The organism is Dehalococcoidia bacterium (assembly GCA_035528575.1).
In the GTDB taxonomy this organism is placed as follows: domain Bacteria; phylum Chloroflexota; class Dehalococcoidia; order E44-bin15; family E44-bin15; genus DATKYK01.
This window is the reverse complement of record DATKYK010000024.1, coordinates 1-57,671: the sequence shown is the minus strand read 5'-3', so window position 1 is coordinate 57,671 and position 57,671 is coordinate 1. Positions and strand designations below refer to the sequence as shown.

Below are 57,671 nucleotides of genomic sequence, written 5' to 3'. Positions count from 1 at the left end.
TGCCCTCGTCGTCGGCCAATATCTCCAGCACCTGCCCAACTTCCAGCTCTTTTAGCTTATTGGCGGTGTGAGCGATGGGCATGGGACAGTATAATCCGATGCAGTCTAAAGTGGCATCTGCCTTCATAGCCATGCCTCCTTAAATAAAGAGATTGACATTTCCCTCTTTAGCCTCAGCTAGGTAGGTGGCTACCCCGGCGAAGCTGTCCACGTCGGGGATGAAGGCCTCTTTTCCTATCCCCATCATCCCCATAGAGGTGGTGCAGGCGATAAATTTTACCCCCATACCCTTAGCCATGGCCATCATCTCCTCAAGGGGAGGAGACTTTATATCACGCATTAACCGCCCAATCATCCATTTGCCCAAGCCGAGCATCTGAAATTTTGATAAGGGCAGTCTCTTGGCGCCGCCCCGGTTCATTCTATTGAGCATCTTCCTCATTATCCCCCGGCTTTTTATGCTGCCCTCATTTCTCTTGATGATATTTAGCCCCCAGAAGGTGAAGAACATGCTCACCTCCATCCCCATTGAGGCGGCCCCGATGGCGATATTGAAGGCGGCCAGGGCCTTGTCTAGCTCTCCGCTGAATACCACCAGAGTCACACTCTCTTTCTCAGCCATGCTCGCCACTTACTCCAAAGTTCGCCCACATTGTGGACAGACCTTGGCCGTTTTCTCCACTACTATATTACATTTCAGGCAATACCGTAGCTCAATGTGGCACGGCTGACAATAAGGCGCAGGGGACATAGCCAGCTCCTCATCACAGTAGGGGCAAAAGCACCTCCTCTCATTCTCCTTTGGCTTTTCACTACTTGTCATCCTTCCTCCTCCTTCCGTTTTTTATAGCTTTGCCCTGCTTCTTCAGGTAGTCATCGATGGCCTTATTCAGCGCTTGAGCGCCGAGGTTGGAGCAGTGATACTTATTCTTGGGCAGCCCCTCAAGCTCCTGGGCCACAAGGGCCGGAGTAATCTTCCTTGCCTCCTCCAGGGTCTTGCCCATAGCCATCTCGCTCACGATGCTGGAAACGGCGATGGCAGCGCCGCAGCCGAAGGTCTTGAACTTGACATCGCTGAGATGGTTATCGTCCACCTTGATGTAGAATGTCATCATATCCCCGCAGACGGGGTTTCCCTCTTCACCGATGCCATCGGCATCCTCGATCTCCCCTACATTGCGGGGGTTCATGAAGTGTTCCATTACCTTGTCGCTGTAAACAGGCATCTCAACTTCCTCCTCGCTGACCTTTTATAAATTTGGAATATAGCGGTGACATCTGCCGGAGCCGATCAACAATAGGCGGCAGCGCTTCCAATACATAGTCAATGTCCTCCTCGGTATTCTCCAAGCCAAGGCTGAATAGTAGCGACCCCTGTGCGATCTCGGCAGGAACCCCCATAGCGGTGAGCACGTGAGAGGCCTTGAGCGCCCTGGACGTGCAAGCCGAACCGCTGGATGCCGCTATTCCCTGGTGACTTAACAGCATGAGCATTGACTCTCCTTCAATAAACTCGATGCAGAAGCTGGCATTGCCGGGGAGGCGCTGGGTGGGATGTCCGGTGAGGATGGCATTCTCGATCCGTGACAGCAGTCCCTCGATCAACCTATCGCGCAGGGCAGAGAGGTGGGCCATCCGGGACGCCATTTCCTCTCGAGCCAGCTCTGCTGCTTTTCCCAAACCTACGATTGAGGGAACGTTCTCGGTCCCCGCCCTCCTTCCTCCCTCCTGCACCCCACCATCGAGGAAGGGCATAATGCGTACACCTTTTTTAAACCACAGGGCGCCAACACCCTTGGGGCCATAGAACTGGTTGGGGGTCAGGCTTAGCGCATCAACACCGAGCTCTCTGACATCAACAGGTATTGAGCCTGCGGTGGCTACTGCATCGGTGTGGAACAGGGCCCCCGTTTTCTTCACCACCTTAGCTATCTCGGCGATGGGCTGGATGGTGCCCACCTCGCCGTTGGCGTGCATGATGGATACCAGAACCGTATCCTCCCTTATGCTCTTACCGACCTTTTCAGGATCGACCAGCCCGTACTTGTCCACTGGTACCTGAGTGACCTCAAAGCCCAACTTCTCCAGCGTCTTAGCTGAATGAAGAACTGAAAAATGTTCGATGGCAGAGATGACAACGTGCTTCCCCTGGGACTGCCGGGCGAGGGCCAACCCCTTGATGGCGAAGTTGTTGGCCTCGGTGCCCGAGCCGGTGAAGATGATCTCCTCAGGCTGGGCGCCAATGAGGGCGGCAACCTTGCTGCGGGCATCATCCAGCGCTTCCCTGGCTTGGTCTCCCCACTCATGGATGGATTGAGGATTGCCATAGGCATCCTTGAGGTAGGGAAGCATAGCCTTCAGCACCTGGGGAAGGACTGGGGTTGTCGCTACATGGTCAAGGTATGCTCTCTTCATAACCCCTCCTCTGGTCATCTCAACCACATTTTAACCACTGGGCTGATCCCTGTATGCGACCTTTATCTCAAAGCTGGGCCCAGACGGTTGCCTCTACTTGAGGCGAGCCTCGACCGCATCCCAGTTGATGTTCTTGAAGAAGGCATCGATATAGTCGGCTCGCTTCAGCCCATAGTCGATCATGAAGGCATGCTCGAAAACATCCAGCACCAGAATGGGGGTACAACCTGCAGGGTGGCCGGTCTCATGCTCATTTATCCACTGGTTTATCAGCCAGCCGGTTACGTTATCCTGGTACAGGATAGCCCAACCGATTCCCCGCATGGTGGCGGTGGCGCGAAAGTCCTTCTCCCAGTCCTCGTAGCTGCCGTATGCACCGGGCAACAGCTGGGCCAGCTTGCCAGATTTGTTTAGTGTCCCCTTGCCGCCGAGGTTTTCGAAGTAGTATTCGTGGAGGCGCATACCGTTGAACTCGAAGCCGAAACGGCGCTTAAGCTCGGCGTATTCCGGGGTGGCCGTTTTGCCTTCCTTGAGCATGGCAGTAAGTGAATCATATAGCTTGTTGGTATTGGTGACATAGCCCTGATACAGTGTGAAGTGATTGTTGAGCAGCGGCTCGCTGAATCCCTCTATTCCGATTAAACTTGTATAGTCCTTAGCAGTGTAACCCATTTCTACCTCCTTCATCGAAATTATTTTCCGATTGGTGCCCTCTCCTCATCGCAGCAGACTATAGTTCCGCTGCCGACCCTGGTCACTATTATCTCGTTGCCGCAGACAGTGCAGCGGTACTTATTATCTACCTTCTACCCCTTTCCTCCTTGACCAGGAGGCTATTTCACAACTTCTCAGCAGCCTGGTTCACCATAGTGGCCACAACAGCTCTGCCTCTTCCATATTTTGATAGAATTGTTACGGAGAACAAGATACAGTTTTCGGTGAATAGGCATTGGAACTGACATATTGGTTAGGACAGCTCTCACGCTTGGCATTTCCTTTCACCTCCTTCGTCTGATAGGTTAGGGGTCTGATTCTTTTGGTTCTGTGAATGTTCTATAAGTTAGTCTGAGCCTGAAGTGGTTACTTACCCTCTCCTCAGTAGCGATCCTAGCAATTGCTCCATGGAAGCTCTGGAGGTTGCATCGACACAATGCAAACAGGAAGCTAACTGAGAGCGCTGTTCTATTCTTGTATTAGCTCCATCTCCTGATCGCAGCAGACTAGGGTGCCGCCACCGACCTTGGTCACCGTCACCTCGTTGCCGCAGACATTGCAGCGATATTTTTCGCCCACATTCTTGACTCCCATTTTCACACCTCCGATATTCTCTATCAAGGCTCAAGCAGCCTCTTCTCACCTTCAATCTTCTTCAGGTCGGTTATGTCCTGGGTAACCTTCAGGCAGCCGAGATATTCATGGTCTTTACTGCGGATCGCAAAGTATCTGATGAGAATCAGCCGTTAGTCCCGATTCGTCGATTCTGACGATTTTCCTCAACACCTTTGTTTCCATTTCAGACATTCACGAACAGCTAGCCCGCGACAAGCATGTAATCGCAGATAAAATTACGGGAAACAACCGAGCTGGCAGCTCATTATCTTTATATTTAGTCTGTTCGCTGTGTCTCCAACCTGTCTGGGGCTAACTTTCAGCTTCTTAGCTATCTTAAACGCTATGGCGCAGGGAAGCTTACCGTCAACCAGAGAAGCTTGAATTTCCATTTCGAGTTTTTCGTCCAAAAGGTCACCTCCTATCTGAAAGTTGCCGCTACTCGCAGCCCTTCAATTGCTTCCATCTCTCCTCTCCCAGGTACTGGCGAGCTGAAGCGCACCAGTCCATGCAAATCCATTCACCGCACTCGTGGCACTTCACCTTAGTCTCGTTGGAGAAGAGCTCCTCCTCTGCACCACAGTTCGGGCACTTGTAGAGCTCAACCCGTAGGTTTCTGAAATCTTGACCGGGACATGCAGACCTCATATCTAACCCTCAGTCATTGTGAGAATCGCTAACTTTGAGCGATCCTGCTGCCCAGATCAAAGGCGTCCTTTAGTGCGGTTGGGTGCTCCCTAATCTCACCTTTTGTATCCACGCCCCGGATAAGAAGTTCCTCAGCGTACTCGACGCCGATGGCTTGGAAGAAATATTTCACTGTCAATATGGACCCGTCAAACAGTTTCTGTCCCTTGGTGGCCCCCACAGCGATAAAGGCGCCTTTTCTCCCCTCACAGGGCAGGTTTTGCTTGAGGATATATTTTCGGGCCCACAGCGCCTGAGAGCGGTCGATTAGCGCCTTAACCTGACTGGTCAGCCCATAGAAAAACATCGGCGAGGCTACTATTACCACATCGGCCTCGAGGAGCTGGGGGTATATGCCATCCATGTCGTCTCTTATGACGCAATTGCCATCCCTCAGGCAACCGTAGTACTCGCGGCACGGGGCTATGTTGAGTTTATCTACGATGAGCTTCTCCACCTCTGCACCCTGACTTTGGGTACCCTTCAAAGCCTCATCCAGCAGTAAATCAGTATTGCCCTTTATCCTTGAGCTCCCCATAATCCCCAGGACTCTCAATCTTGCCTCCTTGTCACCGCTTGCTGAAGCCTTTCATCAGGTCTGAAAGCTGCCTCAGGTGAGACCTCTCCTCCTCTATTATCTTATCGACTGCCTCGCGGTCTGACCGTCGAACCAGTTCTCGCAAGTTCGAATAGAACAGTATAGAGTCCTTTTCTGCGCTTATAGCGATCTGGATAGCTTTGGCTTCACTCGCTGACTTTTGTGCCATCTCGCGGGCAGTCTGATCGTCGCGGAAGACAGCGGAGTCGATCAGCGCTTTTAGATACCGGTCATACTCTTCAGTGTAGGTCTCTGGTGGTGCATAGTCTGCAAGTGAGCCCAGCATATTTTGGAAGATTTCAATATGCTTTTTCTCCTCAAGAGCCAGATACTCATAAATAACTCTAGATGCTTCATTCCTGGCAGACTTTGCCAGGGTGTCGTAAAAAGCGGCTCCGCTCCGCTCGATCCCAATGGCGATGTTCACCAGTTCACTGCCAGTAAAAAATATGCCCATTTGTCACCCCTTTATAGTCTCTTGAGATATTTATGAGCTTGGAGAGCGGCCTTGGCCCCCTCAGCGGCGGCAACCAGGATCTGTTTCTCCGGGGCATTGGTTACATCCCCGGCGGCAAAGAGCCCGGGTACCCCTGTATCGGTGGCACAATTTATCTCGATCTCACCGAGCTCATTTAGCCTGACGATGCCTTTAGACAAGTCCGAACTGGGGATCAGCCCGATCTCGACAAAGACACCCCCAACCTCAAGCCTCTTCTCTTCGCCGCTCTTTAAATCGCTGATGGCGACAGCTTCCACACGGCTTTCCCCGTCGATCGCCACCACCTTGTGCTCCAAAAACACGGTCATATTGGGTGCCTCTTTAACTTTATTAATAAGTATCCGGTCGCCGGTGAACGGTGTCAGCGACACCAGATAGACATACTCGGCGATCTTGACCATATCGTCCGCTGCCTCCAGGGCGGAATTGCCCCCGCCGATAACCGCCACCTTCTGCCCGGCAAAGAGCGGGCCATCGCAAATCGCGCAATAGGTAACACCCCGACTCTTTAGCCGCTCCTCGCCAGGTACATTGAGCTGGCGGGGACGTTTCCCGGTAGCGACGATCACCGCCTTTGCCTGATAGCTTTCACCATTGGCTATCCTGATCTCAAATCCCGCATTCCGTCGGGATAAAGCAACTACCTCTTCACCGATCTTCTGCTCCAGCGGAAACTGCTTCATCTGCTCCTCGAATTTGGCCATCAGCTCAAATCCTTCGATATACTGATATCCCATATAGTTCTCCACACTGGCCGACCAAAGAGCTTGCCCTCCAATGTCTTTACTGATGAGCAGGGTATCTAGCCGCTTCCTGGCAGCATAGACCGCAGCGGTCATCCCCGCGGGACCACCGCCGATAATGATCAGTTCACGCATAAGCTCCACCGGCAAGTTAAAGGCCTAATTTCTCTTTCAGCCTGCCTTCGTCGAAGCCAACGGTAAAATCGCCATCGATTTCGATGACAGGTACCGCCATCTGACCTGTCTTACGCACCATCTCCTCACGGGCGGCGCTATCGGTAGCGACATCGACTTCTTGATAGGCGATATTATGCTGCTCGAGGAACATACTGGTCCTCTTGCACCAGGGTCAAGTAGGGGTGGAATAGAGCTTCACTTCTTTGGCACTCATTTTCTCCTCCTGATTCTGGATCAAATTTAAGATTCGGGGGTGGCCCCCGTACGAAACTTTTATCTCCCTGGGAACATATTGGGAAGTGAAATAGCATACTAATCAAAAGTTAATCGTTTGTCAATACTTATACGTACAGGTTGACTGATATTGCCCCGTGTGCTAGATTTTTCCTGTATCAATGTGAATCGATATTTGAAGAGGACGAAAAAGGAGGGTCAGGTGAAACAGGATAATTATGATGTGCTGGTTATCGGTTCGGGGATGGGGGGATTATCTGCGGCGGCATTTCTTGTCGCCAGTGGCTATAAGACTTTGGTGGTGGAGCGGCTGCCTCGAATAGGCGGCAGGTATTCCACGATAGAACATAAGGGTTTCAAGATTAGCACCGGCGCGATTGAGGTAGAGATGGGTGGGGTAGTGGAGCAGGTCTTTAATGCGGTAGGGGCCAGGCTCGACGTCCGCCCCGTCCCCCCGATTCGCTATCGGATTGATGGGAAAGACCATGAGCTGCCGCCAAAAGGTGGGCTGAGGACGCTCGTTTCCTTGGCTTGCAGGGATGAAGGCGAAACGGAGCGTGTGATGGGGGCTTTGAGACGGGGTTTAACCTGGCAGCAGCCCTGGGACGGAATTTCCCTCAGGGAATGGCTGATTCAGTATACCGAGAATGAGAGGGTGCTTAAAACCTTCTGGGCGCTGATCAGCCCGACTCACTTTGTAAATGACGATGAATTGCCAGCGGGGAAGTTCTTCGAGTACCTCAAGGCGCCAAAAGGACAGGGTATCGGGATTGCGCCGCAGGGCAATTTAGCACTGATGGAATCGCTGGCGAGAGCTATTGAGACAAAAGGGGGGCAGGTGTGGACTAAGTGCCGGGCCAGGCAGATTGCAGTGGCCGATGGGATGGCAAGGGGTGCAATTGTAAAGCGGGGTGAGGAGGTTATTGAGGTGGTGGCGAAGGCAGTGGTTAGTAATACCGGTCCCGGGGAAACGGTGGCATTGGCGGGGAGTGAGAATTTTGATCTGGGCTACCTGAAACAGCTACGGGAAAACCTGAGACCCGCTCCGTTTATAGCGATGCATATTGCCAGCGATAGGCCCCTGGTGGACTGCTCCTCCCTGATATTCGTACTGGGCCGCAGGCTGAGCGTGATGAACAGCCCGACACTTCTCTGTCCGGAGCACGCTCCAAAAGGAAAGCACCTGCTCATGGCGGGAGGTACGCCGCTCTCATCGTTACCCCCCTATGATATCAAGCAGGACAGGGGGCTAATGCTTCAGGATTTGAGAGATAATATCCCCGGGTTTGACGAGCATGCTGAGATCCTGGTTGCCAGCTATTTCCATGGTGGATGTCCGGGGTATCATAGCTGGCCGGGTTACGATATGCCGCAGAAGACATCGATAGAGAACCTCTATAATGTCGGCGACGGGGTAAAACCGGGGGGCTGGATAGGGCTCGGTGCCTGTGCCAAGAGCGCAGAGATGGCGGTGGAGGATATCAAGCTTCGGGTTAAGCCGGGATAGAGAGCTCTCTTAAGAGCGTGGTTTCAGTGTGCGTTTGGAAAAACCCTGTGGCTTGAGCAGCTGGACGTGTGAGCGTGTAAGATGTAGTTACAAAATTGCAACATTAGGTTGTGCTGGAAGGATAAGAGCGGCTATACGACATCAAATTTTAGATAAAACCGGGGTGGACCTTTCTGTCCACCCCTTTGGTGTTTATAGTGCAGGTGTATTAGCCTCCTGCTCTTAACACACTTTGTTTATGGAATATATTCTCCCCCGGGGAATGCTGTAATCGTCCCGATAAGGTATTGTGCCATCAACTGCAGGTCCGCTGCGTCTATTGTGCCACTGTCGTTAACGTCGGCGGCGTAAAAATCATCGCCTGTCAGTGTTATTGTTCCCACTATATGCTGGACTACTAATTGATAGTCCGCCGAGTCAATTAAACCGTTGCCGGTACCCAGCGGGTGAACATCGCCTTCCAGTCTCTGCGTCGGTGCATATATGCAATCAACATTTTCGCAGATAGCTACCGTGAACATGGCATCGTTGGTTCCAACAATATATACCCACCCAGGTGTGAATGGCGGTTTTGCGGGATGGGGCCATACAATTTCTTCCTGCAACCAAGTTATATATATCAGTTCGATATTGCCAATGCCCTGGGCGGTGATCTCATCGATGCCACCAAAAATTACAGCTTTATCGCGCGCTTCCTCAATGGCACCGAAATTAACTACATACAATCCAACGTCACTACTTATGTTGATTATCTGCTTTGAAGCATAGGTGAACCATTCAGAATTGTTGAGTTCCACTACAGCCAGGTCTATGGCAAATTCCATAGGTGTTGTCCCGCCACTCTTGGGTATGTTAAAGACCTTAGTGGCAATGGCAGAACGGTTGTCGTCAGTGATAACGATGGGACCAACCTCCAGCCTGGCATCATTGGGTAAATCACCGGCGAATTGAATCACCGTTAGCTCCACACAGCAATTGGGCATGCAATCGGGGTTAAGGATAGCGTTACGCAGTCCGTATATCTGTGTCTCCCATTCACCTAAATCTTCCATTGTGCCCGATCCATCCAGGAGCACTGCAAGCTGTATATTTGGTACGCATAACATTACAGGTGTCGGCGTAGGAGTTGGGGTAGGAGTAGGGGTAGGCGTAGGAGTTGGGGTAGGAGTAGGCGTCGGGGTCGGTGTAGGCGTAGGAGTTGGGGTAGGAGTAGATGTAGGCGTAGGCGTAGGTGTAGGCGTTGGAGTTGGTGTAGGTGTGGGAGTAGGCGTCGGCGTTGGCGTAGAGGTAGGAGTAGGGGTTGGTGTAGGGGTAGGAGTCGGTGTAGGTGTAGGAGTAGGGGTAGGAGTAGGCGTTGGGGTAGGAGTAGGAGTAGGAGTCGGGGTAGGAGTAGGAGTAGGGTATAAACATGTAATCTTTTCGCAGACGGCTTCCTTTAACTTGCCAGCATCCAATTCAACATCATACACCCACCCCGGTGTAAATGGTGGGGCTATATGACCGGAGGTATCGGGATACCCAGGATACACAATGCGATCCTGCAGCCAGTTTATGTCATAGTATATTATATCGCCGATGCCCTCGGCGCTTATCTCATCAATTCCCGCATCTATAGCGTAATCGCGTGCTATCTCCGTGGCATCGTAATCAACCACAATATGTCCAACGTCGGTAATTATGTTGATTATCTGCTTTGAAGCATAGGTAAACCATTCAGAGTTGGTGAGTTCCACCACAGCCAGGTCTATACCGGCTTCAATAGGTGTTATCCCTTTTTCATGGGTGATGTTCAGGACGTCATCAGCGATGTTATTACGATTGATGTTGGTGATGACAATGGGACCGATTTCCGTTCTAGCTCCAGTGGGCAGGTTGTCAGCGAATTGAATCACCGTTAGCTCCACGCAGCAATGGGGCATGCAATCGGGATCGATGATAGCGTCGTGTAGCCCGTTTATCTCGATTTCCCACTCAGCGTCACTAATGCTGCCGGATCCATCCAGGAGCACTGCAAGCTGTACATATGGCACGCATGACAGTACAGGCGTCGGTGTAGGAGTCGGCGTAGGAGTAGGCGTAGGCGTCGGGGTTGGAGTAGGAGTCGGCGTCGGCGTGGGCGTGGGAGTAGGAGTCGGCGTCGGTGTCGGAGTAGGCGTGGGAGTAGGTGTAGGAGTAGGTGTAGGTGTTGGAGTAGGAGTCGGCGTCGGAGTAGGCGTCGGCGTGGGCGTGGGAGTAGGAGTCGGCGTCGGTGTAGGAGTAGGCGTGGGAGTAGGTGTAGGTGTCGGAGTTGGAGTTGGAGTAGGAGTAGGCGTAGGAGTAGGCGTGGGTGTAGGCGTAGGAGTAGGAGTCGGCGTTGGCGTAGGGGTAGGAGTAGGCGTAGGCGTAGGAGTAGGAGTCGGTGTAGGAGTAGGCGTGGGTGTAGGTGTAGGCGTGGGTGTAGGTGTAGGCGTAGGTGTCGGAGTTGGGGTAGGAGTAGGAGTAGGTGTAGGTGTAGGTGTTGGTGTAGGAGTAGGAGTCGGCGTAGGTGTTGGGGTCGGCGTTGGCGTAGGAGTAGGAGTCGGCGTTGGCGTAGGGGTAGGAGTAGGCGTAGGAGTTGGTGTTGGGGTAGGAGTAGGCGTAGGTGTAGGCGTAGGGGTTGGAGTCGGCGTAGGTGTAGGCGTTGGAGTAGGGGTAGGAGTAGGGGTAGGCGTTGGCGTAGGAGTAGGAGTCGGAGTCGGCGTTGGCGTTGGCGTAGGCGTAGGAGTAGGAGTAGGTCCACATCTAACACTTACATTGTCTAAGAAAGTACCTAAGGAATCTGAGGTTCCGTTATCAGAAAATTGGAGACGGCATGTTGATCCTGTACCTGCATAGCTATAGGAGTGATAAGACCAAACTGTATTACTGGAACCTGCGGCTGATATTGTGTCATTCAACGCCCCGCACCAGCTAAAGTTAAGGCTGTTGTTCGGGCTGTCTGTGTCGGGGCGGGGAGAGAAGTAGAAGCTAATGTAGTAAGTATCACCCGGGATAGTAGGGATATCCTGGTAAATCTTTACCGATGCTGGTTCTCCTGTAAGGGGATCATCCGGGCCATACCAGTCAGCATCCAGTTCGGCATACTGCTCTCCTTCCTGGGGGTTCCAGCCGCTAACATGGTCGTGTAACTCAAGATAGGCATCGTCTGGCCGGTCAGTTCCTTCATAAGAAGAGGGGTCAGTTGAAACCCATTCGACAGTCCAGCCAGGAACCTCGGAGCTGTTAAAGATATTCCAGTTACTTGCGTGGGTAACACCCGGTGTTTCAAATCCACCATTTATGACTAGGTTAACTTCAGGATCACATGTAGGAGTAGGCGTAGGGGTAGGAGTAGGCGTAGGGGTAGGCGTTGGAGTTGGAGTAGGAGTCGGCGTGGGTGTAGGCGTAGGGGTTGGAGTCGGTGTAGGCGTCGGAGTCGGAGTAGGTGTAGGCGTTGGTGTCGGCGTAGGAGTAGGCGTAGGAGTCGGCGTAGGAGTCGGCGTCGGGGTAGGAGTAGGCGTAGGGGTTGGAGTCGGTGTAGGCGTCGGAGTCGGAGTAGGTGTAGGCGTTGGTGTCGGCGTCGGTGTTGGCGTAGGAGTCGGTGTAGGTGTTGGCGTCGGTGTAGGAGTAGGAGTAGGAGTAGGTGTAGGCGTCGGGGTTGGCGTTGGTGTAGGCGTCGGAGTAGGCGTAGGTGTAGGCGTAGGAGTCGGAGTAGGTGTAGGCGTAGGAGTCGGCGTAGGAGTCGGAGTAGGAGTAGGAGTAGGAGTAGGAGTAGGAGTAGGAGTTGGGGTAGGAGTAGGAGTCGGCGTCGGCGTTGGCGTCGGCGTCGGAGTCGGCGTTGGTGTAGGCGTCGGCGTCGGAGTCGGCGTAGGCGTAGGTGTCGGAGGAGGTCCACATCTAACACTTACATTGTCTAAGAATGTTCCCACACCATTTGGTATGCCGTTATCAGAAAACTGGAGACGGCATGTTGATCCTCCAGCTACGTAGCTATAGGAGTGATAAGACCAAACTGTAGTACTGGAACCTGCGGCTGATATAGTGTCTTTCACCTCCCCGGCCCAGCTAAAGTTAAGGCTGTTTTGCGAGATGTCTGTGTCGGGACGTGGAGAGAAGTAGAAGCTGATGTAGTAAGTATAACCTGGGATAGTAGGGATATCCTGGTAAATCTTTACCGATGCTGGTGCATCTGAAGCTGGATCAGGACCACCCGGGCCAAACCAGTCAGTATCCAGTTCAGCATACTGATCTCCTTCCTGGGGGTTCCAGCCAATAGCAACATGGTCGTGTAACTCAAGAAGGGCATCGGCTGGGGAAGAGGGGGTAGTTGAAACCCATTCAATACTCCAGCCAGGAACCTGAGAGCTGTTAAAGACATTCCAACTAGCTGGGGGGACATCCGGTATTTCAAATCCGCCATTAATAACTAATTCTGCTACGGGATTACAGGTAGGAGTCGGGGTCGGGGTAGGAGTAGGCGTAGGGGTCGGCGTTGGTGTAGGAGTAGGAGTCGGCGTCGGTGTAGGAGTAGGAGTAGGTGTAGGTGTAGGTGTTGGCGTAGGCGTAGGAGTAGGAGTCGGCGTCGGGGTAGGAGTAGGAGTAGGTGTTGGCGTCGGCGTAGGAGTAGGAGTCGGCGTCGGTGTAGGTGTAGGAGTAGGTGTTGGCGTTGGCGTTGGCGTCGGCGTGGGCGTTGGTGTAGGCGTGGGAGTGGGGGTCGGAGTAGGCGTAGGAGTAGGCGTTGGGGTAGGAGTAGGCGTAGGTGTTGGTGTAGGGGTAGGGGTCGGGGTAGGAGTAGGGGTAGGAGTAGGCGTCGGCGTTGGAGTAGGAGTGGGAGTGGGAGTTGGCGTAGGTGTGGGAGTAGGAGTTGGCGTTGGAGTAGGAGTAGGTGTCGGTGTAGGAGTAGGTGTAGGAGTAGGCGTCGGGGTTGGAGTAGGAGTAGGAGTAGGCGTAGGAGTAGGCGTCGGGGTTGGAGTAGGAGTTGGCGTAGGTGTTGGTGTAGGGGTAGGGGTAGGGGTAGGAGTAGGAGTAGGAGTAGGAGTAGGACAGGGATTAACCACCACACTAGTAGTATCGGTATCCCAGCAGCCGTTGGAATCGGTAACGTTCAGGGTATAGGTACCGGACATAGCTATGGTAGCAGGGGACCTGGTGGGGTTCTGTATAAAGCTTGACCAGTCGGGGATATGTGTCCAGCTATAGGAGGAATAAGGAGGTGTGCCGCCGGTGGCCGAACCGTTGAGCTGTATGGTACCGCCTTCGCATACTGGTGAGTTACTGGAAGCGGAGGCTAGGAGATCAAAGGGCACGTTAACAGTGGGTATAAGAAAGACCTTCGACTGGGGGTTGCTATCCACATCGGTGTAGTTCATTGTCGCCAGGTCGTTGACATCAAGGGAGCCGGAATAACCTGCCTTGGCGGTGACCTGGTAGGTCAGGGTCACTGATGTACTACCAACATCACTAACGTTCCAGGTAATGGTGTTAATACCGGAGTTGAAGCTTACGGTGCCCTGGCTGGGGCTAAAGCTGCCAGTATCGACATCGAACTCATCTGATACGTCGTCCGTGACCACTACATCTGTCGCTGCGGTGTTGAGCTGGCCGGCGATTTTTTCGTAGATCTCCTCCAGGTCGCTTGGATCGGTGGTTTCGTAGTAGAAGCCTGCTCCTGAAGATACCGCTTTTAGTGTCTCAGAACCAAGTAGTGATGTGCGAGATGTATTGCCGCAGTCTGAAGTATTGACGTTCTCGAGGAAGATACTAAATACTTTGTAACCTAGGACCTTGGCAGCCAGGGCCTGGTTAATTGCGTCATTTGTGCAGCAAGTACCCCTGTTATTCGGCGCGTAAATTGTAGGCGAAGTGCTATAACATGGATATATGCCACAGCCGGTACATGAAACGCTGGCCCTATTGGCGACGCCATCCGAAAGCACGATTATAGCCTTCTCTGCATCCGTACGGCCATTGGCGATAATCTCCTGGGTTGCCAGATAGATTCCTGCAGCGATGTTGGTATAGTCGCCGATGGATAGACCATCGATGGAAGTTTTAACATCATTGTGAGTAAAGGTTAAGCCGTTGTTCAAATATGCAGTGGTATGATAGGAGACCAGCCCGACCTTATCATCGGTATTCAGCTGGTCAATGAAAGCCTTGGCCCCAGCTTTGGCAGAATTAAACGGCTCTAGCCCCACGCCATCATCCATGGAGCCTGAGCGGTCGAAGACCAGCATCACATCAACAGGCTTGGCGCACGGCTCACCCGTGATATTCAGTGTAACCTTGTATGTGCGGCACCCCTCTTCCTGAGCGGTCTTATCGACCGAGACATTACCACAGTCAGGTGTAGGAGTTGGCGTAGGAGTTGGTGTTGGTGTCGGGGTAGGTGTCGGCGTTGGTGTCGGAGTAGGGGTCGGCGTAGGAGTACAGTTAGGTGTCGGAGTAGGAGTACACCTCGGTGTTGGCGTAGGCGTCGGGGTAGGAGTACAGTTAGGTGTCGGGGTAGGCGTAGGCGTCGGCGTTGGCGTCGGAGTAGGAGTTGGCTCTATGTTATAACAGAAACTTATATGGCTTAGCCCGAAAGGCTTTCCATTACTGAGTTTAATTGGTGCATGGAGTCCAGTATCACCAAACGATTCAGGGTCGTAATAGTAAACATTAGCATTGGGACCACCCTTTACGATTACACAGTCTATGCCTATTGTCGATGTCCAATCGAAATAGTTTCCTGTTACTGTTATGTTAATCGTACCGGCGCTATCGGGAAGCACGTGGGAGCCCGATGTAACTGGCTCTTCTATTTTATATTCAGTGCCCCCGCAAGTATCTACGCAGAATGGGTTACCGTCTACAAATGTGGGCTCTACTGATGAGCCTATTGGCTGGGTGATCCGAGCTATAACTACTACTACCGCTGCCATACTCTCATACGATGTCGGTGTCGGCGTAGGCGTAGGCGGGGGCGAAGGCGACCGGCTTGGTGATGGTGAAGGTGCTGTCGCGGGGTCGCCGCTGACGACGACATTGTCCACCCGTGCGCTGTCAGGATCTTCATCGGTGTCTCCCCAGAAACGGATATCAATGCTGGTGCCTTCCGCAGTGATGCCAAGGGCTGCATCAACATACGTTGCCGGCCAGGTCGTAGTGTCGTTAGAAAGGTCGTGTGTATTGACGGTGGTCCAGCTGCCGGCAGCAGAGAGCTTCCACTGCACAACGAGATCGCCGTCGTCACTGCCATCTCGGTCGGTATCCTGGCCCCAATCGTACTCCAGGTGGATGTTCACCAGGCCTGTTGTGTCGATGGCCGACTTCGTGGCCATCCCGCCGCTGCGCAGGCGGAGGTACTTATCGCCCGTGCCATAAGTGGGCCTAGTGGCACAGTCATGCCCACTCCCATCGCTATCAGTCCAACCGGGAACAGTGTTCGCGTAAGTAGTGCCGAAATCATCCTGGAAGACGATGGTGGTCTGCGTAGCCTGTGTTATGCCGATGCTCAGAAGCGGAGCGGCAACAAGTGCTACCAGCATCAAAGCTAGTAATAGTGGGACTACACCTAGTGTCTTTACTATTCGCCTTGGCCTTGCCATTTATTACTCCGGTACTCCTGCGCTAGAAAGCTAAATTGGGCACCCCTTGTTGATTGGATGACCTGCTTCAACCTACACATACCTACAATATTCCTAGGTTACTATCATCCATCATTACATAAGGAGCGGCAGCAGTCAATATCAAACAAGTTCACTAAACTATACTTATCTCCCCCTTTTCACCAAAACCTGATAGCCCTACCTTCTCATGATGCTGGAATAGGTTGATGAGCGTGGAATACTAAGATGACATGCGGGTTTTGTCAAGGGGATTTGCAGGTGAATTTTTTAATAAATTTTGTTCTGTTCAAGGTGCTTCTGTGTAGACGAATAAACTATTGCCTGCTTCCATGGCTTGCCCGGCTGCAGCATGCTTGAATTTAAATAAAGGCACAGTATGGTGATGGAGCGATCGCGGGTTCCCCCGGGCTAACCCTGTTGTAAATGGTAGCGATGGGAGGTTTCGAAGGGAGGAGCTAGATGTGTTTTATCCTGGGAAATACTAAGGATAGGCTATCACGATCGATAAGTGTCGTTCATCGTGGGCCAATAATGAATGAGATCCATCGGATACTGGAGATACCACCGTGGGGAGGCGCATGTCCAGCAAGCGTGCCACTGATGAAAGGAGTAGACATTTGCAGGAATGAATGCCCCTTGGGCGTGCTCGTGGAGGGCGGGTGCTGGCAATAGGTGTAGCTTACTTATTCTACCCAGCCAACGAGGATAGAAAGGGGGAAGAGCATCTTTCCAGCCTACGGTTTGCTGGAGCTATTTTCTGGATGATGCATTACTGCATCGAGAACCGTGGTTATCTCGGAAATATCGAAGGGCTTTCGGATAAAAAACATGGGACCCAGCTCCATCGCCTCAAGAGCGAGGGCATCGTCACCGTGCCCGGTAATGACAGCCACTATGGTTTTATTTTCATGCTCCTTTATAAAACGGAGCACATCTACTCCGGTCAGGCCCGGCAGCATGAGGTCGAGGAAGACGAAGTCGAAGTGCTGCTTATCGAGCTCTTTCAAGGCTTTCTCACCGCTTTCAACGGCGGTAGCCCTGTAGCCTTCCCCCTCGACGACATCCTCCATGAGTTGCCGAATATCGGGGTCATCGTCGACAATGAGCACTGCTCCCCCCAGGTTTGGCTTAACGGTGGTAATAAAGGTATTGAGGTCCTCAGCCCTGAATCTACGATCGCCACGGGGGCCAACGCGGTAGCTTTTAATTAGGCCCAGGTCGCTCCAGCGTCGTGCCGTATTGCTGTGCACGTGTAGCAGTTCTGCCACGTCGCGGACGGTAAGGAGTCTATCTGGAAACTGGTTTCCTTCCCTGTTATTTCGCTTATTGTTGAAGCTTTCCTCTATCATGATGCCCATCCTTATTAGTTTAGATTCCCTCACCCTGACCACCTACTATATCATAACAGAACATATCAAAATATAATATAACTTAACATATCATAATGTATGATAACATAATATACAATAATTGTCAAGAGGTATCTTGAAAGGGAAAGAGATCTGGGCTGTGTTTTCTCGTAATCGAGGTAAAAGCAGGAGATTGCTCAGCCTATCCACTTACTACCAGCTAATGAGGGAGATATTTTGGACATATGGGGCATGCTCTGCTGGCAGGTGAGCATTTATTCCAATATCGGGGTGGTGCTTATAGATGGCCGGTGACGTGGACTCCCGCCTCATGCCAGCAAGCTGCCAGTGGCGATATATAAAACGCAGGCTTAATGACCGTCGTGTGATACTTAGAGGGTTAGGTAACGGATGGTCCACGATTTGGGATTAAGATGTACCGTCCCTTGAGGGGCATAATGTGATGCTGGTTGACAGGTATTTACGTGGGTAGGCAAGGAGGTATAGTGGCTGTCGTTCTATTGAGATATCGCAGAAGACAGCTATGGAAGAACTATTATGGAAGAACTATTCGATATCGGTTACAGGATGAGATACCAGTGGTATCTGATTTGGTGAATTTACCAAGAGTGCTAAAATAGTGATGGAATAATATTGAGCTTCGGGTTAAAATGGGATAAGTTGTTCTGTGAACGGTGCGGACAATCTATAAAGCAGTGCTAACACCGATATACTTAAGCCCCGAGGCAATCATCAATTCACCCCGGTGATTTTAGTCGAACGGTGTAAAATGGCTGGTGTCTATGCGTCCACCTTACGGAGGAAGAAATCCGGTCTCAAGGGGTCCCACCTGCCTACCAGCCGATCGTATGCAGGCTGGGGGTATGTCTCCTTGAATATTTTGTAGTAATACAGCTCCTCGATAGAGGATAGCCAGGGGTTGCCTGCTTTCTTGTTGTGTTCAGCGAGTTCCTTTTCGGAGATGCTTTTCTCTGCCTGCGAGCGCATGATAAACGCCACGCCTGAACCCTGGGCGAAGAAGCGTTTTGTCTGGTAGATAATGTGTTCGGGCAGGCAGCCCTCAAATGCCTGGCGCAGGATCCACTTCCCCACCTGTTCCTCTCCGTGAATCTTACAGTTCAGTGGGATCTTCATGCAGAAGTCCATCACCTTGGTGTCGAGAAAGGGGGTGCGGGTTTCAATCGAATTCGCCGCCGCCAACCGGTCCAGCCTTTGCAGGGCGGTGTTGTGGGCAACGTTGATGAGATTATCGACTATACTGGCAACCTCTTCGGGGTTCTCTCCCTGCCTGAACTGGCCGTCATAACCGGCGAAGAACTCATCCGCTCCCTCTCCGGTTAGAACGCAGTTGGTGTGTGGGCTGACAAACCGTCCGGCAAGGAAATTGGCAATTGCACCGTGCACGCAGCTTTCCTCATACATCTCCTGGTGATAGATAGCCTTGGGCAATATCTCATTTATCTCCTTCTCATCGAAGATTAAAATGTGATGCTTGACCCCCAGGTACTGGGTTACATCCTTGGCCAGCGGGAGGTCTTGACCCTCCTGCATGCTTACGGTGAAGCACTCGATATCTGGCTTTATCTGGCAGGCCATGTAGGTTATAAGGCTGCTGTCCAGCCCTCCGCTCAGCAGGACTCCTCCAACGGCGTTATCCTTCATCCGTCTCTCCATTGCCTCCAGCATGAGTTGCTTTACCACCTTCTTGGCCTGTTCGTAATCTTCGAACTCCGGAGTCTCTACAGCTTCAGAGGTATATCTCTGGAATCCCACCTCTGTGGAGTAAACATAACCCGGTGGGAACTCCCTGACATCGCCGGATATGCCCACCAGGCTCTTTGCCTCTGAAGCGAAGCATAGCGACCCATCTCTATTATGGCCGTAGTAGAGGGGTTTTATTCCTGCCCAATCACGTGCCAGTATCATCTTACCGTTGTCGGATACGGCGCAGGCGAAGTCCCCGTCTATTTTGCGTGCAAACTTGCTGCCGAATCTGTCATAGAGGGCCATCAGCGCCTCGGCATCGGTCTTTTTCCCCTTTTCCGGATTGTATACTCGTCCATCAAGGACAACTGCCATCTTGCCGTTGGAGGCATAATGTGAGCCTTCCCTCGAGTCTACACCCACGTTCAGCTCATTGCATCCCAGGTTCACCCCTTGTTCGCGGTTTACCCAGGTCTCGTGCGGACCTCTGTACTTAATCCGCTCGAGCATCTGTTCCAGCTCGCCATTATCGCTTCCTAAAATTCCGGCAATTCCTGCCACAGTCACACTCCTTCATTCAATGTGGTTAAACTAAGCCTGCGCTTCCTGAAAAGCCTCGAGCACCTTAATTGCTTCGAAGCCGTCCACGCAGTAGGCATCCGCCCCTATTTTCTCGGCATAATCTTTAGATACCGCTGCTCCACCGATCAGTACCTTGACCTTGTCTCTGAGGTTATTCTCTTTCAGGGCTTCAAGTACCTCCCCCATTGCCACCATTGTAGTGGTAAGCAGGGCGGAGAGCCCCAGGTAATCGGGTTTATATTCCCTTACCGCCTCCACGATCTTCTCAGTGGGTACATCTGTTCCCAGGTCATTAACCTCATAGCCAGCCCCTTTGAGCAGAATGGCAACGATATTCTTACCTATATCGTGGATGTCTCCCTTCACTGTTACTATGGCGAATTTACCTTTTATTTCCGCATTTGAAGCCTCGAGAAGGGGCTTCAGGATGTCCATCGCTTCTCCCACTGCCTCGGCTGAGGCCAGCATATCCGGGATGAAGTATTCCTTTGTGGAGAACTTTTCTCCCACAACCTGCATTCCCGCAGTGAGGCCTTGCTTTATTATCACATCCGGAGGTATGTTGCTGTCCAGCGCCGCCTGAGTAAGCTCCACCACCCCGGGCCCGGTTAGTACTTCATCTATCCCCTCGTCATCCTGGGTCTTTCTGCCCTGTATTACATTTTCCTTAAGTAATGCAATGATATCTTCGCTCATCGCTACCTCCCTTCTTGGTATACATTTAGCCTGGGTAGTAAGCCGGGTATTTCCTGGAATATCCTGGATGTGGTGTCCTGGTCTATGTGCTCAACGGGTGTTGCCAGAAGCTCCTGCATCCTCTTGTATGCCAGTGCGATTACCTCATCCCTTTCCCCGTCCCCTTCAAAGGGATAGGGCATAGAGATCTCACCGCTGCGCATCACCTTGCGTATATAGCTTATATACAGTTTCTGCGGTGTTGCCACTACCTCTCTCATTTGTTTCAAGCTCTCAGCGACCTCCGTTTCGTTGATGCGCGGAGGTTTGAGGAAGAACTTGATCATCTGGAAGTGGGCATCATCCAGGACAGCCTGGAGCAGGCAAAAAACGGAGTTCCCGTCGAGGAGACCGTAGGCGCAATGCAGGTACTGCGGCCCGCTTAGGGTGACCAGTATATCCGAGAATAGGCGCTCTATCGAGGATTGCGTCCCCGGCGTCTTGGTGTCACAGACGCCGGCGGTGGAATAGTTGGGCAGCCTGTAGAATCGCGCCATTTGAACGCAATCGATGTTATACTGGCTGGTTTCGACCGCGCCATAGGAATCGGCAAGGTTGTCCATGCGCGCCCTCACCGGCACACTGCCGTAGATAACCGGTGTCCCCTTGTTTACCAGTTGGCCCAGTGTTATGCCGGCCAGGACTTCGGTATTTATTTGCGCCATAATGCCGGATTCTTTAATGGGCGCAGTGGATCCGGCCTGGGGAGAGGAGGACACCACTATGGGCAGCCCCCTTCTGCAGACCTCGATAAAGGTCTGCGTAGTGTCATTAACAAATTGCAGCGGGCTTTTAACCAGGCAGGTGATGAAGGATATGATGGGGTTTTGCTTGAGTTCCTTCTCCCCTCCCACTATAAGATTTGCCATGTTCACAACATTGTCCAGCTGGGTAAGACTGGTCAGACCCGACATGAAGTGCTTGGTGGTATTATTCAGGGAGGCGAAGAATTTATTGACATCCTTGTTGTCTTCGGTGATGTCTTCATCCTGGATGTTTACGGTACGGATGTAGCCATCCACGCTTTCAAGGTGTTCGCATACGTGCGCCGAGTGGCAAAGGTCGGCAACCGTTGCGCGGCGCGGGTAAAACTCCGGCATCTGAATCTCTGTATCGGGGTCGGATTTCTTGACATAAGGTACAAGACCGACATCCAGCCAGATGTTGGTTTCAGAGCCGGTTATAAAGTACACCCTCGGCTCATCGCCGTGCATTATAAGGGTATTATCAGGGTTTCTGGCACCAAGCTTCACTGTCTTGGGAGCGCTATCCAAGGCATCGAGAGCGAGTTTCTCCGGAATTTTCAAGTGCCAGCAGGGGTGGTCGCTGGGTTCAATCGGCGTTACATCCGCACCACTATCACCGAATATCTCTGCGGCTTCCCTGTTGAAACAGATCAGGCCGGGGTCACTCAGGATATCCATAGATGCCTGGTGGATTATCTCTACCTGCTCCCCGGTCATCCGGGTAAGGGGTGTATCTATCAGGATTCCTTCTCTGCTCACTTTACATCACTCCTCATATATTCGCTACTATAACAATAAACCTTTTCGGTGCGCCTTAATGAAGCCTTTGCAGGCAGGGTCTTTGCCGGTGAGCATATCGGCAACCCTGACAAAGCTCATTACCTTTGCATCGAGGGGATCCAGGATAGCGGCATCGAGCCCCGCGGAGATTGCCATTAACAGGAAGGCATGGTTCACTATACCCCGGTTGGGAAGACCGAAGGAAACGTTGCTTAGCCCGATAACTGTGTTTGCGGATGGGTAACGGGATTTAAGCTGCTGGATAGTCTTCAGAGTTACCAGCCCCTGACTGGTATCCACCGAGATGGGAAGCAACAGGGGGTCAAAGAATAACTGGTCCTCCCTCACACCCAGACGAGTAAGGTGGGTCACTATTAGGTCTGCTGCGGATAGACGCTCCTCCACACTGCCGGGTATACCTCTCTCTCCCATAACCAGGGCCACCAGTGGCACCTGGCGCTCTGCTGCCAGACGCCCGAGGGGTTCCAGTTTTCCCGGCTCTGCATTGACCGAGTTTATCATGGCTTTGGAGCCCTGGTAGTGTGCCATTGCTGCCAGTAGCGCCTGGGGGTCCGAGCTGTCCAGGCACAGGGGTAAATCGGTCACACTCTGAACCGTATCTATAGCCCATTTCAGGCCTGCGATCTCCTGCTCCGCGCCCTGCCCCGTTCCGGCGTTCACATCTATGTAGCTTGCACCGGCATCCGACTGCTGGCGGGCCAGTTCCTGGATAAAGGCGGCGTCCTTGTTGACGATTGCCCCTGCTACTCGCTTGTTGGTTGCGTTTATTTTCTCACCGATAATAAGCATGATAAATTAATCTAGTATACCAGAAATCTCCTTTAAAATCCTTTGTCTTACCTCATCCGGAAGCCGGTAACCGGGAGAGGCAAGGATTTGCTCAACCCGGTCCCTGGCACGGGAGAAGGTGTCCCTACTTCCTCTGGCCTGCCATTCCTCCAGGTGCTCCCTGTCGCTGAGTGCGGGCTGGTAATGCTCGGTGCGCATGTGCTTCCTGGTATGCCTGGCGGAAACGAAGTTACCCCCGGGCCCTACGCTCTTGATGAGGTCAAAGGCAAGGGTATCCTCGTCCACCTTTATGCCCTCCACCGCCCGCATCACCATCCCCAGGATCTCGTTATCTACTACGTACTTCTCGTAGCTGGCGCTGAGGGCGAAGTCCAGAAGGCCGGCGGCATCGTGGATGAAGTTGGCTCCGCTCAGGGCGCAGAGCAGGGTGGAGAGCGCCGACTCATAGCCGCACTGAGCATCGACGGTCTTGGCGTCGGACATGCCGGCGGTGGCATAGAAGGGTAGTTGGTAGAACTGGGCTATCTGAGCGCTGGCAGCATTCAGTAAGCCCATTTCGATGGCCCCGGTAATGTATTTCAGGTCGCGGAAATCGGCTATGGAGGCGACAGAGCCGAAGATTGCCGGCATGCCGGGGTTCACCAGCTGGGCCAGGCATACCTCGGCGAGGGAGTCCACATTCTGTATCACCAGGTTGCTGGCCAGGGTCACCGGAGAGGTCGCGCCGCAGAGTGGCTCCGCGGGAAGCGCTACGGGGATTCCGGTCTGGGCAATGGTTATAAGCATATCCCCGTAGACCGCATCTATCTTCAGCGGGCTGATGGCGCAGATTATCATAGAGATGAATGGCTCCTGGCGAAGCTTGACCGCTGAGCCGGCGATGGTCTGTGCCATGCGGATTACCCGCTCTATGCCATCCTGTGTGTAAACCCCTCCCATTATATGCTTGGAGGTGTTGTCCAGGCCGGCAAAGAAGCGGTTGGCATCTACATCCTCTGTGGGGACATCGTTGGGGTAGGTAGGCAGCAGGAAGAAGTGGATGTTCTCCAGGCTATCGACGAGCTTGGCGATACGCTTCAGGTCGTTTAAGGTAGCCTGGCGGCGTTCCCCAGACTGCGTATCGATTATATGAAGAGCGGTTCCCCCGGTGCCGGCATATACTCTGGTCCCGCCAAGTGTTATACTGTGCTCCGGTTTACGGCCGTAAAGGGTAACCTCCGAGGGTGCCCGGTCGATAAGTTCCATCACTGTCTGCCGGGGCAGCCTCACGATGTTGTCTTCTATCGTAGCCCCGGCATCCCGGAAAAAGGCAAGCCCCTTTTTTGAATTTACCTGAAAGCCCACCTCCTCGAACACCCGCATCGAGGTATCGTGGATTTGGGATATATCGTCCTCAGATAGCGGCTTGTATTTACCACCTTCAAGTCCTTTCCTGGTCAAATCATCTCCTGTTCTGACAATCCTGACTGGTGCAGAACTGGCAGGGCGAAAGCTTGAGACGGCGTTTCTCACCCCAGCCAAGGCCGATGATGCCGGATATCGATTTGCGGGGCAACATCAGGCATTCCTCGGTTAGGTCCACACCGATGGGAGCCGAGTCCATGGCCTCAAAGAGAACCCTCTGCTGGGTGATATCCCAGTCACAATAGCCGGGGCTGTAGCGCAGCGTTATCTCCGCTTCATCCAAATTGGCAAGATCTCGAACCCTTTCCTGAAGATGGTAGGCTACCTTTTCCGTCGCCTCCGAGCCTATGGCATCGAGCAGGGTAGCCTTCAGTAAGTGCCCTTCCTCCATAACTTGCTCTGCTCTCTCCTCCAGTCCCTGGCCAATGCTGGCCACGAATATGACTGCCTTCTTACAGGGGTATAGCACCCAGCTAAGCACCTCGCTGGTTATACTAAAAGTTATGCCGTTCACCAGGGTAACCCGGGGTCGACGTATGCGACTTATATCCATCATCCGGTAGAAGCAAGATGGCTGGATGAGGCTGTAGGCCTCATCTATCTCCTCATCTATCATCGACGAGATAGACGAAGATGGGCCATGACCATTCTGGTAGCCCAGGTTACGGCACACCTTCTCTTTGTCTATCTCTATCTTGAAGTCTTTTATCGCTTTTACCATGGGACCTCCTAATATCACCGGCATCATCCAGGCATCGAAAGTTCCCTTACTGGGATTACATCTCTCTTTTATGATTTAGACGCCGGGGCATATCATCCAGATCTGCGCTTGTTACTTTCAACGGTTAAAAATCAGCTAGCATCAGACAAAAGTACGCTTCTTCCTCCCTTAACGCACCCACAAGCTTCCCATAGCAGTCTAGAGTGCGCTATTCTCAATGCGCTCACGAGCTCACGTTACGTAAGCTGTCCGCTACAGAGCCACTATCGGACTGTGGCTAGCGAGGGGGCATTTTTGGGGGGTAATTGCGCATGAGGCAACCTGCAGTTAGCTTCGGGGTTTTGAGGGAGGAAATCACAGGTGTTTCTGTTTTGCACCTGTGGTAGAGGGCTAAGCTATTACACGGATCCGGACGACACGCTTATAGATATCTTCCGCCTATATACTACTATATATGTGAGGTGTCTGTCAAGGAGAGTCTCCAAGGTAGAGACAAGAGGGCTTTCCAAATGATGTCTAGGTCAAAGATGGAGAGAATAGGTGCTTTCTCAAGCTCAGTCCACACCAGCGCTTCAAGACGTCTTTCTTCACGCCTCTTTGACAAATTGTAGGTAACGGCAATTATAATTGTGAAATGCCTATCTGGATGCTGTTTCTCTTGCAACCAGCAGCCGACTTCTATCAGTTCATTCAATAAATAATGTATCATACTTGCGGGATATATAAGGCTGAGCTGGTGGTATTGACAAAGCTACCTGCAGGTGGTAGAAGTAAGAACGGGAAATCGGTTATTAAACATATACATATATATATGGTGACGTTAGGGAATTACAGATGCAAGGCGGGTAAAGCGGTCAATGTGCTAATGGGGGTGATATAAAATGACCAAAGCAAATGTGAATGGAGTCAATATCGATTATGATGTTTGCGGTCAGGGAGAGCCTCTGGTCCTAATACAGGGGCTTGGTGGAGCTAGATCAGGTTGGATTTTCCAAACCCGTGCTTTCAGCAAATACTACCGGGTGATTACATTGGATAACAGGGGTGTGGGAAAGAGCGATAAAACGAGCCAGCACTATACCGTCAGGACAATGGCGGATGACACCAGAGCTTTGCTGGACTATCTCGGGGTTGATAAAGCTCACGTACTTGGGGTCTCTTTAGGGGGCATAATTGCCCAGGAGATGTCCATTAATTACCCGGATAGGGTGAGGAAGCTCATCCTGGCGAGCACTTTTGCAGAGATAGGGCATGCTAACGGCAGTGCCGTAGAAAACATGGGTCATGGTTCCGCTTTCACTGAGGCTGATATTAAGGACCTCAGAAGTGTAGATATGCGAAGAATAATGAGTGAAGTAATCACGTTATCTTTTAATAAAAGGCTGTTCAAGATGTTTCTCGTGCCCTTAACGAAAATATACCTTAGATTTCGGGAAGTCCAGGCCATTAGCGGACAGGTAGAAGCTGCTATGGCTCATAGTACTCTGGACAGGCTACACCAGATAAAAGCTCCTACATTGGTGATAGCTGGGACCGGGGATAGGCTCATACCGTTTCGCTCTTCAGAGGTGCTGGCAGAGAGGATACCTGGTGCCAGGTTAGTCAGGGTTGAGGGTGGCTCGCATGCATTTTTTATGGAGATGAGGGGAAGATTTAATAAAGAGGTCCTGGATTTTCTAGGCGGTAGTTGAAGCTGAAGTTCTGGGGGGAAGTCAAATCATTAGTGATACGGTGTAACCGTTTCCCGGGGCTATTTGAAGAAACCTCCTAGTACGTTCTGAGGGAGTTAAGCGACCGAAGAATCTCCATTGAGATTCTTCGATTTGCTTAGAGTAACATGGGATGAAATGGCGGGAATGTAGAATTACCATAACCCCATGGGGATGGATAGCGTCACTAATGTACTGGACGAGTACAACAACTTGACAAGCTCTGAGTAAAAGGCTATTATCGCAGCGCCACCGTAAAGAATCAGGGCAACGGGTATTCGCCATGTGCACCGGAAGTGGCAGGGGGATAGAAGGTATAATTAACTAGTGAAAAAGAAGTAAGGAGGAAGATATGAAAGAGAAGACGATCAGAAAGGGCAGCTCATTTTTCATGGAAGAGACGCCTGCTGCAGAGGTTTTTACGCCCGAGGACTTCAGCGAAGAGCACCTGATGTTAATCAAAACCGTCGATAGCTTTATCAGGAATGAGATAGTGCCCAATATAGATGTGCTGGAGCACAAAGACTGGGAGCTCACCCGCAAGCTGATGCTTAAGGCGGGGGAGCTGGGGTTTTTGGGGGTGGATATCGAGGAGGAATACGGCGGCTCGGAGATGGACTATATAGCCTCCCTGCTGGTTTGCGAGTACTCGGCGCTTTCCGGTTCCTTCGGGCTGGCGTTAAATGACCACACCGGCATCGGCTCGATGCCGCTTGTCTTCTTTGGCAACAAGGCACAGAAGGAGAAGTACCTTCCATCTCTGGCTACAGGTGAAAAGCTCGGAGCCTATGCGCTTACCGAGCCGGGGGCGGGCACCGACGCTATGGCGATACAGACCACGGCGGTTCTATCGCCCGACGGTAAATACTATAAGCTCAGTGGCACCAAGCAGTATGTCACCAATGGTGGATTTGCCGACATCATCTTCACCTATGCCAAGATCGATGGTGACAAGATGACTGCCTTCATATTGGAGAGGGACTTCGAGGGGATATCCTTCGGGGCGGAGGAGAAGAAGATGGGGCTTCGCGGCTCCTCCACGTGCAGCATATTCCTCGACGGTGCCAAGGTGCCGGTGGAGAATCTTGTCTATGAGATCGGCAGGGGACACATAGTAGCCTTCAACATTCTCAACCTGGGCAGATTCAAGCTGGGCGCTGGATCGGTAGGGGTAGCCAAGCTGGCCATAGAGAGCAGCGTGGGATACTCCAAGGAAAGGGTGCAGTTCGGTAAGCCCATATGCCAGTTCGGGCTGATAAAACACAAGATCGCCGAGATGGCGACAAAGACATATATGGCGGAGAGCATGGTCTATCGCACCGGCGGGCTCATTGACGCGAGCTTTGCCACCGTGGACCGCAATGCAGAGGACATCGGCCGCCAGAGTGCAAACAGCATATTTGAGTACGTGGTTGAATGCTCCATCAATAAGGTCTACTGCTCGGAGATACTGGACTATGTGGGAGATGAGGCGGTTCAAATATATGGGGGCTACGGATATTGTGAGGAATACCCGGTGGAAAGGATCTATCGGGATAACCGGATATTCAGGATATTCGAGGGGACAAATGAGATAAATCGGCTGCTCATCATCGGACAGCTTGTGAGGAAGGCATTGAAGAACGAGATACCACTGCTGTCCGTGGCAGAGAAGGTGAGAGAGGAGATGCCAGCAATGGGGCCTCTCTCTCCCGCTTCGGGCGATGGTCTCCTGGGATACCAGAGTAGGCTCGTCGAGAGGGCAAAGAAGATATTCCTGTTCCTGTGTGGTGGTGCGGCGCAGAAGTACGGAATGGCCCTGGAGGAGGAGCAGGAGATCCTGGGACTGCTGTCTGACATTGCCCAGGAGGTATATGCCATGGAGAGCGGTCTTCTGAGAGCGCTGAAGTCTATCGAGTCTTCCGGGGAGCAGCAGTCCAAGATGAAGATTGACATGGTTCGGCTCTACGTGAACGATGCCATGGTTAGAGTAAGGAGCTATGCCCGTCAGATACTGGCGGCAATGGAGACGGGGGAGGCGCTTGACAGTCAACTGGCGACGCTGCGGAAGGTCTCGCAGTTCACCCCTGTAAACGGCGTTCAGTTGAGGAGGGACATTGCTGACGGGATCATAGAGGTGGGAAGATATCTCTGCTAGCAAAAAGGCGATATTTTCCAGTAGGCTTTAAAATGGCGTAGGTGAGTATTATTGCTGCTACGGGTACACAATCATAAAATACCTTGACCATATGATCGCCGGGTCCGGCTCTGGTGTCGGTGTCTCAGCCATGCGCCTGACCGACTGCCGGCACTTCACTGGCTGCGAAGAGACAATTAGTAATTGAATACTTCCATAAAAAGTAGATACCGCATGTAATGGTAATGTAACTCCAGAGGTAGCAGGGTGTTACTCTTCGGGTGGGGTTTGGGGGAAGTTGGGTTCCACCCTCAACATGTGTTAAAGGATACGAGAGGAGGCCACCGTGGAGAAGATATGGCTTAAAAACTATGACCCTGGGGTACCTCATGCTATGAATTATCCCAATATCACCCTGCAGCAACTGTTAGAGGATTCAGCGCAGGTTTATACAGATTGTAACGCTATCATCTTCCCCGGGGCTTTCAACGACGAATCGTTTATGACCTATGGGGAACTGGACCGGCAGACTAACAGGCTGGCCAACGCCCTCCTGGAAATGGGGGTCAAGAAGGGTGATAGGGTAGCCCTGCTCCTGCCCAATTGTCCCCAGTTCGTCATCAGCTACTACGCTGTGCTCAAGGTGGGAGCCATAGTGGTAGCTACCAATCCCCTGTACTCACCGCGGGAGATGGAGTTGCAGTTCAAAGACTGTGGTGCAGAGACCATCATCGTACTGAGCCTATTCTACAAGACAATAATGGGACTGAAGGAACGAACTAGACTGAAAAACGTGATCGTGACCAATATCAAGGAGTACCTGCCACAGCAGAGCCGGAAGGCGTTTGTGGCTTTTATGGAAAGACAGGAGGGGCATCGCGTCAGAATCCCCAGGGTAAAGGGGATATATAAGTTCCAGGAGCTGTTACGTCGCTTCAGCCCCACACCGCCTGCGGTGAAGACAGGCCCTGACGACGTTGCTATGTTCCAGTATACGGGGGGTACCACGGGTATCAGCAAGGCTGCGGTAGCCACACACCGCAACGTGGTTGCCAACGTCTACCAGATGAGAGGTTGGGCGCTATCCGTAAACCGAAATCAGGGGGAGGAGGTGGTCATGGGGGTGATGCCACTCTTTCATGTGTATGGCATGGTTACGGTAATGCATTTTTCCGCGCTCACTGGCTCTGCTATGATATTGCTGCCCCGCTTTGAGATAGAGCAGGTGCTTAAGGCCATCAATAAATACCGGCCCGCTTTCTTCCCCGGCGTGCCCACCATGTATGTAGCCATCAACAACTTTGCCGAAGTGAACAAGTATGATTTGCGTTCTATTAAGGCCTGCACTAGCGGAGCGGCGCCGCTGCCGCTGGAGGTGCAGCAGGAGTTCGAGAGGCTCACTGGAGGCAAGCTGGCGGAGGGCTATGGCCTGAGCGAGGCTCCGGTTGTTGTCACCGCGACACCCATTATGGGAATACGCAAGGTGGGAAGCATAGGGGTGCCTATCCCCAATGTGGAGGTGAAGATAATGGACGCGGAGACTGGCGAGGAGGAGATGCCCCTGGGCGAGGTAGGAGAGCTAGTAATCAGGGCACCACAGGTGATGAAGGGGTACTGGAACCGGCCCGAGGAGACGGAGATGGTACTACGTGGTGGGTGGCTCTATACCGGTGACCTGGCCAGGATGGATGAAGATGGTTTCTTATTCATAGTAGATCGCAAGAAGGAGATGATTATAGCTGGCGGCTTTAATATCTATCCTCGCGATGTAGAGGAGGTCCTCTACGAGCATCCCAAGGTCAAGGAGGCGGCGTGTTATGGCGTCCCCGACCCGTATCGGGGGCAGACGGTGAAGGTGGCTATCGTGCTCAAGGAGGGAGAGAGTGCCACAGAGGATGAGATAATCGAGTTCTGCCGATCCCGCCTGGCTCGCTACAAGGTGCCCAAGCTCATAGAATTCACCGGTCAGCTGCCCAAGTCCCTAATAGGCAAGGTGCTGCGCCGGGTACTGGTGGAGCAGGAGAAGACCAAGCATGGCGAGATGCAAAAAGGGCAGGCTGATAAGTAACCATAATTTATCATGCTTGGCGCGCTAAGCCAGCCTTTGTACCGGAATGTAAGAGGGGACGCTTGTAATAGCTCCAGTAGCTTGCCCCCAAATATTTTTAAGACGGGGGCAGCGCTTTTTTAAATACCTTCGAGCCTTCTTTATGGGCTAGTTGAAGAGAGTATGTCCATTACCAGTTTAAAACTACAGGGTATGAAGCATCTCCAGGAACAGGTAAGCTAACTGCTGACCGGGCGAATTTGGAGAGAATAACCTCGGTAGACGAACTATCAATACTTGCAGATTGAAAACTCATAATATTATAACAGGCAGCGGATTCTAAAACCCGATATATCGAATTGCTGACAGCCAGCGAACAGTTGCAGTACATTGTCAACAATGCCTTGCTGTGCCGCAGGAAGCAGAGTTGCTTTGCGGATATTCTAGGCTTCTTCATCAAGGTTAGCTAACGAAAGCAAGTTTGTTTCCGGGTAAACCAATCACAGGGTTGCAGAACACATCGGGATGAATCGCAGGAGACAAATCCAGTTGGGTTGCGGATGATCCCGCTATAAGCGTTGCCATGTTCAAATGTAAAAGCAATCTAAAGAAAGGAGTGTCATGGCAGTTGATCAAGAAAAGGTGGTGAAGAAAGGAACCTGTCCTGTTTGCGGTGCAGCATGTTTTATTAAAGCGCACATAGCCAAAGGCAAAATCACAAAGGTCGAGCCAGACCAGGAGACCTTGATGGGCTGGCTGTGTGAGCGTGGAGTAAACGCGATTGACTACCACTATCACAAGCAACGTCTCAACTACCCGCTTAAAAGGACTGGCGCTAGAGGCGAGGCGAAGTGGAAGCAAATTAGCTGGGAAGAGGCTATGGACGAGATCGCGGCTAAGCTGGATACTATTCGAGGACGTTACGGCCCGGAGGCGGTGCTGGTACTAGGTGGTTCTCCTCATGGACCTGGAGATCCCGCAGCCTGGAAGTGGTGTAACCTATGGGGTACGCCGAACTTCTTTCACTTAGGGAAAAACTGTGGGGAGGCCGAGTTCCCCATAGAATGCGCCATGTATGGCTACGACACAACCGCCGGCTGGGCAACGTTCTTAGACCCAAATAAAACCGGGGCGGCCATTATTTGGGGGGCGAATATACACCAATCGGAGCCCAGGGTTTGGCTGGGGTACAGTTTAGCAAAGAAGATGGGGATGAAGTTGATAGTGGTCGATCCCCGGCCAACGGAATGTGCGAAAGAAGCGGATATCTGGCTCCAATTACGACCGGGGACCGATGGGGCACTGGCACTAGGTATGCTGAACGTAATCATAAATGAAGGTATCTACGATAGAGAGTTCGTGGAGAAATGGTGTCTGGGCTTCGAGGAACTGAAGGCACTGGTTCAGCAGTATCCGCCAGAAAAGGTCGCCCAAATCACATGGGTTCCGGCCGAGCAGATCATTGAAGCGGCCAGGGTCTTTGCTAACGCTCCCGCCGGGGTCATTACCTGGGGCGTCGCCACTTGCCACCTGGGTAATGGGGCAGGACTCAGCTCTGTTCTGGGGAAATGCTGGCTTCGAGCCATAACCGGGAACCTGGATAAGGAAGGGGGCTGCCGGTTAAGCGACTACCCGGGGTACACCGCTTTTCTCGATGAGCTCAACTGGGATTACCAGATCAATCACCCTTTGAGAACACGGGACAATGTGAGCGCAGATCGTTGGCCTCTCACTTCAGTAAAAAGCCTTGCCCTCTATAAGGAGGGCATGAAGAAAGTATACCCTAAGGGATGGGGAGCACAACAGTATTTCATCTATCCTGCTCCTTGGGCTGTATGGGAAGCCATCCTCAAGGGAAAACCATATCCCATTAAGGCGGTATTTGATCAGGGAACCAATACCCTGTGCTCCACAGGCAACAGTAAGCATGCATATCAGGCCTTTAAGAGTGACAATCTGGAACTGCACGTGTCTATGGATCACTTCCTAACCCCCACCGGGGCACTTGCAGATTACGTTTTACCCGCAACGGACGCCCTGGAGAGAGTTCACCTGACTCACATGTGGGGTGTTTTGGGGAATCAATGGTACGGGCGTGAGGCGGTCGTTGAGCCTGAATATGAGCGAAGGGACGATTATCAGCTGTGGCGTGACCTCGGCAAACGTCTGGGTCAGGCAGAAGACTGGCCTGACACATTGGAGGGGTGGCTTGACAGGATACTGTCCCCTGCCGGCACGAATTTGCGGGAATTTGCGAAAGGTCCGGGGTATTCCCCTCCTTCAAAGTACAAGAGATACGAGGAGACAGGGTTTGGCACCTTCTCTGGTAAAGTGGAACTGGTTCCCAGCATCCTTATGCGGCTCGGGTATAACCCACTTGAAGGATACCGGGAGCCTCCATGGAGCCCCGTTGCCACTCCAGACCTGGCTAAAGAGTATCCTCTAATCTTGATCAGTGGCTCGAGGGTAAGACCTTATCATCATTCCTCACTTAGACAGATTAATAAGTTGAGGAAGAAGCATCCTGAGCCGCTGTTGCAAATAGGTCCGCAAACCGCTGCCGGGTTGGGTATCGCCGAAGGGGACATGGTGTACATTGAGACCCCCCTGGGGAGAGTAAAGCAAAAAGCCCAGTTACTGGAGGGGATGCACCCTGAAGTAGTTCATGCTGATGGCTACTGGTGGTTTCCGGAAAAGCCAGAGGCAGAGCCGAGCCTTTTCGGCGTATGGGAGTCAAACATCGACTCGATCGTCCCCGATGACCCCGAGGTTTGCGACTACGTAGGGAACAACTACTTCAGGGGGCTTCTGTGCCGGGTCTACAAAGCGGAATAAAGCTCTGTCTGTAATTACATATACTCACAGAGCATCATACGTATAATGGAGGAAACACCATGACTGCAACATGCAGAGCGATTGTGTTTAACGGCGATGGCACATACGACATTCGTACCTTTGACAAACCCACAGCACCGCCCGGTGGTGCTGTGATCAAGGTTGAAGCAGTCGGTATGTGCAGCAGCGATGTGGAACAGCTCAAGGGCTACAAGCACGTTCCCGGTGAGGTTTCCCCGGTCGTGGCAGGCCACGAGATGGTCGGTCGTGTAGAGGAATTGGCCGATGATGCCGATTTCATAGTGTCGGTTGGCGACCGGGTAGCTGTTGATCTGGTACTTCGAACCGGGTTTTATGATGGAAGGTTGGTGATATACGGCTATACGATGGGCCTGGATGTGGGGAGTGGCCTGTGGGGTGGATATGGTGAATATATGTGTGTTGTGCCCGGCACTAACCTTATGAAACTCACCGAATCGGTACCGGCGGAACATCTGACGATCTTTGAGCCCCTTGCCAATGCAGTCAACTGGGTGGATGGGGCAGGTGTGAAGGAGGGAGACACGGTGGTGATTCAGGGGCCTGGCCATGTTGGGCTGATGTGCGTTGTTGCGGCGAAGGTCGCCGGTGCCTCTGCCATCATCTCCACCGGAACCTCTGCCGATGAGCTCCGTTTGGAAACGGCGCGCAAAGCGGGCGCACATTATACGATCAATGTCGATAGCGAGGATGTGGTGGGCAGGGTAAAGGAGATCACTAACGGCATCGGGGCCAACGTGGTCATGGATGTTACCGCGATGTCCACAAAAGCAGTGCAGCAGGCGTTAGAACAGGTTGCCTTCGGTGGGACGGTTCTCCTCGCTGGTCTCAAGAACATGGCCCCGGTGGAGATTATAACTGACAATATCGTACTGAATGCCCTTACCATTAAAAGCGGTACCGGTTCAACTGAGCAGTCGATGAAAACAGCGGTTAAAATGCTCAATGAAGGGAGTGTCCCCACTGAAGTGTTACTCGGAGAGGTGTTGTCCATTGACGATTTCGGTGAAGCCATAGCACTCCTCAAGAGGGAGCATCCGCGGCGGGAGACTTTCCGGGTGACTCTGCGCTATGACTGAAAAGGCAAGCCGTTTGGTCTATTGTGAACATGCCATCCTCTTCACAACCTATATAGACAGAAGCTCTTTTATAAATACTACTAATACAAATACTTGGATATGCCTTTTATAATCAGCTTCCTGTTGCACTATGGGCGAATTCATGGCATTATAAATCAACATAATTTAAATATATAAATGCCCTATGATAGCATGTCGTGACAGAATAGCGTTAGAATAAATTAACATTCTCAGGCCGCTAGTCTTAATTGAGCTTGGAATTAAATACCTGGGTCCCCAATGAGAACTGCGTGCAAACCAGTGAGACTTATCAGAATATTGAGGCACTGAATTGAGAACCGATCTCAGATGGATTCATATATCGGATATGCATTTTGGCAATTCAATGTCCTTTAATGGAAAGGAACTGGCTGAATGTATCTTTAATGCCGCGCAGGAGAATCTGGGGAAGGGGTGGAAGCCCGACTTTGTTGCCATAAGTGGGGATATTGCGTACAGCGCGGACCAAGGTCAATACTCTGCCGCAAATTTTTTCCTTAACAAACTGCTACAGATGCTCGAACTTCAGCGGGACAGGGTGTCAATGTGTCCTGGAAACCATGATGTAGATAGGAGTATCAATAGCTATCTCTTTCAGGGATGCAGGACAAAGATAGTCTCGGGTCCGGATATTGAAGAATTCCTTCGGTCCCCTGAACGGGCTGCTTTGTTGAAACGGATGGCTCGTTACCATAAATTCCGGGAGAAATACCTGACATCAGCTAGCCAGCTTACCCTAGATAACGGAAGTATTCATGCAGTTAATCGCATGAGTATCGACGGTCTTGATGTGCAGTTGTGGGAGATGAACTCTGCGTGGCTAGGATACGGTGGCGGAGAGGACATCGAGAAGTTGGTGGTCGGCAGTTTGTCCTTGAGCCAGTTCATCAAATCACTGCCGCTATGTGAGGGAGGCATTTCTTTTGGAGTTGTCCATCACCCGTTTCATTGGCTTACAAGCTTCGAGAGTGGACACATTGAGGCCATCTGCTGCGAGAACTTCGATTTCGTGCTGCACGGTCACATTCACAAGCCAGCGACAAAGACCATGATCGTGAATGGGGGCCGAACAATAATATTGTCTGCTGGAGCGCTGCTGCAAGAATATGAAAGAGGTTACCAGTTCTGCTTTGATACCTACAGCATAGCGGATGGCACACTAATGGTGGAGAGTCATCTCTACGTTGCGGAGCAGCGAAGATGGTATGTCCATATTGACGTGCTAGAGTTTGAGTCACCTTTATCGTCCAGCCTCGTCGTGACGGATGTCTATAGGGAGCTTTTGCAGAGACACGCAGACTTCATTGCGCCTGCCCATATGTGCACAGTCATTTGCGGCCTTAGGAGTGAAATCGCATTTTGCTGGAATGGATCGCCGAGCTTCTACTCACCAGTACTATTGCAGCAAGGCGAAGCCAGCAATGTGGAAAGTGCATTGTCACTGCGACGATTTCAGAGGCTCATCCATTTCTACGGTAATAGCCTGATGAACCATGTCTTTGCTGATCATGGATCACTCATCGAGGAGTATGATGAATTCCTCAAGAAGGAATCTGATGCCGACCCTGTATTCCGGGCAATCTTGAGTGCTCGTGAGGAAGAAGCAAAGAGGACACTAGGAACTGAAGTCGTGGAAACATCAGCAATATCATTTATGCAGCTGGGGCTCCGCAGGGCAATCGCCGCAGAAGATATGGCAGCAACATTAAGATATCTCTCGCTGTGTAAGGCTGACACTTCCTCACCCATTCGTGCAGAGATACTAAAATTCGATGCAAGGATTGTTGATCTCCCTGAGGGAGTCTCGTTATATGAAGCATGGCTCAAAAGCGATGGTAGCGATGACTTTTCATTCGAAGACTACTGTGCGATCATCAACAGCCAATCTGTCAAGGGCAAATCACAATTGGCAGGTCAGGCAATCCTGAGGTGCGCGGAGCTGTATCCGAGTAAATCCGCAGAGAAACTAAACGAGATAGTACGGAATCTTGCATCCCAGTACGGTGATAGGACACTCTACGATCAATTCAAAGCCATCACAGACAGGAGTTGATATTATGACCAATATAGGATTCCCGATAACAATCGATTTTGAGAGACTGCTCAGAACACTATCCAAGGAAATCTACGACACTCCAATGGCCTTTCTCCGAGAGAACGCACAGAATGCTGTGGATGCCATAAGGGTGCACCAAGCTGAGAATCCCGGTTTCTCCGAAGGGCGCGTGACTGTGAGCGTGGACGAGAAGTTAGTGACGATAACGGATAACGGGGTGGGCATGTCTCTGAAAGATCAACAAGAGTTCTTCTGGCGCATTGGAGCAAGTGGGAAGAACACGCCGGAGGCAAGAAAAGCAGGGTGCATAGGTACCTTTGGGATAGGTGGATTCGCAAATTTCGGTGTATGCAATCGCCTTGTTGTCACATCCAAGAGAGAAGGGTATCCAGGTTACCGTACGAGTCTGCAAAGGTCCGATTTTGGTGAATCCACACCAACCGTGACCAGCGAACCATGCGAAGACTCAGGGCCGCATGGCACAATTGTGGAGGCTGAGTTGATGAATCCTGGTGACCCCCGGCAGTTGAAGGATTATTTAAAGAGCTTCGTGAGGTATGTGCCAGAACTCGTAACCTTCAATAAGGAGAACATTTCAGGAGCCCAGTTTATGTCTGAAGAGAGGATAGGCGATTTGCAGATGGTAATGGCTGAACCGATGCAGCTCAGTCTGTCGCCCGATTCCAGGATACAGGTGAGATTCTATAGGGATGATGCAGGGACTATTCACGTGGTAATTGGGGAACCGGGTGACAGTGGTGTGAACGCTGGATGTCGCGGATGGCTCAGACTCATTAGTGGTACTCTAGAGGCCCTCAAGAAAGGATTCAAATTATGCAACACCACTGTGCCCAGCCATATTGGAATATCTGGACGTTTGGATATGATCAACTTTGTTCCCACAGCAGGAAGAGATTCCCTTTCTCCTGAATCCCAGCAGCTATTAAGCACGTTGGCAAAAGCAATTGAAAGTCAGGCCATTGAGATCATTCTGGACTCAACTGATCTACTATCTCAACACACACGCATATTGCGACAAGTTATCGCAGAAGGTTTAACCGAGCGTCTTGGAAGGCTTGATGTTAACCTCGCTGATGGCACGAAGACTACGCTCGGTGAGCTTAGAGCGAGGCATAAATCCGGAAGCAGCATCTACTTCGGTTCACAAGTGCAGCGGGAGCTCTTGGATGTACTTCAAGCCAGCGGAAACGTGATTGTGCTCCTCTCTTCAGAGGTCAATAGGAAAAGAGCAGAAACTGACTATCTCTCATCCTACTGCAACGCGACAAGCTACGAAGGACTTGTCACAATTAAGGAGAAATATAATGACCTATCATCGTTCGAGGTTGATTTCCTTGCCAATCTGGAGGCGGTTATTAAGTTCCGCTATGAAGTGACCGATTTTACCTTGATACCTGCAAAAATTACTGGGGGAGTCCCTGCGTACATGCAGGGAAGAAAGGGTTCACAGACTAGAATCTATGTAGACGTTCGGCATCAAGAAATCACTCGACTGCACACACTGGAGGGTTCATCTTTCCTGTACTCGATCGTGAACGAGTTCTGCAAAGAATACCTTGCGAGCGCGCTCAGAACAAAAAGCCCCAAGTTCTTTGGAAGTGGTGCCATCGATTTTGACGAGCTAATTAAAAAACGTGCTGAATTGTGGAAACTTGCAGAGAGCGATATTCTGACATTCGTCCACGAGAATCAAGGTGGTGCTGTTGAGTCTGATACCCTCGACAGGAGTAGGAATCTAACAGGTATCAGGGATGTTCTCAGCCATTCCGACGTGGCTACTGTTGAAGTGGGTGAGGAGAAACCTGAGCAGGTGCAAGGAGACCGAGGAGACCAAGGAGAGAATGAGCCATCCGAAGGTGCAGGTGCTCCAAAAATACTCAAGCTTATTGATAAGTCAGGATTACTGGGCATTGATGGTTTCTATATCAAACTGATGGATGGCCCCGCAAAGGCGTTCGGCGATGATATTCAGGCAATGGAAGAGTCTTCTATTTTCTGGTTCGGCAACCGGATAACGTACGCTTTCACTGACACGAAGAGCATTGTGTTCCACTATGAACTACGGCTGCAGCAAATCATTTCGGCCAAATCGGGTAACGAAGAGGACGAGGCAAAAGGAGTTGCCCAACTGAAAAATCCAATACAGGAATACCAGAGTTCGATGTATTTCAGGATACCGGAAGTACTGGAGCGATATCTCGTCCCAACTGTTGGCATTGAGATTCTGGTTCGCGTCAATTATGACTGGTTCGATCTTCAAAGAGGAAAGGCTTGGCTGTGGTGAGGGTGACCTACGGGCTCGTGGGTTGGTAAAAAAAGCAGGGTAGTAGATTTGTGCTGCGCTTAAGTCTATTGAAAATGGGGGTATTATGGCAAAATATATATTTTTAGTTAGAAGTCCTGAGAAGCTAGAACTACAAATGTTCAGTTCGCAGATATTCGATAAACTTGTGCATGGATTGCTTGAGCTTGAGCCACAAAAACTCAAGATCAGCCTTACCGAGTATAAAAAACCGAGGTTCACTATCCTACCGCTGAAGGCAACCGCAGTGGCTCTAGTATCGATCTGGGGTGAATTAGATGGGGATATCGAGCGCTGGCAGGCGGAGATGACTAGCACTGGCGGGAGAGTGACGGGATATCGTGTCACCGAGTCAACGCCGGTTGCCTATGAAAAGGATTGGGAAGACGGCAACGCCTCGCCGGGTATGGTGCTACTCACACTCATGAAAAAGAATGCCAAACTGAGCTACGAGCAATTCATGGATGAGTGGTTTGGACACCACACCCCGATGGCACTAAGGATTCACCCTCTGTGGAACTACACCCGCAACGTAGTGGAGTCAGTCGTTATCGAGGATTCTCCCCCTTTCGATGGCATCGTAGAGGAACATTTCCGCAGCCTCGGAGACATCACTAACCCGGCGCGCTTTTTTGGGGGAGCATTCAGGATGCTTCCCAACATACTCAAGGTGTACCGACATACCAACAAGTTCATGAAAATATCCGCCACCGAGAACTACCTGCTTACGGAGTATCATATCCGCAGCTAGCCTCAAATAGTAAAGATGGTGTACTCTTTCGGTACATTAACGACGCGTCACCGTTCGCCGTTTTTATCCGTCATTGCGAGGACACCGACATGGGCCGAAGCGTCGACCCACCTGTCGACCTCGAGGGACGTGGCAATCTTAGTGGTGTTCTATCATTAGACGTGGGGATTACCACGCCCCGAGAAATCGGGGCTCGCAATGACCGATTGGCTATTTTACCACCCACCCGCCCTGAGATGTATTTCTGCCCCGATATATCGGGGAGATCCCTGCCAGATGGGGGAACCTCCTCTGGACTCCCATATACGGTGTCTACCTATTTGAACCTATGGTGTAGCACGGATGCGTATTGCTTCACTCGTCCCTGCGTTGGATTTGTCGCAGAGCGTCTTGCAATGATTAGTGAGGTGAAATCAACCAAGTATCAACTATTTATCTGAACGAGGTCATGGTTGATTACTATTGCCAGTAATACGCACAGGTAATAGACTTTGACTGATTAACATAACCGTGTTAGATCTGTACCTGGGCACGGGGGTGCGGTTGGCACGAATAATGGCAAAGGAGGGATAGAAATGGCACTACGGACTCGGGAGGAGTATATTGAGAGCCTGAGGAGGCAGGAACCCAGGGTCTACCTGGGGGGAGAACAGATCGAAAACATTGTGGATCACCCCGCATTCAGGGTTGGGATAAACTCGGCGGCGGTAACCTACGAGCTTGGGCAGGATCCACAATACCGAGAACTGGCAACGGTGATGTCTCCCATTATCAACGAGGATATCAGCCGCTGGACCCACGTTATCTTACCAATCGCAGGAAGCCTGGCTGACCGAGGGATTAAACCTTCTTTAGATCTCTGCAACAACTTTAAAGAAGTCTGTCACGGGCATGGCTGGCATGGTTTGAGTGCTTAACGCTCCCATCATGGATATAGCCGCAGAGCATTTGGCTACTTTAGCGAAGTCCTCAGGGCCTTCGATTAAGGCGACAAAGTCGTATTGCCCCAGTGTGGAATAAGCTGCAGTGATCTTCGCCCCTTCAGCGGCCAGGATCTCGTTGTATTTGGCCAACCTTTTTGGAGCATCCTTGAGATTCTTGGCACCTTCGGGAGTAATCTTCATCAGTACAACATAGTTTGCCATGGCCCCTCCTTTGTTATTTAGATATTTTCATTTAAACTATCGACAGTGATTTTCTGTTATGTAATTAGCGTCGATTAGGATGCAATTGGTGAACACCGCTTAATGCGTCTGGTGGTATCTCAGCACAATAGGCGCTACGTTAACGGCGGATTCTGTTGCATGGTGTATTCCCACCCCGTAGCCGCCAGAGTCAACGCCGACGTAAAACAGACCCTGTATCGGCGCATTGGGCGATGGTTTGCGGCTGCCGCATTGGCCCACAATCTGACCGAGACCGATGCACTCACCACCCTGACCGGGGACTACGCTGTCCCGGGTGACCCGGCTAACGTCGGCAGTGGTGTAGTCCTCGCGGCGTATTATGTGTTTGCGGAGCTCTGGATTGAACCTGGTTACCTGTTCATCCAGCGCGTCCAGCCACCCCTTCATGTTTTTCATTTTGGGGTCGGCTGGGCATAGTGTTGCAGTCAACACTACTTGCTTGCCCTTGGGTGCGAGTTTGGGGTCGAAGCCCGATGGGTTGAAGACAATTATGAGCATATCCTTGGGGATCTCACCCGCCTTGGCTTTCACGTAGCGTTCCATATTCCACCAGCTGTCGTCAGAGTAGATGATATAAGCACTATCTTCAAATACTACCTTGTTTAAGAAGTAACGGCTACCCATAAGTCCCAGCGACGGAACCAGCTCCCTGATGTGGTTGGCGTAGCTCTTGTCGAAGTGCTCCTCCCCCACCAGCTTGAGTACAGTAGGCTGGATACCAGCGTTGCTTACAACGATTGGCGCCTTAAATGTGCCTTTATCGGTGTATACCCCCTGAACCCGGCCGTTTTCGACAATGATTCGCTCCACCCTGGTGCGCAGGCGCAGTTCACCCCCGTCGCGTTTAAACGCTTTCATGAAAGTTTCAAATAACTGAGCCTGACCGCCGATGAAATAGGCCGAGCCCAGCTTGGTGGTAAAGTCGTTCATTGTCTTGGCCATCTCCGAAGCGGCAACTAAGTCGATAGGCTCCACGAAGAGGATATTGACCATTACCGCCAGGTAGCTATACACGGACTGGGATACATTATGGCGGGTGAGGAAATCGTGGAAGTTGACATTATCAAGGGCATCCATCTCCGCGGGAGTAAGGGCAGCCATGTCACTGAAAAGACGATTGACCTCCTCCGTTTCCTCCTTGGAGAGCCTTTCGGGAATCATGAAGGGAGGTACAAGTATGAAGCTCTCGTATTTCTTTGATTTGGCGGGGCGGTATAGGAAGCCGCCACCCTTAGCGGCGGGCACCAGTTCAGACATTTTAATCTCCACCCCCAACTCGGTTGCCACCTCCTGGAACTTGGTGTTGAGCATCGGTGTTGCCAGCACCGGCCAGAGCTCATAGGTAAAACCGTCTTTATTCATGTTTAGCGATTTACCGCCCACCCGGTCGTTCTTATCCAGCAGCAGGGTCTTCACGCCCCACTTCTGCAGCAGGGCGGCAGAGGCACAGCCTCCGGGTCCGGCTCCCACTACGATGATGTCATATTTTGGAGCTGCCATGATGAACCTCCTCACTTTTAAGCGTGTTCGCACTTATAGTGGCATACCCTTGGCACGGGCAGCGGCCACGCTTTCGGGTACTGGCCACCATTTCTCGATCCCGCAGTCCTCGGCTACCTTATCAGAGACGCAAACTCCCGGCCCGAAGGTGACCAGGCCGCCGGGGTAGCTGGATGCTCCTCCTAGATAGAGGTTCTTTATCGGCGACGTATTGCCCGAGCACTCATCATTGGGTCTCAGGTAACCCATCTGCAAGACAACGTAGGCTCCCTGCTTATATGATCCATGAACCATATTGGCAAACTTGTTCTCGATGTCGGCAGGGGTGGTCATATTCCACCACATCACCTTGTCCCGCGTCATATTCGGGGCATATTTCTGCAGCACCGCAATCTGCTTCTCGGCACACTCCTCTTTGAACTTCATGCTCAACCACTTGTTCTTGTTCCCATCGAGATTGTACGGGGCCATCTGCGAGATGAGACCCGAGCAGCGGTTCGGTGGCGCCTGGTATGGATCGTGGATGCTGGGGAAGCAGCAGTTGAAGGCGGGGGTATCAGACAATTTCCCCTCGCGCATCTCATTCCAGTGCTTTTTTAGTTGATCGGTGCTTTCGTAGCCCAGGACGTAGACGAAGGCCTTGTTCAGGTCCGGGTTGTTTGCCGCCGCAGTGAACTGTGGTGGCTCCTCGAGAGCCAGGTGCAGGTGGTTCAGGCTCCAGTGCTCCCACTCCCACCCGGTAACTTTTTCCACGAAGTTTGGCTCCAAGTTGTTTTCGCCGACAAGCTGTAGGAATGTCTGGTGTGGGTCGATGGTGCTGATTACCGCCTTGTTGGCTATGTAGGTGGTGCCGTCCTCCATCTCTACACCCTTGGCCGTATCGTTGTCTACGATAATACGCTTGATCTGGGCATTGGTGAGGATCTCCCCACCATACTCCAGCATGAACTTGGTCAAGGCGTTGGACAGGCGGTGAGACCCTCCCTGGCAGAGCCTGTAATTGGTGGCGCGGTTGATGAGCATGGGTACCATGAAGCTTGCCCCGGAGGCGTCATAATCGAGGCCCCAGTGGCAGCCGACATAGAGCATCAGCGTTTTAACGATGTCGTTCTCGAAATGCTCATCGATGATCTCCTCGGGGGTCATCTCGACGTATTTATTGATCTCCTTGCCCACCTCGCCGCTCTCTTCCAGCTGTATGGTTTGCTCCAGCGGCGGCATTGGTGGACAATAGGTGGCTGGACCGATGAAGTCATTAGTAACGTTGTAGAACCGCTGGCTCATATCGCGGTAGCTGTCAGCATCCTTTTGCGAGAACTGGGCTATCGACTGGCAGGTCTTCTCAACGTCCGTGTAGAGGCACAAGCTTCTGCCATCAGGGAGCGGCAGGGCGAACTGGAGTTCGGGGCGGATGAACTGGAGGCCATATCGTGACTCTACCTCGAAGTCCACCAGGGGAGGGGCATAATCCACCATCAGGTGGTAGATGGCGTGGGTGTTGTGAAAAAAGTCCGGCAGCGTTATCTCCTCTGTTGCCAGCCCGCCACCTACTTCAATCCTCTTCTCCAGCAGTAAGACCTTCTGGCCCGCCTTGCTCAGGTAGCAAGCAGCTGTTAACCCGTTAGGGCCAGCCCCGATGATTACTACGTCGTAATTCTCCTGCATTTTTCCTCCTTGTCCTTTACATATTTACCTTTATATTTAAGGCATTATTATCGCACTACATTAATTCGATCTCATGGCAGTCAGGGTCGACTATAAGCTTCGGCTCGGTCAGGCTCTGCACTTCCTCCGGAGTCCATCCCGGGGCCACTTCTTTAAGTACCATCCCCTTATCGGTCACCTCGATAACGGCGATGTCGGTTATCACCAGGTTGACGCACTCGAGCGTAGTTAAGGGATAAGTGCATTTCTTTAAAATCCGTGGTTCACCTGTTTTGGTGACGTGGTTCATTAAAATTATCTTTCTTTTAGCTCCATAGGCCAGATCCATAGCGCCACCGATTACCCCGATCTTCCTTTCCGGGACCATATAGTTAGCCAGATCGCCCTTCTCAGAGACCTGAAAGCCCCCCATGACGCTGACGTCTAAATGACCCCCTCGGATCATGGTGAATGATTCCGCATGGCCGAAGCAGCTCATTCCCGGTCTGGGGTGTACTGTTTGCCCGCTGGCATTGAGCAAGTCTGGATCGCCTTCGCCGGGGGCGGTTACCTCACCGAAGCCAAGTATACCGTTCTCGGATTGGAACAGTACCTCTCTACCGGCAGGAATGTAGTTTGCGCATAAAACCGGTATCCCGATACCGAGGTTGACGGAATCTCCATCCTGAAATTCCTTGGCTGCTCGAAGGGCTATGGTCTGTCGGTCCAATTTGAATTTTTCTTCCATGGCTATCTCCTTATGCGCTCCCCCGTTTCAGGAACTTGTCATGTGAGGCCTTGGCTTCCACGTCGATCTCCTCCTCTTCACCGCCGTATTCTTTGGGGCGACACACTACCCTATCAACATATACACTCGGTGTGACGATTTCCTCTGGGTCAAGCTCACCAAGTTCTACAATCTCATCAACCTCGGCTATTGTTACCCTGGCGGCACCTGCCATAGTCTCATTGAAGGTCCTCGAGCTCCCTCGATATACCAGATTACCCCAACGGTCCGCTTTATGCGCCTTAATCAGGGCGAAATCAGCTTCTAGAGGAAGTTCCAGTATATACTTCTTGCCATTGATAATCTTAGTCTCTTTTCCCTCCTCTACAACTGTTCCCACTCCCACCGGTGTATATATGCCACCCAACCCGGCCTTGTTTGCCCTGATACGTTCTGCCAGTGTCCCCTGGGGGACCATTTCCAGTTCTACTTTTCCTGCCCGTAGCAGTTTCTCGAAGTTGTTTTCAAAGATGGCGCTCACTGGAGCTGAGGCGATAGACTTCTTTATACGGCCGTTCCTTACCAGGATATCCATATCTTCAGCGAATTTATAACCCATTAGCTTCCACACGCCGGATCCGAAACCTGTGGTATTTGATATGGTGGTGAGGTTCTTCACGCCCTTTCTGTCAAGTGCTTCCATAAGCAGGCTGGGACAGCTGGCCACCGTGCCGAAGCCGCCCACCATTATAGTGGCACCGTCTTGTATATCGGCCACCGCTTCATCGAAGCTGGCGACTATCTTGTTTATCGGCATAGGCTTCCTCCTCCATATTTTAGGTGGCTGCTTGTCTCATGGTGTGATAGCGGCGCACCAGGCGAGCTCCCTTCATACCCGATTCCCCTGACTGGTGAGTGCCCATGCCCCTACCGCCGGCATCGGCGCCAACGATGAAAAGGCCGGCGATGGGTGTTTTCTGGGATGGCTTGTGCTTGCCGCACTGGCCGACTATCTGTGCCAGACCAACGCACTCACCCCCTTGCCCCGGTAGCACGCTATCCCGCGTTGCCGCTGATACCTCGGCTGGTCCTGTGGCCTGCCTTTCGAAACAGGCGTCCATGAACCCGGGAAAGATTTTATCCAGCATCTGGTCTATCTTGTTATTCTGCATCTCTATCTCGGGGGCCTTAGGGTCAGGAGAGCAGATGGTGCCGGCGATAATGCACTGCTTATCCGCTGGCGCCATGCTGGGGTCGTAGTTGGATGGGACGGTGAAGAACGCTAGTACTTCCTCGGGGACATGGCCGGACCTGATCTTGAGGAATCGCTCCATGTTCAACCATGTCTCGTCGGCATAGATCATGGCCATCTGCTCTTTCACCACTTTCTTATTAAGGAAGTACCTCACTGCTGTAAAGGCCCAACCGGGGACCAGGTCTTTTATATAGTTAACATAGCCCCTGTCGAACTCATTCTCACCCACCAGCTTCAAAATGGTGGGCTGGATGCCTACGTCGCTAACCACTATGGACGCGTCGAAGTCTCCCTTATCGCTAGCTATCCCGGTTACGCGGCCGTTGGAGACTTTTATCTTTTCCACTCTGATACCCATTTTTATATCCCCGCCGTTGGCCTTGATGTAATCGGCAATGACATCGAGCATTCGCCCGAAACCGCCTTTATAGTATCCGCCGCCCCCGGCGGTGGCGATATGCTGCATGATCGCTCCCTGCTCTGAGGCGGCTACGAGGTCGATGGGCTCTGCCAGGGAGCCGTTAGCTTGCATACAGAAGAAGCTATAAACGCCCCACGGGACATTCCGCTGCTTCAACCATTCATCGAAGGTCATATCGTCCATGGCGTCAAGCTGCTCGGGGGTGAGGAAGGCAAGCTCGGCAAGTGTCGGAATAGCCTCCTCTCCTTCCTTTTCATCCAGTCCCCAAAGGTCAAAAAGTGGTTTGGGGTCCTGCCCCGTCTGCCCCAAGACTGCGGTCTTGTACTTATCTGCTGACTTGTGCCGGTATGACATCGAGACCTGCTCACAGGGTATAGCGCCTAGTTGATCCTCGATGTCCAGCTCAGCGTACAGTTGTGGGAAGGCAGATCCGGTCATCGGCACCTGGAGCTTGGGCTCCAGGTCATATTTAAAGCCGTTGTGCTCCACGGTTATCGCCTTGCCGCCGGGTATCGTGTTCTTGTCCACGAGCAGTGTCTTGAGGCCCCATTTACACAGGAGAGCGGTGCAGCAGAGGCCTCCGGGGCCTGCACCTACTACGATAACATCGTATTTATGATTCGCCATAAAGCTCCTCCATTTGGACTGTAAGGACACGTTCTATTTTGGATTCGCCTTGCCCGAGTCCTCCAGCTTTTTCATGATACAGTTGAACTGCTGGAAAAGAGACTCCGGCTCCTCTTTTCCCGGCTCCTGCCACGGTCCCGGCAGGTTCATATCCTTGGCGATTGTTTTGTAGCAGTTGTAGGACTCGGACGAACCGGAGTTTGCCCCCAGGTGCCATGCGGCCCCGGTAGCGTACAGGTTCTTTATGGGGGTGCGATGGTTTGCCAGCTCTGGGGTTGGCCGCTTGTCCTCACACTGATGCGGCACCCGGTCGAGGACTCCTATAGAACTATCAGGCGCCAGGTTCTTCATCCGTAGGTGGTCGTAGGGGCTATTAGAATCGACGCCGATGATATTGTCCCATGTCATGTTAGGGGCATGCCGCTGCCAGACAGTTATCAGGTCCTCGGCGTACTTCTTCTTTATCTCCAGCCACTCCCTCTCGGTGTGAGCTCTGACGGGTGGCCCCAGCTGCTCGTTGTTTGCGGTATGGAACCCCGGTGGCGCGTAGGAGGGGTCAGGTATGCTATGGCACCATACTGTAGGGCAGAAGTCCTCAAGCGGGGGGAACTTTTCCAGCCTGGCCCAGTAGCACTCCCGGGCAACGTGCATGGGGTCGTTATCCTCGGCTAGCCCCATCCAGTATGCATCATGTATATCGGGATTGAACGCTTCAGCTTCATACTTGGGCGCATCGTGTATAGCAAACGTATACCACATCAGGCAGCCGAAGCCGGTCTCCAGGAGCTCGATGCGCCGTGCCAGCACGTCGTCGATGTGTTCCCTGCCGATCAGGTCGAAGCAGAGCTGCTCTGGGTTTAAGGTGCTTACCACAAGCTTGTTGGCCTTGATCTCGCTGCCGTCGGTAAGACGGATGCCTTTGGCTTCGCCATTCTCGATGAGCACCTTTTCTACATCTGCACCGAGGAAGAATTTTGCCCCATCGCGGACCAGGATCTTGTGGGCGGCATGGGCTACCTGGTGCGTCCCTCCTTTAATGAAGGCTACGGATGGCATCATAGCGGCGTAACCGAATGTCCAGGCACCGGCCCCGGTTTGGTTGACATCCATTGTTGATGAGAGTACAAATCGCAGGTTGGTGTACTGTAACTCCTTACTTTCCCAGCATTCCCGTGCGTTGTGAACGTGCGTAGCCGACATAAGGAGCGAATCCGGGTTTATACCGGGACCACATTCAACGAGCCCTGGATACACCGCAAGCTGCCGCCCACCAATGCCAGGGTCGAGAGCGCGGACCTCCGCGGGGTTGAACATCATGTCCATCTGAACGTGCTGCATCTCACGGCTGAGCCATAACTTCCTCATCTTAAGCCACTTCTCGGCGTCCTTCTCAGAGAAACGGGCGATCTCCTTAGCCGTGCGCGTCTGGTCCATATCGTATTTTTCGCTGTAGATGCCCAGGCAGGTCTGATTATTTCTAAAAACGGCGCCAGAGGCGCAGATATGCTGTTCCAGCTGGGCCCCATAGTCCCAGAACTCGGGCCAGTCACGCCACAGGGGAAGATAGTAGAAAGGTAACTGTATCTGGGCGTGGGTGTTGCCGCGGAAGCCCGGAGCGGCGATCTCCTCGGTGGCGAGGCACCCGCCTATCTCATGCCGCCTTTCAAATATGCCTACGCTCATATTGGCATATTTAAGAAGGTACATGGCAAGAAATAATGCCTTATTCCCCCCGCCAACTATTACTGCATCAAAGGTCTCATCAGCCATCGAAATCTCCTTCCATTTAGATTAAACGAGCATTATTGGAGAGATTGCTGAAATATTCTTTATCAATCCCTAATCCTCCATTTGGGAGAACTTTTGAAACTGCCCCGATACATCGGGGAGACCCCCGACCCCGATTATATCGTGGCACCTCTTTTTCAGCAGTCTCTTAGAAACGGCATCATAGTTTAATTACGCTTTTAATTGCCTCACCTTTTTCGAGCGCCTCAAAGGCTTCATTAACCTGCTCCAGCTTATAGCTCTTGGTGATGAGCTTATCGATGGGGAGCTTACCTGCCATGAACAAATCGATGTATCTTGGTATATCGATTTGGGGTACTACATCGCCCTGGGTGCTCCCGGTCATAGTCTTGCCGAGGAGGAAATGAAAGGGAGCGAGGGTGAGCGTATCAGCGAGCGGGGCCATTCCGGCTACTACGCAGGTGCCTCCCATGCGAATTGAGCCCAGGGCTTGCACTATAACGTTCACACTCCCTACAGACTCAATAGCGTAATCTGCCCCACCACCGGTTAGCTCGGCAACCTTCGCCAGGGGCTCTTCCTCGGATGCCTTGATCACATAATCGGCCCCCAGCTCTTTGGCCTTGTTCAGTTTGTGATCCGACCTGGAAACGGCGATGATCGTGCCAGCGCCCGCCAGCTTAGCTCCCATAACGGCACTCAGCCCTACGCCGCCACAGCCATAGATAACTATGCTTTCGCCAGGCCTTACATGTGCTGTATTTATCGCGGCGCCAATGCCGGTGCTAACGCCACAGCCGAGGACACACACAACATCTAGAGGGGCATCCTCCCGGATCTTTATTGCTGACCGCTCATGCACCACCACTTTCTGGGCAAAGCAGGCAAGGCCGAAAAGGTGATACAGCGCTTGATCTCCCTTATGTAATCGTATTCCTCCACCGGGTAGAGTCGCCATCATCTGAATAGGCAGGTTCTCCACGCACAGGGTGGGCCGACCCTCGTAACAGCGGGGGCATTTGCCGCACGAAAACGCGATGTTGAGCAGTACATGGTCGCCGGGCTGAAGGGTGGTTACCCCAGGCCCTACTTTTTCCACGATGCCAGCTCCCTCATGCCCCGGTACAAAGGGCGTGGGTTGTGGCATATCGCCATTCATGAAGTGAAGATCGCTGTGACACACTCCTGAAGCCACAATTTTTACCAGCACCTCGTTCTGTTGTGGGTCATCGAGAGAGACATCCTCAATCTTTAATGGGGTCTTGATCTCATACAGTACCGCTGCCTTCATTGCTCATTTCCTCCTTTTTATTTTTATCTATAAACCTGATCTTCCAGGTTTCCTTCCTTATTTGGTTTATATATATTCAACCGAACATCCCGCCCCCGGCTCCCTTGGCACTTTCTGGATTGTGCAGTACGTCTTCATCTATCAATCGCTTGATCTCCTCATCCGACATATTCAGCAGGTCACGGCATATCTCCTCGGTGTGCTGGCCCAGCAGGGGAGCTGTAGTACTCTTTAGTGGAGGGGTGCCTGACATTCTGAACGGTACTCCGGGGTAAAGCCTCTTCCCCGATACCGGGTGGTCCAGCTCTACTATTGCACCATCCCATTTAAGCTGCGGATCAGCTAGGGTGTCAGGGGCACGCTGTACTTCCCCGGCAGTTACGTGAGCAGCCTGCAGGGTTTCCATTACCACATGCGCATCCAGCGTTGCCGTCCATTCACCAACCTTTGTATCAAGCTCGTCAACATTTTTAAGTCTGCCCAGCAGGTGGGAAAACTTGGGGTCTTTGGTCCAGGAAGGATTGCCAATAGCATCACAGAAGCATTGCCACTCGTGATCGGTGAATACAGCTATAGTACACCATTCGTCTGCACCCTTGCAGGCGTAACAGCCATGGGGGGCTGCGTAGGGGCATCGATTCCCCATAGGCCCAGGGATCCTCTTGTTGAAGGTGTAGTCCAGGTAGTGTTCACCAACGAGGCTGGCCGCAACCTCGGTCTGAGCCATATCGATGAACTGCCCTTTGCCGCTGCGGCGCCTGTAGTCAAGTGCAGCCAGTGCTGCTATTACAACATGTTTGCTGGCCATGTGGTCTGGCCACGGCGAGTTGGAGCCGACTGGATAGGGGTCATCCGGTTGAGCCCAGATCGAGAGAACGCCGGAGGCTGCTGAGAGCATCGGGCCATAGGCCTGGTAGTCGCTGTAGGGACCTCCCCCGCCGAAGCCCTGGCTGCTGATATAGATAATCCGGGGGTTAAGCTTGCTCACGTTCTCGTAATCGAACCCCAGACTTTTCATAACGCCGCCACGGAAGTTCTCGGCCAGGATATCAGCTATCTTGACGAGTTGACCGACGATCTCTTTGCCCTTTTCTGTCTTCAGGCTTACGCCAAAGCTGCGCTTGCTCCGATTCGCTTCATTGAACTGGCCAATGTTATTGATATCGGGGCCGATAGTCCTCATAAAATCGAGGTTATCCTTAGACTCTATCTTGATAACGTCAGCCCCTAACTCCCCGAAAATCTTACCCGCATCGGGAACAACACCCCCGGTGCCGAAGCTTAATATCCTAACATTTTCTAGAGGAAGCACTTCATTCTCCTACTACAGTACTCCGCCACCCCTGAGGGCGGCAAGGTCATCTTTTGAGAGGCCCAGCTCCTGGCAGTAGACCTCATCGTTATGTTCTCCGAGGCATGGAGCGGGGCGTTTCATAACCGCTGGTGTCTCTGTCCACTTGTAGGGTGGCCCGGGGTAGTCAGCCTTGCCAGCTACTGGATGGTCAATCTCTACAAAATAATCTCTAGCTTTGGTTTGTGGACTATTATAGAAGTCCGCTATGCTTAGGATGGGGGCGATAGGCACTCCCTCGCGGCGACCTGCTTCGAAGAGCTCAAGCATGGTGTGTTTCTCGGTATGCTCCAGCATGAGGGCGTACAGATCATCGGCATTGCCGATTCGGTACATGAAATCCCGCCATTCGGGCGTTTTAAGTATTTCGGGGTTACCCAGCACCCGTACCAGGGCATCCCATTGCCGTGGGGTCAGGGCTATTATCCGGATAAAACCATCCTTGCAGGGGTAAACCGGGTAGATCTGGGCCCCCATTCTGGTCTCAGATGTCGGTGGCGGCCCTCCTGGATTGAGAGCGTAGGAAAAGTTTGGCACTATCCAGGGATAGAGCCCCGTGCGCGAGGTTACGTGAACCGATGTATCAATGTACTGCCCCTGCCCGGTTACGCCGCGCATGTAGATGGCAGCCACTATGGATACGCCAGCATGGACCGAGGCTGCATCGTAAGCGGGCGATCCAGGTAGAAGACATGGCTCTTTTCCAGGGTAGCCGCTGGTGATCATCACGCCGCTCATGGCGAAATCAACCAGGTTAGAGCCCTTGCGATCCTTATAAGGGCCTGAGTGTCCAAACTCGGTGATGCTGGCCATGATAAGCCCGGGGCTTATCTCGCTGAGCACCGAATAGTCAAGACACAGGCTTGCCATATAGTCCGGAGGCGAGTTCTCCACTAGGACATCGGCTGTCTCGACCAGGTTCTTCAGGATGTTCCTGCCCTCGAGAGTATCTAGATTCAGTGTAATACCCCGCTTGTTGGCGTTGCGATGGAGAAAATACAAGCTCTTTTCAGGATGAGGTACGTCATCTACGAAGGGAGGAATCGCACGTGCCGTGTCCCCTTCGGGCCGCTCGATCTTGATGACATCCGCGCCCAGATCTGCCAGCAGCTTGGTGCAGTAGGCACCCCTGCCATCGGTTAGATCCAGTACTCGGTATACGCTTAGTGCACCTTCCCGTTCATTTGTCACTGTGGAACCTTTTAATTGTCCTAATATAAGGGTTTGAAGTATTTAATATCCATAATGCTGGCCACACGCTCATCACTGAATACCGCCTGAACCCTCATGCCAACCCTTAGTTGCTCGGGGTCAACCTCGCCCAGCATGTGAACCAAGCCGGTATCAGCACCATCCAGTTGAATGATGCCGTATACGATAGGAGGATCAACCGGCTGGATAGGCTTTGGCTCGTATTCAATTGAATAGGTGAGCACGGTCCCCTTATCGCTTACCTCAACCCACTCATCGAGCTGGCCAAAGCAATCCTTACAGATAGACCTGGCCGGGACGTAAACGCGATTACATGTGGGGCACCTCGTGCCCATAATTTTCTTTTTATCTCTCAGCCCTATAAGAAAACGGCTCCCCACAGCGCCGGCGGAATAACTGTTCGGAATCTTTATCTGCCCGTGATAGATCCAGACATCCATCCCCTCCAGTTTCTCAGTCACTTTCGCCATCTCTATAACCTCCTACCCCTCAATCGTCCTGAAGTACAGGATGTCCTGTACTCCCTGGCCACGCTCCTCATAATCTTCTTTCCAAACGGCCTGCAACCGCATCCCCGCCTTCAGCTTCTCCTTGTCTGTCTCTTCCAGCCAGTGCCTGTAATAAACTCCATTGTCCAGAAGGATGATGGCGGAAGGGTATGGGTTGGCCCATTTCTCGCCAAAGTGCGGGTCCCACAGCGGATAGACGAGATAGGTGTACTGGTATAAAGTGCCCGTCTGGGGCAGTTCGACCCAGTCCCAGCCCATATCAACCTTGCACTTGGGGCAGACCGGCGTCGGCGGCAACCAGATCTCCTTGCACTGGGGACACCGGTTGCCCACCAGCTTCTTGCTTTCCTTCGCCTCTGCATAGACCTTGCCCAGGTACTTGCCGGTGGACCAGTTGTAAGGCCGAGGTGCATTATAATTTATACGAATATACTCAGGTTCATCTACCCTTTTCTTCGGGGATTCCTTTGACATTTGATTGGCCTCCTACAACGACCTCTTAAGCAAGAACATCGCTGTCCAGTTGGGCCCACCGAGAGCGGTGGCAAGGGCAGACTTGACGTCCCTGGTTACCTGGTGCTCACCGGCGTCCCCCCGAATCTGGAGAGCAGCCTCAGCTACACGGATGACCGGCGTAGCACCGATGGGATTGGTAGCTATCACACCACCGGAGGGATTTACCGGGAACTCTCCCTCTATCTCGGTTATCCCCTTCTCTATCAGCTTCCAACCCTCGCCCACATCACAAATGTGAAAATGCTCATAGAGATTCATCTCCTCCCAGTTGGAGGGTTCGTAGATCTCAGCCATATCGATTTGTTTTCGAACGTTGGTAATTCCATTCCTCTTATACAGCCTCTGGCAGGCCACATGCTGGGTGTAGGTTTCCTTGCCGGTTGGATCGCCAAAGATACCGGCGCGGAAAGGTTCCTGGTGCACCACCTCGAGATCCGCGATCCAGACCGGCTTTTTGTGAATCTTCTTGGCCCTCTTCTCCGAGGCTAGTATAAGGGCACAGGCACCGCAGGATTGAGGGCAGAAGTCCATCAGCCTGAGCGGCCATACCAGATATGGCGACTGCAGTACCTCGTCTATGCTCTTAAGCCCGAGCTTCAGGTGGGCATGCGGATTTCTGCATGCGCCACGGTCCGCCTTAAGCCGCACCATAGCGGCATGCTCTTCCTTGCCCCCTGATGTCTCCATATAGGACAGTGCCTGTTTGGCAAACTCGCCGATGGCGCCGGTTGCTGCGCCTTTAGCCCACGTTGGGACAGCGGCAGCCGAAATAGCAGCGGTGGTATCGCCGCAATCCTGCTTCTCAAAGCCAATGGTCAGGGCAATGTCGTATAGGCCCGATGAAACCATATAGAAGCCCTCAGCGACGACCGAGCCGCCGGTTGTACCACCTGTATTAACTTTGAAACCTGGCTTGCCGAAGGCTCCGACTTCCGCGGCCATCCCGTGATCGGGGAGAAAGATACCTTCAAAGGTCTCCATATTGCCCGAGAAAACAGCCTCGATGTCATTAATGCTAAGCTGGGCATCGGCCAGTGCGGCTCTCACTGCCTCAGCAACCATCTCCGGCTGGTTCACATCGTTGCGCCTGCCGGTGTGGTACGTTTGACCGGTCCCTACTATAGCCACTTTGCCAGGCATATCTCACCTCTCCCTACATATTACCAAGGATCATCACCGCTTGATGCTGCCCGCAGATGCCGGTATAACCGTGGGTAAGGGCGACCTTAGCCCCCTTTACCTGCCTAGCGCCAGCATCACCACGAAGCTGAAGTACCGCCTCAGCCACGCGGGCCATTCCTGCCACACCATTGGGGTTGCCTGGAAGTACTCCTCCCGATGGGTTAACCGGGAGCTTGCCACCCATCCTTATCACTCTGGAATTAACCAGTTTTCCTCCCTCACCCCGGCCACAGAAACCGAGACCTTCCATCCACAGGGGCTCCTGGTAAGAGTATTCCGTCGATATCTCGGCAACGTCTATCTGCCTCAATGGGTTGTCGATTCCGGCCATGCTGTAGGCCTTCTTGGCAGCCTTCACCAGGGCATCACAATCGGCCAGTTCCCTGTCTCCAAGGTAGTGCGTCTCGTAGCAATTTGATGCTCCCAATATCCAGACCGGCTTCTTGGCGAGCTTCTTGGCCTTCGCCTCCGTCGCCATAATCATGGCACATGCGCCATCCGATATCGGCTTGGTATCCAGGAGCCTGATGGGGGATACCAGCATCTTCGAGCCGAGAACATCATCCACCGAGATATCCATGGGCTCCTGAGCGAATGGATTGTTCTTGGCATTAGCGCGGTTCCTTATAACCACACCGGCGCACTGCTCTGCAGTTAAACCGTACCTGTACATGTAGCGTTTCGCCTGCAGGGCAGCGGCTGAGGTAAAGTCCAGGCCTAACTGCCTCATGAGAATGGCATCGAAGGCAGCGTTTTCGATCAGGCTCTTGTCACACTGGGATTCCTTGGTATGTGCTTCAACCAGTACGATGTCCTGGTGCCCGGAGAGTATCTGTCCCATGGCTGCGTAAACGGCATTGATTCCATCCTCAGAAATATTGTCCTCATGTCCCAAATGCGCGCCCACAACGTGCTGGATGTTCATGCTGGATATGGTCCTGCCGTCCCAGAAGTCCTGAGAACAGGTTACCGCAGAGTCCATATCGGAAAGGGTCAACCCCGTCTCCTCCAGCACTTGCTTTATCGCCTCATAGGCAAGTTCCTCTTCATTTACATCGGCTCTATTGGGGCTATATTTGGTCTGAGCGACTGATACGATTCCTATTCTTTCGGCCATAACGATTTCCCTACTATTACTCTTTTACCCAGCGTTGGGGGCCGAAATCGGAGGCCTCTTGCTCGCTGAGTAGTATGGAAAAACCATCGTCGCAGTAACGCTGGGTTGATTTGCGGTCCATATCCTGTACCGAGCGACAGGTTGCCTTGGTAATGATGAGAGCCGCTGCGCGCATGCTGCCGATCTTTCTCGCCATCTCCTTGGCCTTATCAAGGTACTGCTCCGGAGGCCAAAACTGGTTAGCGAGGCCAATGCGGTGGGCTTCCTTGCCATCGATGACATCACCGGTGCAGCATAGCTCGATGGCCTTGGAAACACCTACCCGCCACGCCATGTTTGCTGTGGCACCTGCGCCGCCGATCCACCCCAGGTTCTTTACATGCATGTCACTTATTTGGGCCGTTTCCGCGGCGATGATGATATCACAGGAAAGTGCCAGTTCGATACCGCCGGCAGTGCATATGCCGTCGATGGCGGCTATTGAGATCTTGGGCGACCAGGCGATCTTCTCAAAGGTGGGAACCATTGCTCCCCTGGGCTGGCGGAGGGACCAGAGGGTCTTTGCTATTGAGTATTGTGCTTTTGGGATCCGGGCTGATGGGGCATCGGGAGCCTCTTGAGCCGCTTGAGTGCTCTCGGTCTGGGCGAATTGGCCGCCCGAAATAAAACCTGCCATCTCTTTAACATCAGCTCCAGCACAAAAGCAGGGCCTTCCATCAGGCCTTGGAGCGCCGGTAAAAACGAACGCCTTTATCTCATCATCGTTGTCGATAAGGTTCATTGCGTGATCCAGCTCAACCCACATCTTCACGTTTAGTGCATTTAGCGATTTGGGTCGGTTAAGCGTGACGAGACATAACCCGTCTTCCTTTTCATACTTGATGGTCTCGTATAGCATAGAGAAAATCCTCCCTTTATTCCTCCATTATAGCGTCCGACATTTGGTTACTATATCACCCCTATATGCTGGAACCATCATGCTCTATAACGAGCCTGCGACATAGAGTAAATGCTTGAATAAATTCCCTCACCAGGCTTTCAAAATCGCACAACACCTCCCCTCTTGGGCTTAAGATAAGCTTCACCGTAGGCTTAATTCCCCGCTTCAGTAAGAAGGTCGTTTTTAGATAACAAGCTCTAATGCCGACCACTATCTAGCTAATACAAGCCTAATTTAGCCCACTGCGATATTGGCCGGGTCGGCTATTTCATATATGTCTTAGTGAAACGCTCCATCTCACGAGTAGGTTTCCACCACTTCTTAACACCCATGTCCTCGGCCACCCTGTTAGCGGCGAGGTAGCCCGACCCGCCGAGTACAAGTCCACCCGGATAAGAGGAGACCCCACACACATATAGGCCATCGATGGGTGTGGCGTGGCCGGAGCATTCTATATTGGGGCGGAAGGTATTTAGCTGCGTCGGCCGATAGTCGCCGTGCTTTATGGAGCCGCGGCGCATGTTAGGGAGCCGGATCTCGATGTCCACCGGGGTCTCGGCGTTGGTCTGTATGACGTTGTCCTTTGTGAAGTTTGGAGCCACCTTGTGCCATTTATCAAGAATCGCATCCTGCAGCTCCGGGGAGCGTTTCTCCCACCCCCCCACGATGTCGTATGGAGCGTGCATCTGGAAGAAGGAGACCTCCCCGCCCCAAGGGGCATAGACGAGGTGAGGGTCCCAGAAGCTCTCACAGGTGGAATGCCCGCCGAAGTTCTTGAGGTCGATATTACCCGCCATGACA

The 57,671-nt window shown here is 52.3% G+C and carries 46 protein-coding genes and 3 pseudogenes (1 of these 49 running past the window's edge); 10 read left to right on the top strand and 39 right to left on the bottom strand.

Annotation, left to right across the window (positions count from 1 at the left end):
- From VMX96_05690 to VMX96_05620, 15 genes and pseudogenes are all read right to left on the bottom strand, one after another.
- A protein-coding gene (locus VMX96_05690; GenBank protein ID HUU63394.1) for a sulfurtransferase TusA family protein crosses the window boundary here: on the bottom strand, positions 1–127 show its 5' portion. 104 nt of this gene lie to the left of the window's left edge; the window shows 127 of its 231 coding nt (coding positions 1–127); the start codon lies at positions 125–127; its stop codon lies off the left edge, out of view.
- A gap of 12 nt (positions 128–139) precedes the next feature.
- Positions 140–622 (bottom strand): DsrE/DsrF/DrsH-like family protein, encoded by a 483-nt coding sequence (locus VMX96_05685; GenBank protein HUU63393.1) that lies wholly within the window; start codon positions 620–622, stop codon positions 140–142.
- A gap of 9 nt (positions 623–631) precedes the next feature.
- Complete coding sequence (locus VMX96_05680; GenBank protein ID HUU63392.1) at positions 632–823, bottom strand: hypothetical protein; 192 nt, start codon at positions 821–823, stop codon at positions 632–634.
- On the bottom strand, positions 813–1,226 hold the full coding sequence (gene nifU, locus VMX96_05675; GenBank protein HUU63391.1) for a Fe-S cluster assembly scaffold protein NifU: 414 nt from the start codon (positions 1,224–1,226) through the stop codon (positions 813–815). Before nifU ends, VMX96_05680 begins: the two co-directional genes overlap by 11 nt.
- Position 1,227: 1 nt before the next feature.
- Positions 1,228–2,415: a cysteine desulfurase family protein gene (locus VMX96_05670; protein ID HUU63390.1), complete on the bottom strand. Its 1,188-nt coding sequence runs from the start codon at positions 2,413–2,415 to the stop codon at positions 1,228–1,230.
- 93 nt (positions 2,416–2,508) lie between these two features.
- Positions 2,509–3,087: a Fe-Mn family superoxide dismutase gene (locus tag VMX96_05665; GenBank protein ID HUU63389.1), complete on the bottom strand. Its 579-nt coding sequence runs from the start codon at positions 3,085–3,087 to the stop codon at positions 2,509–2,511.
- A 20-nt stretch (positions 3,088–3,107) separates the two neighbouring features.
- Positions 3,108–3,203, bottom strand: a pseudogene (locus tag VMX96_05660) (desulfoferrodoxin).
- Positions 3,204–3,597: 394 nt separating this feature from the next.
- Complete coding sequence (locus VMX96_05655; GenBank protein HUU63388.1) at positions 3,598–3,723, bottom strand: desulfoferrodoxin FeS4 iron-binding domain-containing protein; 126 nt, start codon at positions 3,721–3,723, stop codon at positions 3,598–3,600.
- A gap of 23 nt (positions 3,724–3,746) precedes the next feature.
- Positions 3,747–3,875 (bottom strand): annotated as a pseudogene (locus VMX96_05650) (DUF438 domain-containing protein).
- 105 nt (positions 3,876–3,980) lie between these two features.
- Positions 3,981–4,154: a hypothetical protein gene (locus tag VMX96_05645; protein ID HUU63387.1), complete on the bottom strand. Its 174-nt coding sequence runs from the start codon at positions 4,152–4,154 to the stop codon at positions 3,981–3,983.
- A 28-nt stretch (positions 4,155–4,182) separates the two neighbouring features.
- Positions 4,183–4,392: a phosphohydrolase gene (locus tag VMX96_05640; GenBank protein HUU63386.1), complete on the bottom strand. Its 210-nt coding sequence runs from the start codon at positions 4,390–4,392 to the stop codon at positions 4,183–4,185.
- A gap of 28 nt (positions 4,393–4,420) precedes the next feature.
- Positions 4,421–4,987: a flavodoxin family protein gene (locus VMX96_05635; GenBank protein HUU63385.1), complete on the bottom strand. Its 567-nt coding sequence runs from the start codon at positions 4,985–4,987 to the stop codon at positions 4,421–4,423.
- Between the two features lie 13 nt (positions 4,988–5,000).
- Positions 5,001–5,486, bottom strand: coding sequence for a ferritin family protein (locus tag VMX96_05630; GenBank protein ID HUU63384.1), 486 nt, complete (start codon positions 5,484–5,486; stop codon positions 5,001–5,003).
- Positions 5,487–5,497: 11 nt separating this feature from the next.
- Complete coding sequence (locus tag VMX96_05625; protein ID HUU63383.1) at positions 5,498–6,406, bottom strand: FAD-dependent oxidoreductase; 909 nt, start codon at positions 6,404–6,406, stop codon at positions 5,498–5,500.
- Positions 6,407–6,422: 16 nt separating this feature from the next.
- Positions 6,423–6,608: pseudogene (locus tag VMX96_05620) on the bottom strand (glutaredoxin domain-containing protein).
- Between the two features lie 276 nt (positions 6,609–6,884).
- Here VMX96_05620 and VMX96_05615 point away from each other — a divergent pair.
- Positions 6,885–8,189, top strand: a complete 1,305-nt coding sequence (locus tag VMX96_05615) for an FAD-dependent oxidoreductase (protein ID HUU63382.1) — start codon at positions 6,885–6,887, stop codon at positions 8,187–8,189.
- Positions 8,190–8,425: 236 nt separating this feature from the next.
- On the opposite strand, the gene VMX96_05610 is transcribed toward VMX96_05615, so the two are convergent.
- The 8 genes from VMX96_05610 to VMX96_05575 form a co-directional block, all read right to left on the bottom strand.
- On the bottom strand, positions 8,426–15,775 hold the full coding sequence (locus VMX96_05610) for a VWA domain-containing protein (protein HUU63381.1): 7,350 nt from the start codon (positions 15,773–15,775) through the stop codon (positions 8,426–8,428).
- Between the two features lie 755 nt (positions 15,776–16,530).
- Positions 16,531–17,178, bottom strand: a complete 648-nt coding sequence (locus VMX96_05605) for a response regulator (GenBank protein ID HUU63380.1) — start codon at positions 17,176–17,178, stop codon at positions 16,531–16,533.
- A gap of 768 nt (positions 17,179–17,946) precedes the next feature.
- Positions 17,947–19,431, bottom strand: coding sequence for an asparagine synthase-related protein (locus VMX96_05600; GenBank protein ID HUU63379.1), 1,485 nt, complete (start codon positions 19,429–19,431; stop codon positions 17,947–17,949).
- 30 nt (positions 19,432–19,461) lie between these two features.
- Positions 19,462–20,148, bottom strand: a complete 687-nt coding sequence (locus VMX96_05595) for a corrinoid protein (GenBank protein HUU63378.1) — start codon at positions 20,146–20,148, stop codon at positions 19,462–19,464.
- A 2-nt stretch (positions 20,149–20,150) separates the two neighbouring features.
- Entirely contained in the window at positions 20,151–21,692 is a 1,542-nt protein-coding gene (locus VMX96_05590) for a trimethylamine methyltransferase family protein (GenBank protein HUU63377.1), read from the bottom strand.
- A gap of 27 nt (positions 21,693–21,719) precedes the next feature.
- On the bottom strand, positions 21,720–22,523 hold the full coding sequence (locus VMX96_05585; GenBank protein ID HUU63376.1) for a dihydropteroate synthase: 804 nt from the start codon (positions 22,521–22,523) through the stop codon (positions 21,720–21,722).
- 6 nt (positions 22,524–22,529) lie between these two features.
- On the bottom strand, positions 22,530–23,963 hold the full coding sequence (locus VMX96_05580; GenBank protein ID HUU63375.1) for a trimethylamine methyltransferase family protein: 1,434 nt from the start codon (positions 23,961–23,963) through the stop codon (positions 22,530–22,532).
- Between the two features lies 1 nt (position 23,964).
- Positions 23,965–24,648, bottom strand: a complete 684-nt coding sequence (locus tag VMX96_05575; GenBank protein ID HUU63374.1) for a vitamin B12 dependent-methionine synthase activation domain-containing protein — start codon at positions 24,646–24,648, stop codon at positions 23,965–23,967.
- Positions 24,649–25,529: 881 nt separating this feature from the next.
- On the opposite strand from VMX96_05575, the gene VMX96_05570 reads away from it, so the two are divergent.
- From VMX96_05570 to VMX96_05530, 9 genes are all read left to right on the top strand, one after another.
- On the top strand, positions 25,530–26,339 hold the full coding sequence (locus VMX96_05570) for an alpha/beta hydrolase (GenBank protein ID HUU63373.1): 810 nt from the start codon (positions 25,530–25,532) through the stop codon (positions 26,337–26,339).
- A gap of 370 nt (positions 26,340–26,709) precedes the next feature.
- Complete coding sequence (locus VMX96_05565; GenBank protein HUU63372.1) at positions 26,710–28,494, top strand: acyl-CoA dehydrogenase family protein; 1,785 nt, start codon at positions 26,710–26,712, stop codon at positions 28,492–28,494.
- A 325-nt stretch (positions 28,495–28,819) separates the two neighbouring features.
- Complete coding sequence (locus VMX96_05560; protein HUU63371.1) at positions 28,820–30,541, top strand: long-chain fatty acid--CoA ligase; 1,722 nt, start codon at positions 28,820–28,822, stop codon at positions 30,539–30,541.
- A gap of 600 nt (positions 30,542–31,141) precedes the next feature.
- Entirely contained in the window at positions 31,142–33,355 is a 2,214-nt protein-coding gene (locus VMX96_05555; protein ID HUU63370.1) for a molybdopterin-dependent oxidoreductase, read from the top strand.
- A gap of 59 nt (positions 33,356–33,414) precedes the next feature.
- Complete coding sequence (locus VMX96_05550; protein ID HUU63369.1) at positions 33,415–34,473, top strand: zinc-binding dehydrogenase; 1,059 nt, start codon at positions 33,415–33,417, stop codon at positions 34,471–34,473.
- A gap of 331 nt (positions 34,474–34,804) precedes the next feature.
- On the top strand, positions 34,805–36,565 hold the full coding sequence (locus tag VMX96_05545) for a metallophosphoesterase (GenBank protein ID HUU63368.1): 1,761 nt from the start codon (positions 34,805–34,807) through the stop codon (positions 36,563–36,565).
- 4 nt (positions 36,566–36,569) lie between these two features.
- Entirely contained in the window at positions 36,570–38,873 is a 2,304-nt protein-coding gene (locus VMX96_05540; protein HUU63367.1) for an ATP-binding protein, read from the top strand.
- Positions 38,874–38,958: 85 nt separating this feature from the next.
- Positions 38,959–39,642: an EthD domain-containing protein gene (locus tag VMX96_05535; protein ID HUU63366.1), complete on the top strand. Its 684-nt coding sequence runs from the start codon at positions 38,959–38,961 to the stop codon at positions 39,640–39,642.
- A gap of 575 nt (positions 39,643–40,217) precedes the next feature.
- Positions 40,218–40,559, top strand: a complete 342-nt coding sequence (locus VMX96_05530) for a 4-hydroxyphenylacetate 3-hydroxylase N-terminal domain-containing protein (protein HUU63365.1) — start codon at positions 40,218–40,220, stop codon at positions 40,557–40,559.
- Here the strand turns inward: VMX96_05530 and VMX96_05525 are convergent.
- From VMX96_05525 to VMX96_05450, 16 genes are all read right to left on the bottom strand, one after another.
- Positions 40,494–40,787 (bottom strand): GYD domain-containing protein, encoded by a 294-nt coding sequence (locus tag VMX96_05525; GenBank protein HUU63364.1) that lies wholly within the window; start codon positions 40,785–40,787, stop codon positions 40,494–40,496. The two genes, VMX96_05530 and VMX96_05525, sit on opposite strands and share 66 nt — an antisense overlap.
- A 99-nt stretch (positions 40,788–40,886) precedes the next feature.
- The gene (locus tag VMX96_05520) at positions 40,887–42,329 is read right to left on the bottom strand and encodes an NAD(P)/FAD-dependent oxidoreductase (protein ID HUU63363.1); all 1,443 of its coding nucleotides are present in this window, start codon (positions 42,327–42,329) and stop codon (positions 40,887–40,889) included.
- A 33-nt stretch (positions 42,330–42,362) separates the two neighbouring features.
- The gene (locus VMX96_05515) at positions 42,363–43,994 is read right to left on the bottom strand and encodes an NAD(P)/FAD-dependent oxidoreductase (protein HUU63362.1); all 1,632 of its coding nucleotides are present in this window, start codon (positions 43,992–43,994) and stop codon (positions 42,363–42,365) included.
- 55 nt (positions 43,995–44,049) lie between these two features.
- Positions 44,050–44,721: a 3-oxoacid CoA-transferase subunit B gene (locus VMX96_05510; protein HUU63361.1), complete on the bottom strand. Its 672-nt coding sequence runs from the start codon at positions 44,719–44,721 to the stop codon at positions 44,050–44,052.
- A gap of 10 nt (positions 44,722–44,731) precedes the next feature.
- Entirely contained in the window at positions 44,732–45,517 is a 786-nt protein-coding gene (locus tag VMX96_05505) for a 3-oxoacid CoA-transferase subunit A (protein ID HUU63360.1), read from the bottom strand.
- A 19-nt stretch (positions 45,518–45,536) separates the two neighbouring features.
- The gene (locus tag VMX96_05500; GenBank protein HUU63359.1) at positions 45,537–47,003 is read right to left on the bottom strand and encodes an NAD(P)-binding protein; all 1,467 of its coding nucleotides are present in this window, start codon (positions 47,001–47,003) and stop codon (positions 45,537–45,539) included.
- A 33-nt stretch (positions 47,004–47,036) separates the two neighbouring features.
- Positions 47,037–48,773, bottom strand: a complete 1,737-nt coding sequence (locus VMX96_05495; GenBank protein HUU63358.1) for an NAD(P)/FAD-dependent oxidoreductase — start codon at positions 48,771–48,773, stop codon at positions 47,037–47,039.
- 178 nt (positions 48,774–48,951) lie between these two features.
- Positions 48,952–50,043 (bottom strand): Zn-dependent alcohol dehydrogenase, encoded by a 1,092-nt coding sequence (locus tag VMX96_05490; GenBank protein HUU63357.1) that lies wholly within the window; start codon positions 50,041–50,043, stop codon positions 48,952–48,954.
- Positions 50,044–50,119: 76 nt separating this feature from the next.
- Complete coding sequence (locus tag VMX96_05485; protein HUU63356.1) at positions 50,120–51,355, bottom strand: CoA transferase; 1,236 nt, start codon at positions 51,353–51,355, stop codon at positions 50,120–50,122.
- A gap of 12 nt (positions 51,356–51,367) precedes the next feature.
- Complete coding sequence (locus VMX96_05480; protein HUU63355.1) at positions 51,368–52,585, bottom strand: CoA transferase; 1,218 nt, start codon at positions 52,583–52,585, stop codon at positions 51,368–51,370.
- 20 nt (positions 52,586–52,605) lie between these two features.
- Complete coding sequence (locus VMX96_05475; protein ID HUU63354.1) at positions 52,606–53,076, bottom strand: Zn-ribbon domain-containing OB-fold protein; 471 nt, start codon at positions 53,074–53,076, stop codon at positions 52,606–52,608.
- A gap of 12 nt (positions 53,077–53,088) precedes the next feature.
- Positions 53,089–53,589 carry an OB-fold domain-containing protein gene (locus VMX96_05470; GenBank protein HUU63353.1) on the bottom strand — a complete coding sequence of 167 codons (501 nt, stop codon included), beginning with the start codon at positions 53,587–53,589 and terminating at the stop codon, positions 53,089–53,091.
- Between the two features lie 12 nt (positions 53,590–53,601).
- Entirely contained in the window at positions 53,602–54,771 is a 1,170-nt protein-coding gene (locus tag VMX96_05465) for a thiolase family protein (GenBank protein ID HUU63352.1), read from the bottom strand.
- A gap of 13 nt (positions 54,772–54,784) precedes the next feature.
- Complete coding sequence (locus VMX96_05460) at positions 54,785–55,930, bottom strand: thiolase family protein (GenBank protein ID HUU63351.1); 1,146 nt, start codon at positions 55,928–55,930, stop codon at positions 54,785–54,787.
- A 16-nt stretch (positions 55,931–55,946) separates the two neighbouring features.
- Positions 55,947–56,828, bottom strand: a complete 882-nt coding sequence (locus VMX96_05455; GenBank protein ID HUU63350.1) for an enoyl-CoA hydratase/isomerase family protein — start codon at positions 56,826–56,828, stop codon at positions 55,947–55,949.
- A gap of 305 nt (positions 56,829–57,133) precedes the next feature.
- Positions 57,134–57,671 (bottom strand): hypothetical protein (locus VMX96_05450; protein HUU63349.1); only part of this gene is annotated, 538 nt, incomplete at its 5' end.

Excerpts from the sequence above, each read along its gene's own strand:
- VMX96_05685 (HUU63393.1), bottom strand. The coding sequence starts at position 622 with ATGGCTGAGAAAGAGAGTGTGACTCTGGTGGTATTCAGCGGAGAGCTA.
- VMX96_05680 (HUU63392.1), bottom strand. The coding sequence starts at position 823 with ATGACAAGTAGTGAAAAGCCAAAGGAGAATGAGAGGAGGTGCTTTTGC.
- nifU (HUU63391.1), bottom strand. The coding sequence starts at position 1,226 with ATGCCTGTTTACAGCGACAAGGTAATGGAACACTTCATGAACCCCCGC.
- VMX96_05670 (HUU63390.1), bottom strand. The coding sequence starts at position 2,415 with ATGAAGAGAGCATACCTTGACCATGTAGCGACAACCCCAGTCCTTCCC.
- VMX96_05665 (HUU63389.1), bottom strand. The coding sequence starts at position 3,087 with ATGGGTTACACTGCTAAGGACTATACAAGTTTAATCGGAATAGAGGGA.
- VMX96_05655 (HUU63388.1), bottom strand. The coding sequence starts at position 3,723 with ATGGGAGTCAAGAATGTGGGCGAAAAATATCGCTGCAATGTCTGCGGC.
- VMX96_05640 (HUU63386.1), bottom strand. The coding sequence starts at position 4,392 with ATGAGGTCTGCATGTCCCGGTCAAGATTTCAGAAACCTACGGGTTGAG.
- VMX96_05630 (HUU63384.1), bottom strand. The coding sequence starts at position 5,486 with ATGGGCATATTTTTTACTGGCAGTGAACTGGTGAACATCGCCATTGGG.
- VMX96_05625 (HUU63383.1), bottom strand. The coding sequence starts at position 6,406 with ATGCGTGAACTGATCATTATCGGCGGTGGTCCCGCGGGGATGACCGCT.
- VMX96_05610 (HUU63381.1), bottom strand. The coding sequence starts at position 15,775 with ATGGCAAGGCCAAGGCGAATAGTAAAGACACTAGGTGTAGTCCCACTA.
- VMX96_05595 (HUU63378.1), bottom strand. The coding sequence starts at position 20,148 with ATGAGCGAAGATATCATTGCATTACTTAAGGAAAATGTAATACAGGGC.
- VMX96_05585 (HUU63376.1), bottom strand. The coding sequence starts at position 22,523 with ATGCTTATTATCGGTGAGAAAATAAACGCAACCAACAAGCGAGTAGCA.
- VMX96_05575 (HUU63374.1), bottom strand. The coding sequence starts at position 24,648 with ATGGTAAAAGCGATAAAAGACTTCAAGATAGAGATAGACAAAGAGAAG.
- VMX96_05570 (HUU63373.1), top strand. The coding sequence starts at position 25,530 with ATGACCAAAGCAAATGTGAATGGAGTCAATATCGATTATGATGTTTGC.
- VMX96_05565 (HUU63372.1), top strand. The coding sequence starts at position 26,710 with ATGAAAGAGAAGACGATCAGAAAGGGCAGCTCATTTTTCATGGAAGAG.
- VMX96_05555 (HUU63370.1), top strand. The coding sequence starts at position 31,142 with ATGGCAGTTGATCAAGAAAAGGTGGTGAAGAAAGGAACCTGTCCTGTT.
- VMX96_05550 (HUU63369.1), top strand. The coding sequence starts at position 33,415 with ATGACTGCAACATGCAGAGCGATTGTGTTTAACGGCGATGGCACATAC.
- VMX96_05540 (HUU63367.1), top strand. The coding sequence starts at position 36,570 with ATGACCAATATAGGATTCCCGATAACAATCGATTTTGAGAGACTGCTC.
- VMX96_05535 (HUU63366.1), top strand. The coding sequence starts at position 38,959 with ATGGCAAAATATATATTTTTAGTTAGAAGTCCTGAGAAGCTAGAACTA.
- VMX96_05530 (HUU63365.1), top strand. The coding sequence starts at position 40,218 with ATGGCACTACGGACTCGGGAGGAGTATATTGAGAGCCTGAGGAGGCAG.
- VMX96_05525 (HUU63364.1), bottom strand. The coding sequence starts at position 40,787 with ATGGCAAACTATGTTGTACTGATGAAGATTACTCCCGAAGGTGCCAAG.
- VMX96_05520 (HUU63363.1), bottom strand. The coding sequence starts at position 42,329 with ATGGCAGCTCCAAAATATGACATCATCGTAGTGGGAGCCGGACCCGGA.
- VMX96_05515 (HUU63362.1), bottom strand. The coding sequence starts at position 43,994 with ATGCAGGAGAATTACGACGTAGTAATCATCGGGGCTGGCCCTAACGGG.
- VMX96_05510 (HUU63361.1), bottom strand. The coding sequence starts at position 44,721 with ATGGAAGAAAAATTCAAATTGGACCGACAGACCATAGCCCTTCGAGCA.
- VMX96_05505 (HUU63360.1), bottom strand. The coding sequence starts at position 45,517 with ATGCCGATAAACAAGATAGTCGCCAGCTTCGATGAAGCGGTGGCCGAT.
- VMX96_05500 (HUU63359.1), bottom strand. The coding sequence starts at position 47,003 with ATGGCGAATCATAAATACGATGTTATCGTAGTAGGTGCAGGCCCCGGA.
- VMX96_05495 (HUU63358.1), bottom strand. The coding sequence starts at position 48,773 with ATGGCTGATGAGACCTTTGATGCAGTAATAGTTGGCGGGGGGAATAAG.
- VMX96_05490 (HUU63357.1), bottom strand. The coding sequence starts at position 50,043 with ATGAAGGCAGCGGTACTGTATGAGATCAAGACCCCATTAAAGATTGAG.
- VMX96_05475 (HUU63354.1), bottom strand. The coding sequence starts at position 53,076 with ATGGCGAAAGTGACTGAGAAACTGGAGGGGATGGATGTCTGGATCTAT.
- VMX96_05470 (HUU63353.1), bottom strand. The coding sequence starts at position 53,589 with ATGTCAAAGGAATCCCCGAAGAAAAGGGTAGATGAACCTGAGTATATT.
- VMX96_05465 (HUU63352.1), bottom strand. The coding sequence starts at position 54,771 with ATGCCTGGCAAAGTGGCTATAGTAGGGACCGGTCAAACGTACCACACC.
- VMX96_05460 (HUU63351.1), bottom strand. The coding sequence starts at position 55,930 with ATGGCCGAAAGAATAGGAATCGTATCAGTCGCTCAGACCAAATATAGC.
- VMX96_05455 (HUU63350.1), bottom strand. The coding sequence starts at position 56,828 with ATGCTATACGAGACCATCAAGTATGAAAAGGAAGACGGGTTATGTCTC.